This is a genomic window from Pseudoalteromonas rubra, assembly GCF_004212645.1.
In the GTDB taxonomy this organism is placed as follows: Bacteria; Pseudomonadota; Gammaproteobacteria; order Enterobacterales; family Alteromonadaceae; genus Pseudoalteromonas; species Pseudoalteromonas rubra_G.
Genome location: NZ_PPUZ01000047.1, coordinates 1 through 57,671, shown reverse-complemented (window position 1 = coordinate 57,671; position 57,671 = coordinate 1). Strand labels below are relative to the sequence as shown.

Annotated in this window: 54 protein-coding genes; 32 read left to right on the top strand and 22 right to left on the bottom strand. The window is 49.9% G+C overall.

What is annotated here, in order from left to right; all coding sequences use genetic code 11:
- Positions 1-140: 140 nt before the first annotated feature.
- Positions 141-689 carry a gamma carbonic anhydrase family protein gene (locus C3B51_RS17405; RefSeq protein WP_130245880.1) on the top strand — a complete coding sequence of 183 codons (549 nt, stop codon included), beginning with the start codon at positions 141-143 and terminating at the stop codon, positions 687-689.
- On the opposite strand, the gene C3B51_RS17400 is transcribed toward C3B51_RS17405, so the two are convergent.
- Positions 675-914, bottom strand: coding sequence for a DUF1488 domain-containing protein (locus tag C3B51_RS17400; protein ID WP_130245879.1), 240 nt, complete (start codon positions 912-914; stop codon positions 675-677). The two genes, C3B51_RS17405 and C3B51_RS17400, sit on opposite strands and share 15 nt — an antisense overlap.
- The gene (gene aroE / locus C3B51_RS17395; RefSeq protein WP_130245878.1) at positions 911-1,732 is read right to left on the bottom strand and encodes a shikimate dehydrogenase; all 822 of its coding nucleotides are present in this window, start codon (positions 1,730-1,732) and stop codon (positions 911-913) included. The genes C3B51_RS17400 and aroE overlap by 4 nt, the downstream gene beginning before the upstream one ends.
- A 29-nt stretch (positions 1,733-1,761) precedes the next feature.
- Here aroE and C3B51_RS17390 point away from each other — a divergent pair, with 29 nt between their 5' ends.
- Together C3B51_RS17390 and C3B51_RS17385 are read left to right on the top strand one after the other, a co-directional pair.
- Positions 1,762-2,223 carry a group II truncated hemoglobin gene (locus C3B51_RS17390; RefSeq protein ID WP_046004770.1) on the top strand — a complete coding sequence of 154 codons (462 nt, stop codon included), beginning with the start codon at positions 1,762-1,764 and terminating at the stop codon, positions 2,221-2,223.
- 103 nt (positions 2,224-2,326) lie between these two features.
- Positions 2,327-3,934, top strand: coding sequence for a methyl-accepting chemotaxis protein (locus tag C3B51_RS17385; protein WP_130245877.1), 1,608 nt, complete (start codon positions 2,327-2,329; stop codon positions 3,932-3,934).
- A 56-nt stretch (positions 3,935-3,990) separates the two neighbouring features.
- Here C3B51_RS17385 and hemF read toward each other — a convergent pair whose 3' ends face one another.
- The 6 genes from hemF to C3B51_RS17355 form a co-directional block, all read right to left on the bottom strand.
- Positions 3,991-4,926: an oxygen-dependent coproporphyrinogen oxidase gene (gene hemF / locus C3B51_RS17380; protein ID WP_206076651.1), complete on the bottom strand. Its 936-nt coding sequence runs from the start codon at positions 4,924-4,926 to the stop codon at positions 3,991-3,993.
- On the bottom strand, positions 4,926-5,501 hold the full coding sequence (locus C3B51_RS17375) for a Sua5/YciO/YrdC/YwlC family protein (RefSeq protein ID WP_130245875.1): 576 nt from the start codon (positions 5,499-5,501) through the stop codon (positions 4,926-4,928). The genes hemF and C3B51_RS17375 overlap by 1 nt, the downstream gene beginning before the upstream one ends.
- Positions 5,498-6,067, bottom strand: coding sequence for a DNA topoisomerase family protein (locus C3B51_RS17370; protein ID WP_130245874.1), 570 nt, complete (start codon positions 6,065-6,067; stop codon positions 5,498-5,500). Before C3B51_RS17370 ends, C3B51_RS17375 begins: the two co-directional genes overlap by 4 nt.
- Positions 6,068-6,206: 139 nt before the next feature.
- Entirely contained in the window at positions 6,207-6,680 is a 474-nt protein-coding gene (locus C3B51_RS17365) for a DUF494 family protein (protein WP_046004765.1), read from the bottom strand.
- 2 nt (positions 6,681-6,682) lie between these two features.
- Positions 6,683-7,762: a DNA-processing protein DprA gene (gene dprA / locus C3B51_RS17360; protein ID WP_130245873.1), complete on the bottom strand. Its 1,080-nt coding sequence runs from the start codon at positions 7,760-7,762 to the stop codon at positions 6,683-6,685.
- A gap of 68 nt (positions 7,763-7,830) precedes the next feature.
- A complete protein-coding gene (locus tag C3B51_RS17355; RefSeq protein ID WP_130245872.1) occupies positions 7,831-8,952 on the bottom strand; it encodes a LysM peptidoglycan-binding domain-containing protein in 1,122 nt (373 codons plus the stop codon).
- 116 nt (positions 8,953-9,068) lie between these two features.
- On the opposite strand from C3B51_RS17355, the gene def reads away from it, so the two are divergent.
- Genes def through trkA form a run of 4 tightly spaced genes read left to right on the top strand, consistent with a single transcriptional unit; the run spans position 9,069 to position 13,245 of the window.
- Complete coding sequence (def, locus tag C3B51_RS17350; RefSeq protein ID WP_010384826.1) at positions 9,069-9,578, top strand: peptide deformylase; 510 nt, start codon at positions 9,069-9,071, stop codon at positions 9,576-9,578.
- Positions 9,579-9,623: 45 nt separating this feature from the next.
- Positions 9,624-10,568 (top strand): methionyl-tRNA formyltransferase, encoded by a 945-nt coding sequence (gene fmt, locus C3B51_RS17345; RefSeq protein WP_130245871.1) that lies wholly within the window; start codon positions 9,624-9,626, stop codon positions 10,566-10,568.
- The gene (rsmB, locus tag C3B51_RS17340) at positions 10,568-11,851 is read left to right on the top strand and encodes a 16S rRNA (cytosine(967)-C(5))-methyltransferase RsmB (protein WP_130245870.1); all 1,284 of its coding nucleotides are present in this window, start codon (positions 10,568-10,570) and stop codon (positions 11,849-11,851) included. The genes fmt and rsmB overlap by 1 nt, the downstream gene beginning before the upstream one ends.
- A gap of 17 nt (positions 11,852-11,868) precedes the next feature.
- The gene (gene trkA, locus C3B51_RS17335) at positions 11,869-13,245 is read left to right on the top strand and encodes a Trk system potassium transporter TrkA (protein ID WP_046004759.1); all 1,377 of its coding nucleotides are present in this window, start codon (positions 11,869-11,871) and stop codon (positions 13,243-13,245) included.
- 38 nt (positions 13,246-13,283) lie between these two features.
- Here trkA and C3B51_RS17330 read toward each other — a convergent pair whose 3' ends face one another.
- The 6 genes from C3B51_RS17330 to C3B51_RS17305 form a co-directional block, all read right to left on the bottom strand.
- The gene (locus C3B51_RS17330) at positions 13,284-13,964 is read right to left on the bottom strand and encodes a flagellar brake domain-containing protein (protein ID WP_125718668.1); all 681 of its coding nucleotides are present in this window, start codon (positions 13,962-13,964) and stop codon (positions 13,284-13,286) included.
- A gap of 85 nt (positions 13,965-14,049) precedes the next feature.
- On the bottom strand, positions 14,050-14,538 hold the full coding sequence (locus C3B51_RS17325; protein ID WP_130245869.1) for a hypothetical protein: 489 nt from the start codon (positions 14,536-14,538) through the stop codon (positions 14,050-14,052).
- Positions 14,539-15,097: 559 nt separating this feature from the next.
- Positions 15,098-16,549, bottom strand: coding sequence for a TrkH family potassium uptake protein (locus C3B51_RS17320; protein WP_125718664.1), 1,452 nt, complete (start codon positions 16,547-16,549; stop codon positions 15,098-15,100).
- 76 nt (positions 16,550-16,625) lie between these two features.
- The gene (locus C3B51_RS17315; RefSeq protein WP_130245868.1) at positions 16,626-17,243 is read right to left on the bottom strand and encodes a YigZ family protein; all 618 of its coding nucleotides are present in this window, start codon (positions 17,241-17,243) and stop codon (positions 16,626-16,628) included.
- Positions 17,244-17,315: 72 nt separating this feature from the next.
- On the bottom strand, positions 17,316-18,641 hold the full coding sequence (gene pepQ / locus C3B51_RS17310; protein WP_125718661.1) for a Xaa-Pro dipeptidase: 1,326 nt from the start codon (positions 18,639-18,641) through the stop codon (positions 17,316-17,318).
- A gap of 120 nt (positions 18,642-18,761) precedes the next feature.
- The gene (locus C3B51_RS17305; RefSeq protein WP_240701921.1) at positions 18,762-20,663 is read right to left on the bottom strand and encodes a transglycosylase SLT domain-containing protein; all 1,902 of its coding nucleotides are present in this window, start codon (positions 20,661-20,663) and stop codon (positions 18,762-18,764) included.
- Positions 20,664-21,020: 357 nt separating this feature from the next.
- On the opposite strand from C3B51_RS17305, the gene fadB reads away from it, so the two are divergent.
- From fadB to tusA, 3 genes are all read left to right on the top strand, one after another.
- A complete protein-coding gene (fadB, locus tag C3B51_RS17300; RefSeq protein WP_130245867.1) occupies positions 21,021-23,183 on the top strand; it encodes a fatty acid oxidation complex subunit alpha FadB in 2,163 nt (720 codons plus the stop codon).
- Position 23,184: 1 nt separating this feature from the next.
- Positions 23,185-24,354, top strand: a complete 1,170-nt coding sequence (gene fadA, locus C3B51_RS17295) for an acetyl-CoA C-acyltransferase FadA (protein ID WP_125718657.1) — start codon at positions 23,185-23,187, stop codon at positions 24,352-24,354.
- A 160-nt stretch (positions 24,355-24,514) separates the two neighbouring features.
- Complete coding sequence (tusA, locus tag C3B51_RS17290) at positions 24,515-24,754, top strand: sulfurtransferase TusA (protein ID WP_125718655.1); 240 nt, start codon at positions 24,515-24,517, stop codon at positions 24,752-24,754.
- A gap of 98 nt (positions 24,755-24,852) precedes the next feature.
- On the opposite strand, the gene C3B51_RS17285 is transcribed toward tusA, so the two are convergent.
- The 7 genes from C3B51_RS17285 to dnaA all read right to left on the bottom strand — a co-directional run bounded on the left by C3B51_RS17285 (position 24,853) and on the right by dnaA (position 34,705).
- Entirely contained in the window at positions 24,853-25,314 is a 462-nt protein-coding gene (locus C3B51_RS17285) for a hypothetical protein (RefSeq protein ID WP_125718653.1), read from the bottom strand.
- A gap of 64 nt (positions 25,315-25,378) precedes the next feature.
- Positions 25,379-27,448 (bottom strand): glycine--tRNA ligase subunit beta, encoded by a 2,070-nt coding sequence (glyS, locus tag C3B51_RS17280; RefSeq protein ID WP_125718651.1) that lies wholly within the window; start codon positions 27,446-27,448, stop codon positions 25,379-25,381.
- Between the two features lie 2 nt (positions 27,449-27,450).
- Positions 27,451-28,350: a glycine--tRNA ligase subunit alpha gene (glyQ, locus tag C3B51_RS17275; RefSeq protein ID WP_125718649.1), complete on the bottom strand. Its 900-nt coding sequence runs from the start codon at positions 28,348-28,350 to the stop codon at positions 27,451-27,453.
- A gap of 293 nt (positions 28,351-28,643) precedes the next feature.
- Entirely contained in the window at positions 28,644-31,067 is a 2,424-nt protein-coding gene (gene gyrB, locus C3B51_RS17270) for a DNA topoisomerase (ATP-hydrolyzing) subunit B (RefSeq protein ID WP_130245866.1), read from the bottom strand.
- A gap of 12 nt (positions 31,068-31,079) precedes the next feature.
- Positions 31,080-32,168, bottom strand: coding sequence for a DNA replication/repair protein RecF (gene recF, locus C3B51_RS17265; protein ID WP_125718645.1), 1,089 nt, complete (start codon positions 32,166-32,168; stop codon positions 31,080-31,082).
- 20 nt (positions 32,169-32,188) lie between these two features.
- On the bottom strand, positions 32,189-33,292 hold the full coding sequence (gene dnaN / locus C3B51_RS17260) for a DNA polymerase III subunit beta (protein WP_125718643.1): 1,104 nt from the start codon (positions 33,290-33,292) through the stop codon (positions 32,189-32,191).
- A gap of 9 nt (positions 33,293-33,301) precedes the next feature.
- The gene (gene dnaA, locus C3B51_RS17255) at positions 33,302-34,705 is read right to left on the bottom strand and encodes a chromosomal replication initiator protein DnaA (protein ID WP_130245865.1); all 1,404 of its coding nucleotides are present in this window, start codon (positions 34,703-34,705) and stop codon (positions 33,302-33,304) included.
- Between the two features lie 680 nt (positions 34,706-35,385).
- On the opposite strand from dnaA, the gene rpmH reads away from it, so the two are divergent.
- The 7 genes from rpmH (at position 35,386) to C3B51_RS17220 (ending at position 40,409) form a co-directional block, all read left to right on the top strand.
- Positions 35,386-35,520 (top strand): 50S ribosomal protein L34, encoded by a 135-nt coding sequence (gene rpmH / locus C3B51_RS17250; protein WP_010384852.1) that lies wholly within the window; start codon positions 35,386-35,388, stop codon positions 35,518-35,520.
- A gap of 7 nt (positions 35,521-35,527) precedes the next feature.
- Positions 35,528-35,977, top strand: coding sequence for a ribonuclease P protein component (rnpA, locus tag C3B51_RS17245; RefSeq protein WP_130245864.1), 450 nt, complete (start codon positions 35,528-35,530; stop codon positions 35,975-35,977).
- A 237-nt stretch (positions 35,978-36,214) separates the two neighbouring features.
- A complete protein-coding gene (gene yidD / locus C3B51_RS17240; protein ID WP_240701920.1) occupies positions 36,215-36,547 on the top strand; it encodes a membrane protein insertion efficiency factor YidD in 333 nt (110 codons plus the stop codon).
- Between the two features lie 8 nt (positions 36,548-36,555).
- Positions 36,556-38,187 (top strand): membrane protein insertase YidC, encoded by a 1,632-nt coding sequence (yidC, locus tag C3B51_RS17235; protein WP_130245863.1) that lies wholly within the window; start codon positions 36,556-36,558, stop codon positions 38,185-38,187.
- Positions 38,188-38,478: 291 nt separating this feature from the next.
- On the top strand, positions 38,479-39,150 hold the full coding sequence (locus C3B51_RS17230) for a cytochrome c biogenesis protein CcdA (protein ID WP_130245862.1): 672 nt from the start codon (positions 38,479-38,481) through the stop codon (positions 39,148-39,150).
- 15 nt (positions 39,151-39,165) lie between these two features.
- The gene (locus tag C3B51_RS17225) at positions 39,166-39,651 is read left to right on the top strand and encodes a TlpA family protein disulfide reductase (protein ID WP_130245861.1); all 486 of its coding nucleotides are present in this window, start codon (positions 39,166-39,168) and stop codon (positions 39,649-39,651) included.
- A complete protein-coding gene (locus tag C3B51_RS17220; protein WP_130245860.1) occupies positions 39,648-40,409 on the top strand; it encodes a TlpA family protein disulfide reductase in 762 nt (253 codons plus the stop codon). The genes C3B51_RS17225 and C3B51_RS17220 overlap by 4 nt, the downstream gene beginning before the upstream one ends.
- Here the strand turns inward: C3B51_RS17220 and C3B51_RS17215 are convergent.
- Positions 40,404-42,551: a winged helix-turn-helix domain-containing protein gene (locus C3B51_RS17215; protein ID WP_130245859.1), complete on the bottom strand. Its 2,148-nt coding sequence runs from the start codon at positions 42,549-42,551 to the stop codon at positions 40,404-40,406. The two genes, C3B51_RS17220 and C3B51_RS17215, sit on opposite strands and share 6 nt — an antisense overlap.
- A gap of 97 nt (positions 42,552-42,648) precedes the next feature.
- Here C3B51_RS17215 and mnmE point away from each other — a divergent pair, with 97 nt between their 5' ends.
- The 15 genes from mnmE (at position 42,649) to C3B51_RS17140 (ending at position 56,972) form a co-directional block, all read left to right on the top strand.
- On the top strand, positions 42,649-44,013 hold the full coding sequence (gene mnmE / locus C3B51_RS17210; protein ID WP_125783176.1) for a tRNA uridine-5-carboxymethylaminomethyl(34) synthesis GTPase MnmE: 1,365 nt from the start codon (positions 42,649-42,651) through the stop codon (positions 44,011-44,013).
- 700 nt (positions 44,014-44,713) lie between these two features.
- Positions 44,714-45,163: an FMN-binding protein MioC gene (gene mioC, locus C3B51_RS17205; protein WP_130245858.1), complete on the top strand. Its 450-nt coding sequence runs from the start codon at positions 44,714-44,716 to the stop codon at positions 45,161-45,163.
- Between the two features lie 433 nt (positions 45,164-45,596).
- Complete coding sequence (gene mnmG, locus C3B51_RS17200) at positions 45,597-47,486, top strand: tRNA uridine-5-carboxymethylaminomethyl(34) synthesis enzyme MnmG (protein ID WP_130245857.1); 1,890 nt, start codon at positions 45,597-45,599, stop codon at positions 47,484-47,486.
- 16 nt (positions 47,487-47,502) lie between these two features.
- Positions 47,503-48,123, top strand: coding sequence for a 16S rRNA (guanine(527)-N(7))-methyltransferase RsmG (rsmG, locus tag C3B51_RS17195; protein WP_130245856.1), 621 nt, complete (start codon positions 47,503-47,505; stop codon positions 48,121-48,123).
- A gap of 14 nt (positions 48,124-48,137) precedes the next feature.
- On the top strand, positions 48,138-48,923 hold the full coding sequence (locus tag C3B51_RS17190; RefSeq protein WP_046004735.1) for a ParA family protein: 786 nt from the start codon (positions 48,138-48,140) through the stop codon (positions 48,921-48,923).
- Between the two features lie 15 nt (positions 48,924-48,938).
- Positions 48,939-49,892 carry a ParB/RepB/Spo0J family partition protein gene (locus C3B51_RS17185; protein ID WP_046004734.1) on the top strand — a complete coding sequence of 318 codons (954 nt, stop codon included), beginning with the start codon at positions 48,939-48,941 and terminating at the stop codon, positions 49,890-49,892.
- 138 nt (positions 49,893-50,030) lie between these two features.
- Positions 50,031-50,411 carry an ATP synthase subunit I gene (locus C3B51_RS17180; RefSeq protein WP_010384869.1) on the top strand — a complete coding sequence of 127 codons (381 nt, stop codon included), beginning with the start codon at positions 50,031-50,033 and terminating at the stop codon, positions 50,409-50,411.
- A gap of 16 nt (positions 50,412-50,427) precedes the next feature.
- Positions 50,428-51,285: a F0F1 ATP synthase subunit A gene (atpB, locus tag C3B51_RS17175; RefSeq protein ID WP_054016190.1), complete on the top strand. Its 858-nt coding sequence runs from the start codon at positions 50,428-50,430 to the stop codon at positions 51,283-51,285.
- A gap of 67 nt (positions 51,286-51,352) precedes the next feature.
- On the top strand, positions 51,353-51,586 hold the full coding sequence (atpE, locus tag C3B51_RS17170) for a F0F1 ATP synthase subunit C (protein WP_008222392.1): 234 nt from the start codon (positions 51,353-51,355) through the stop codon (positions 51,584-51,586).
- 49 nt (positions 51,587-51,635) lie between these two features.
- Positions 51,636-52,106 carry a F0F1 ATP synthase subunit B gene (gene atpF / locus C3B51_RS17165; RefSeq protein ID WP_125718619.1) on the top strand — a complete coding sequence of 157 codons (471 nt, stop codon included), beginning with the start codon at positions 51,636-51,638 and terminating at the stop codon, positions 52,104-52,106.
- Between the two features lie 15 nt (positions 52,107-52,121).
- Positions 52,122-52,655, top strand: a complete 534-nt coding sequence (gene atpH / locus C3B51_RS17160) for a F0F1 ATP synthase subunit delta (RefSeq protein WP_046004731.1) — start codon at positions 52,122-52,124, stop codon at positions 52,653-52,655.
- 14 nt (positions 52,656-52,669) lie between these two features.
- Complete coding sequence (gene atpA / locus C3B51_RS17155; protein WP_046004730.1) at positions 52,670-54,211, top strand: F0F1 ATP synthase subunit alpha; 1,542 nt, start codon at positions 52,670-52,672, stop codon at positions 54,209-54,211.
- A 52-nt stretch (positions 54,212-54,263) separates the two neighbouring features.
- Positions 54,264-55,124 (top strand): F0F1 ATP synthase subunit gamma, encoded by an 861-nt coding sequence (atpG, locus tag C3B51_RS17150; protein ID WP_054016188.1) that lies wholly within the window; start codon positions 54,264-54,266, stop codon positions 55,122-55,124.
- Between the two features lie 32 nt (positions 55,125-55,156).
- Positions 55,157-56,542: a F0F1 ATP synthase subunit beta gene (gene atpD / locus C3B51_RS17145; RefSeq protein WP_010384876.1), complete on the top strand. Its 1,386-nt coding sequence runs from the start codon at positions 55,157-55,159 to the stop codon at positions 56,540-56,542.
- A 13-nt stretch (positions 56,543-56,555) separates the two neighbouring features.
- Positions 56,556-56,972, top strand: coding sequence for a F0F1 ATP synthase subunit epsilon (locus tag C3B51_RS17140; RefSeq protein ID WP_125783170.1), 417 nt, complete (start codon positions 56,556-56,558; stop codon positions 56,970-56,972).
- Positions 56,973-57,671: the final 699 nt, after the last annotated feature.

Sequence of the window (57,671 nt, the reverse complement as noted above, 5' to 3'; positions counted from 1 at the left end):
ATCATACCAAACAGTGCAAAAACGCATGTAAAACATGCAATATTGCGCTTTTTACGGGGCTGGAGATCTATAGAGCAAAGCTCTACACTGAACTCAGTACCGAGAGTAGCGGTAACAGCAGGTAAAAAAGGGATACTAAAATGACAAATAAATACAAAAGCAGAAGTTATAAAGGCAAAACCCCAAAATTAGCCGCCGGTGTGTATGTGGATGAAAGCGCCGTTCTGGTTGGCGATATAGAAGTAGGCGAAGACAGCAGTGTCTGGCCTTTGGTCGCAGCACGAGGAGACGTTAACTATATAAAGATTGGTAAACGTACTAACATTCAGGATGGCAGCGTATTACATCTTACTCGTTCAAGCGCTTCAAACCCGGATGGTTACCCTTTGATCATTGGAGATGATGTGACCGTTGGTCACAAAGTAATGTTACATGGCTGCCAGCTGGGTAATCGCATCCTGGTGGGTATGGGCGCGATCGTTATGGACAATGTCGTAGTTGAAGACGATGTGATCATAGGAGGGGGTGCTTTAGTACCACCAAATAAACGCCTGGAGTCGGGCTACCTGTATGTTGGCAGCCCGGTTAAACAGGCTCGTCCACTTAACGAGCAGGAGATTGCGTTTCTAAAGACATCGGCGCAGAACTATGTCGAGTTAAAGGATGACTACCTCTCAGAGCTGGACTAACTCTATTTCTCCTTGTGCCGAGTATGCTTCATCTTCTATAAGCTGCTCGGCTTGCATTTCGTAATCAAACTGGTGTGCTTTAAAATGCGTGAGCGCCAGCTCTCTTGGTAGCGCTGTCGCAATCACACAAGAAACCAGCATCCCCGATACCATCGCAGTGAATACCAAGCAATTGCGTGTGTCATCGAAGTGAATATCATCATTGATCAGTATCTGTTGATTCATAGCCTGCCCTCTTTCATTGCATTGAGCACCGGGGCAACCTCAGGCATTTTACCTCGCCACAAGGCAAACGCTTCAGCTGCCTGCCCTACCAGCATGCCCATACCATCCACACAGTGCGCTTTCGCATTACACTCGGCGACCCACGCCAAAAAGGCTGTTTGCTGATCGCTATAAAACATGTCATACGCCAGTGCGCAGTTGCTGACATGCAGAGGAGCGATGTCTGGCACCTGTCCTGTGACACTCGATGATGTTGAGTTAATCACCAGATCATAGTGCTTATCGGGGATGTCATGTAGTGCAACGCCCCGCACCTCGCCATACTCGCCAAATAACAGGGCAAGTTGCTGTGCTTTTTCTGCGGTGCGATTGGCAATCACCACACTCGCAACCCCGGCCTGCAAAAGTGGATAAACACAGCCACGCGCAGCGCCTCCCGCGCCAATCAGCAGGACTGTGGCACCTGACAAGGTCTCAATATGGCGCAGTAAGTCAGCAACCAACCCTGCACCATCGGTATTGTCGCCCAGTATTAAACCATCTGGTTGTGGCATCAAAGTATTGACCGCACCGGCTAACCTGGCCCGTTCCGTCAACTGGCCAGCCAATTGATAAGCGCGCTCTTTAAAGGGCAAAGTGACATTGGCACCCAGGCCACCTTGGGCAAAAAATTCCATTACTGTCGATTCGAATTCAGATAATTCAGCCAGTATGGCCCGGTACTCAATGACCGAATTAAACTGACCGGCAAATTGCGTATGAATGGCAGGAGATTTAGAATGCTTAATCGGGTTTCCAAAAACCGCGTATTTATCCATTGAACGGCCTAACAATATAGTGATGTTATATGAAGCAGTTAATTAAACGCATCTTTAATCAAGATGCAAGTGACAATCCATCCTCAGATGCAACCCATCAGGCTCCGACGCCCGAGAAAACACCTTATGAGATCATCGGTGGCGAAGCTGGCACCCGAGCACTGGCCAACCGCTTCTATGACATTATGGAAAGTGACCCCTACGCTAAACCTTTATATGACATGCACCCGTTACCACTGGATCGCATCCGTCAGGTATTTTTCGAGTTTCTCTCCGGCTGGCTGGGCGGTCCGGACTTGTTTGCAGAACAATATGGTCACCCCAGGCTCAGAATGCGCCATATGCCATTTACGATAAATAAAGAGCTGCGCGACCAGTGGATGTACTGCATGGACAAAGCCCTTGATCAGGAAGTCGACAACCCTTTGTTACGAGAAGGATTGCGAAAATCGCTGGCTCAATTAGCCACACACATGATAAATCACGACTAAAGTATTAATTTTATATTAAATTAGCGCAATAATTTTTTGCGCTAAGTCAAACTGCTCTGGTTACTAAACACGCATAATAACGGCTCTGCTTTTTTAAGGTGCGATGCGTGTGAAATCCATTCAACATAAAATTTATGCGTTACTTGCCATTACCGGCGTACTGGTGCTGATCGCCAGTATTTTAAGTAACTCCAGTCAGCAAAAACAACTGGCCGAAGAAACCGTCGAGACCAATATTCGCTTGTTGGCAGACAATTATTTCGATTCTATCAACACCATGATGCTCACCGGCACGATGGCCAATCGCGAGATCCTCAGCGACAAAATGCGCAATCACGATAACATTGAAGACGCACATATTATTCGTGGTGACAAAATCAATAAGCTGTATGGCATAGGCAATCCCAATCAACAACCCACCAGCGAGGTCGAGCGGGCAGCATTACGGGGTCAGGAAACCCTGGTTATTGAACAGCGCGATGGCAAGCGTATCATGACCTACCTCAAGCCGATGGTCGCAAAGGAAGACTATAAAGGGACTAACTGCCTGGGTTGCCATCAGGCACAAGAAGGCGACGTGCTTGGGGCAGTGCGGATCAGTTACTCTCTTGAAGATATTGATGACACGGTACACAGCAACACCTGGCTGAGCACAGGCTTACTGACGGGTATTTTTGCCACGACATTTGTCATTCTGGGGATTATCTTCCGCAAGATCTTTATTGTGCGCCTGAAAACGCTGGGCCGTACAATGCGCCTGGCAACCCAGAACAAGGACCTGTCGCTACGTATCGACGATACCATAGATGATGAACTGGGTCGGCTAGCCATCAACTTTAATAAGATGATGGCGTCATTTAAAGACAACATTGCTCAGGTGTCGGCCTCATCGCATGTGCTGATCCAGTCTGCCGAGCAGATCTACAACGCCGCCGATACAACCGAGCGGGCTATTCAGGAGCAAAAGCAAGGCACGGATTCAGTCGCTGCCGCTATCAATGAGCTGGAAAGCTCATCCAGTGAAGTGAAAAACACCACCCACTTTGCGTCTGAAAAATCTGACAGCAGTAACCACCTTGCCGAGCAAAGCATGGCTGTGGCAGAACGTACAGAGCAAAGTATTAACCAGCTGGCACGCGATGTGCGCCAGGCAGCAGAACAGGTTAGCCAACTTCAGACACAAACCCTGGAAGTCGGTAAAGTACTGGAAGTGATCAGCAGCATTGCCGAACAAACAAACTTACTGGCACTGAATGCCGCCATCGAAGCGGCTCGCGCCGGTGAAGCAGGCCGCGGGTTTGCGGTAGTTGCCGACGAAGTGCGTACCCTGGCCACCCGAACGCATGATTCAACCGACGAAATCAAACGCACCATAGACAAGCTACAAAACGAAGCCGCGCAAACGGTCAGTGCAATGAGCGCGTCTTGTGAGGAAGCAGATGACCGCGCCATGCAGGTTAAGCAGGTAGCGCAGGCACTTAAGGATATTTCGAATCAGATGCATGAGATCAATGCACTGAATGTGCAAATCGCCGATGCAACGGAGCAGCAGAACCTGGCCGCTGAGGAGATCAATCAAAGTGTGGTGGCAATTCGAGACAACGCTGAACAATCTCTGATTGATGCCCATGGCAGCAAACAGATCAGTGAAAATCTGCTCGACCTGGCCCGCTCTTTGGATGAGCAGGTGCGTAGTTTCCGATTGGACTAATGAACCCCAAGCATAAAAAAGGCGCCACCGGCGCCTTTTTTATTGGTGGGGTTGAACTAGTCATCTAGCGTAGACATCGCCAGCCAGTCTCTTGGACGCAAAAAGTGCTTGTACAACAAAGCCTCAGGCGCGCCTTCGGCTGGCGTAAAATCATATTCCCAGCGTGCCAGCGGTGGCATCGACATCAAGATAGACTCTGTCCGTCCACCCGTTTGCAGACCAAACAAAGTGCCACGGTCCCAGACCAGGTTAAACTCCACATATCGGCCGCGACGATATAACTGGAACTGGCGCTGTGCTTCGCTGAACGGCGTATCTTTACGCTTTTTCATGATGGGCACATAGGCATCCAGGAAACCTTTGCCTACGGCTTGCATAAAGGCAAAGCTGGTGTCGAAACCCCACTGGTTGAGATCGTCAAAGAACAAACCACCCACACCCCGGGTTTCTTTACGATGCTTGAGATAGAAGTAATCGTCACACCACTTTTTATAGTCATCGTAAACCTGCTCACCAAACGGCTCACATACCGCTTTGGCAACACTGTGCCAGTGCTTGACATCTTCGAGCACTGGATAGAAAGGCGTGAGATCAAAGCCACCACCAAACCACCAGATAGGATCTTCGCCTTCTTTCTCGGCGATGAAAAAACGCACATTGGCGTGACTGGTAGGGATATGCGGGTTTTTAGGATGGATCACCAAAGACACACCACAGGCATGGAAGCTACGCCCTGTCAGTTCAGGCCGGTGGGCTGTGGCAGAAGCTGGCATAGACGCGCCATAGACGTGAGAGAAGTTCACGCCCCCTTGCTCAATTACGGCACCGTCGCGCATGACACGCGTACGACCACCGCCGCCCTCTTCACGCTGCCATGCATCTTCAACAAATTTACCGCTGCCATCCGCCTGCTCCAGACCCTGACAGATTTCGTCCTGCAGGGCGAGCAAGAAGGCTTTAACGGATTCTAGGTTTACCTGACTCAACGCCATTAACTCCTTATGATCTTGCCACTTAAGGCATCACGGATCTGACTTGGACTGGTTTGCTTACCCAGCTCTCCCGCCTGATAAAATGCCACCCGATCACCAAATGCCGCCAGGGCTTCTGCCAAGGTCTTAGCCGGCTCTTCGCCACTGAAGTTGGCGCTGGTAGACACAATCGGTTTGCCAAATGCCTGACACAATTCTTTCACAACAGGGTGATCGGTCACGCGAATTGCGATACTCGGGTTGCCGCCCGTCACCCACTCTGGTGCGCTCGCTTTTACAGGTAACAACCAGGTCACCGGGCCAGGCCAGGATGAAAATATTTCTGCGCGTTTGTCCTGCGGGATTTTACTGTCATCGACGTACGGCAGGCACTGAGCAAAATTATCGGCAATGAGGATCAGCCCTTTTTCTACCGGGCGGTCTTTCAGTGCCAACAGCGCATGGACGGCTTGTTCGTTATCGGGATCACAGCCCAGACCAAAAATGGCTTCGGTCGGGTAACAGATCAGCGCCCCTTGTTGTAATGCTTCGACGGCATTTTGGGGTAACTGACGTTGCGTATCTTGTTCGCTCACTGAGGCTCCTCAATTGTATGCTGACAAACTTTCTGCGGGCATTGTAGCACAGCTTTTCCCCCCCGGTGTTTTTGCACCATGACGGGCCAGCCACAAGCCTCGCAAGGGTGTGCAACCGGCGGGTGATTCACACTGTACTTGCACTGTGGGTATGCATCGCAGGCATAAAAAAACTTGCCATACTTATTCTTGCGTTTGTGCAAGGTACCTTTTTGGCACTTGGGACAGGACGGGCCCGGCGTTTCTTCGGGTTCATCATCGTGGGCAATATAGTGACACTGAGGATAGCCAGTACACCCGATAAACATACCATAGCGGCCATTACGTACAACCAGCGGCTCGCTACACAAAGGACAGGCACTGTCTTCCAGCACCTTAATATCATGGTTATCATGATGCGCGATGGCGCGGATGTAATCGCACGCGGGATAACTGGCGCAGCCAAGGAAAGGGCCCGACTTACTGTGCTTGATCACCAGTTCAGAGCCACACTCAGGGCATACTTCGTACTCCCGCTCCAGGGCATGCTGCTCTGCATTAAACAACGAATGATCTATTTTACTCATAACAAGTCCCCGTCTACTTCACCCCAATGGCTGTGCGTTTGTAATAGTATCAAGGGAAAGTGATATAAGGAACAAAGAAGCGTCAGCCAGGCAATTCGCCTGACCTAACAAAACTGTGCCCCTCAGTGAATATAAGGGGTTAATGCAGCGGACCTGTGGGCTCTTCGAAGATCAGGTCCTCCATCTGGGCATAGGCATGTTCTTTACCTGGGACATTGAATAACACCATCAGGATCACCCATTTTAAATCGTCCAGGCAGATGGCCGGTTTATCCAGCGCACATAAGCGATCTATGACCATTTCACGGGTCGTGCAATCTATCACACCTATTTGCTCAACAAACATCAAAAAGCCCCGACATTCGATGTCCAGCATGGCACATTCTTGCTCTGTGTAGATCCGGATCGCGCTATCCGGGCGGGCATTTAAATAAGGAATTTCATCAGACTGCTGTAAATCGGCCAATTGCTCCAGCCAGTCCAGTGCTTTGTAAATCTCGTCTTGATTGAAACCGGCCCCGACCAGTTCATCAGTGAGTTCGTTTTGTTCGACGAAGATATCCGCTTCGCTGTGAATATAGTTTTCGAATAAATACATTAGGATATCAAACATAATTAACCCCTCGCTAATTTGATGTAGCCGTCTAGTACGCGTTCTACTTTGTCTTCAAGCTCAAGGTCCAGTAGTCTGGCAAGCACCTTCTCTACTGGCCACTGGGTCCTCTGCGATAAGGTATCTACACTGGTTACCTCAAAGCCGAGATGCTGCAATACGGGGCAGTGCTCCTGTTTTTGGTCACTTTCTACTATATATAGACCGTTTTCGGAGAAAAATCTTACCTCTTCGAGAATATCCTCTATCCGCTCTGTTAATTTTGCACCATCTTTGAGCAAATAATGGCACCCCTGAGACAAGGGATTACGGATTGAACCTGGCACTGCAAACACCTCTTTGTTTTGCTCCAGGGCGTAACGTGCGGTGATCAATGAGCCACTTTTTATTTCGGCCTCGACCACCAGCACACCCAACGAGAGGCCTGAAATAATCCGATTGCGACGTGGAAAGTGTTCGGCTTTAGGTTGGCTGCCCGGTAAAAATTCGCTCACCAGTAACCCCTGCTCGGCGACCTGCTGATACAAAGTATTGTGACGGCGCGGATAGACCACATCGACCCCGGTCCCCAGTACAGCCAGGGTGGCGCCCCCCTGGCTCAGTGCGCCCTGATGGGCTGCGCCATCCACGCCTCTGGCCAGCCCCGAAGTCACCGTCATACCTGCAGCACTGAGTGACCGGCCAAACTCCCTGGCTATCTCCAGCCCGGTGGCTGTTGCATTACGACTGCCCACGATGGCAATTTGGGGTTGAGATAATAAAGACAGTCGCCCTTTACAAAAGAGCATCAAAGGCGCACTGCTGATCTGTTTTAATAACGGCGGGTAAGCGGCGTCAAAGTAGCCTACCAGCTGAATGTGCTGCGTGATGCATCGCTGGATAAGGGTATCGATAAAGTGCCAGTCTGGCGCTTGCAGGTAGTGAATTGCATCCTGAGGCAGCCCCAATTCACGCAATCTGGGTGGTGAAACGGTGAAGAGTTCGGCGGGCGTGATGTGCTGAATAGCCCGCTCCAGTGTATTGCTACCCAGCCCGGGGCATATCCTCAGTGCCAGACTGTGCCGTAAATCCAGTGTTGCCATGCGCCCTCCCTGAGCAAAGTGCACTCCTGTGCTAAAACCATGAAATCATACTAAGGCAAGCTGCGGGATTAACGACTACTGACAGAATCCCCCACTCTGACGGGCTGACGTGTTTTGGTTACCATGGCATAACTGATATTGTCATACACTTTGAACAACATCAGCTCGCCGACCTGTTCATTTGGCATATGCCAGACGACGCTGTCTTCGTCGTTCTCTTCACCAAACCATTCGCTCACTTGCGTGATCACTTTGTCCAGGCTGCTGGCATCTTCGATATAACTCGGACCCGACTCCTTTTCAATCACTGTAGGAGACTGACGATGGATTGCAAGTACATTCCCTTCTTGCAGGTCATCTTTACGACCTAAGTCGATAACCACAACCGCCATGGTACTGAACTCACGCAACTTATTACTGCTCGCAATGATGTTGCCTGAAATGGCCTGCACCGGTTGGGTCATTTTAAAGTTAGCCGAATAACTTTGTCCGCTGGAGATGGGCATCAGCACGTCACTGGGTTTCACTTCACGACGAACCGATTCAATCTTCACTGTGCTCGGTTTGCCGGCTTCAATATTGCCGGTTCTGACCACCCGGCCGGTGCCGACCAGAATAGACTCATAGGCTAATATCGCGCCATTATCAGGATCCCGATAGGCATCTCCTTTACGATAAATGCCATAGTTAGCGCCACGCGGCAGATCCCCTTTGACATATAAAAGGTGCCCTTCGATGTTCATTTTGTAATTGAAGTTTGAACCCAACACCATCGGCAACTGGTCAAAGTCTGACTCCCCCATCGCCTGCTCAAAGCGCATAAAGGGTTCCATCACTGCCAAAGGCAAAGTCGGAATGGCCTGGTTTTTATCGCTGACAACACGAACCTGGGGGGAGAGTCGACGCACCCCTTTCGCCAGACTCAGGCGCGGGTTCCCCTCGCTATCATAATGTAGCGATAAAACATCTCCCGGATAGATCAGATGCGGATTGTTGATCTGGGGGTTCCACTGCCACAAAGCGGGCCACTTCCAGGGGCTGTTCAGATACAGGCTGGAAATATCCCAAAGGGTATCCCCTTTTTTAACAACATAACGCTCGGGCGCACTGGTTTTAACCGCCAGCGTTTGTGCTAGGGCAGGAAAAACAGCACTCGTTGCCAGCAAAAGGGCGGCAATATGAGATTTCATGCAGGCTTCCTTGAGTTATTTTTCGATATTATCCACCAAAACCTGTTAAAGGGGAACGTGAATGGCTAAAATAAGAGCATACATTACCCCATTTAATTCAAGTGTAAAAGGTATCTATGGCTAAGTTAGCAGTACTGAGTTTTCCAGATGAGCGTTTGCGCACGGTTGCCAAACCAGTTGCCGAAGTAAATGACGAGATCCGCCAAATCGTCGCAGACATGCTGGAAACCATGTATGAAGAAAATGGTATTGGCCTTGCCGCCACGCAGGTAGATATTCACCAGCGCATTGTGGTGATCGATGTATCAGAAGAGCGTGATGAACCGCGCGTGTTGATCAACCCTGAAATCATCGCAAAAGATGGCTCTACCATCAGTGAAGAAGGCTGTTTATCAGTGCCTTATTCCTACGCCAAAGTGGATCGTGCAGAAACCGTCACCGTTAAAGCACTTAACGAGCACGGCGAAAGCTACGAGTTTGACGCTGATGGTTTGTTAGCTGTGTGCGTACAGCACGAACTCGACCACCTGCAAGGCAAGTTGTTCATCGATTACTTGTCGCCGCTGAAGCGTCAGCGGATCCGTAAAAAAATCGAAAAAGAAGCCAAACTGGCGGCACGCGCTTAAGCGTGTCGTTACCGACGATTAATTACTACCTAACTGGGATCTTAAGTGAGCAAATCTCTGCGTATTGTCTTTGCGGGCACCCCGGATTTTGCTGCCAAGCACTTGGCAGCGCTGATCGCATCACACCATGACGTTGTCGCTGTATACAGCCAGCCCGACCGCCCTGCCGGCCGCGGTAAAAAACTCAAAGCCAGCGAAGTAAAAACTCTGGCACTGGAACATAACCTGCCGGTCTATCAGCCTCAGTCTCTCAAGTCTGACGATGCCCAGGCGGATCTTGCTGCCCTGGAAGCCGACGTAATGGTTGTGGTGGCTTATGGCCTGTTATTACCAAAAGCCATTTTAGATACGCCAAGACTTGGCTGTCTCAACGTTCACGGTTCAATCTTGCCACGCTGGCGTGGTGCGGCGCCAATCCAGCGTGCTATCTGGGCTGGCGATAAAGAAACAGGCGTCACCATTATGCAAATGGATGAAGGTCTGGATACCGGCGACATGCTGCACATTGCAACCTGCCCAATTGACCAGGACGAAACCAGCGCCAGCTTGTATAACAAACTGGCCGAGCTGGGACCCGATGCATTAGTGGAGACTCTGGACAAGCTGGCTGAAGACAAGCTCAGTGCCGAGCCGCAGGATGATGCGCTGGCAAATTACGCCAAAAAGCTTTCTAAAGAAGAAGCCAACATCGACTGGACAATGGATGCGGCACAAATTGAGCGTAACATCCGGGCCTTTAATCCCTGGCCGGTCTGCTACACCCAGATGCAAGGCCAAACCGTTAAAGTCTGGCAGGCAAGCGTGGTTGCACAGCAAGGCACGCCCGGACAGGTGCTCAGTGCCGATAAAGCCGGCATCACCATTGCTTGCGGTGAGCAAGCACTGACTATCACACAACTTCAGCCTCAAGGTAAAAAGCCCATGTCGGCACAAGACTTTTTAAATGGTCGCAGCGACTGGGTAACTCCTGGTAGCCAGGTGGGTGCCTGATGGCCAATGTACGCGCGCTTGCCGCGCAAACCCTGTTTCAGGTTGTTGATAAAGGCCAGTCACTGACTACCCAGTTGCCCTATGCCAGCCGTCAGTTACCAGTAAAAGACCGCGCCCTGTTACAACAGATCTGCTATGGCGTTTTGCGCTACCTGCCAAGCCTGGAGCACTATTGCCAGCAACTGCTGGAGCAACCGCTTAAAGGTAAGAACCGGGTCTTTCAGTTTTTGTTGTATGTGGGTATTTATCAGCTGCAACACATGCGCGTGCCTGCTCATGCAGCCGTCGCCGAAACCGTGAATGCGGCCAATAAGCTTCAGGCACCCGGACTTAAGGGGCTGATCAACGCGGTATTACGTAACTTTCAGCGCGCTCAGGAAACACTGGAAGCCAGCGCCGATGCCATCCCGGTATGCAAATACAACCATCCGGGCTGGTTTATCAAAAAGCTACAGGCGGCTTATCCAGAGCAATGGCAAAATATTTTGCATGACAACCAGCAGCAAGCACCTATGTGGTTGCGCGTTAACCAGCGCCAGTCGAGCACCGCAGACTATGCCGCGCGCCTCGATGCTGAAGGCATTGCACATACGCTGGACCCGGACTTTGTGGATGGCATTTTGCTGACCAAACCTGTGGATGTGCAGCAGCTACCAGACTTTGCTCAGGGTGCCAGCTCTGTGCAGGATGCCGCAGCACAAATGGCTGCCCGTTTACTGGACCCACAAGATGGCGAGCATATTCTGGATGCCTGTGCCGCCCCCGGTGGTAAAACCTGCCACATTCTGGAACTGGCCGATGCCAATGTGATTGCCTTGGATGCCGATGGTGAGCGCCTCAAGCGCGTCGACGAAAACCTTAAACGCCTGCATCTCAGTGCCCAGTGTCTTGAAGCCAATGCTGCAACACCGGATACCTGGTGGCAGGGTGAGCAGTTTGATCGCATTCTATTAGATGTGCCCTGCTCGGCAACCGGCGTTATCCGTCGACACCCGGACATCAAGTGGTTGCGTCGTGCCACCGACATCGATGAGCTGGCAGCCTTACAGGCCAGCATTTTGGATGCCATCTGGCCTCTGCTCAAGCCCGGCGGTACGTTAGTGTATGCAACCTGCTCTGTGCTGCCTCAGGAAAATACCGAGCAAGTAGCGGCGTTTTTAGCACGCACTGCGGATGCTCAGCTCACCCCGCTGCACACACAGGACACGCCGGATAAACCCGGATTGCAATTGCTGCCAGGCCATACCGATGGCTTTTATTATGCACGGCTGACAAAACAATAATAGCGCTAAACTAGCTTATGAAAATCATCATCTTAGGCGCCGGACAAGTCGGCGGCACACTGGCCGAAAACCTGGTCGGCGAACAGAACGAAATCACCGTGGTAGACATTGACGGCGAGCGACTGAGGGAACTGCAGGACAAATACGACCTGCAAGGCGTGACCGGGCACAGTGCGCACCCGGATGTGCTCAGGCAAGCCGGTGCCGAAGATGCCGATATGGTCATTGCGGTGACCAGCTCGGACGAGGTCAATATGATCGCCTGTCAGGTGGCCTACAGTATTTTTAATACGCCCACCAAAATTGCCAGGATCCGCTCAGAGCAATACCTGAAGTATCGGGAAAAGCTCTTTCATAACGACGACCTGCCGGTTGACCACTATATCGCTCCGGAGCAGCTGGTGACCCGTTATATTCGTCGCCTGATCGACTATCCCGGTGCACTACAGGTACTGCAATTCGCCGATGGCATGCTCTCTTTGGTGGCGGTTAAAGCCTATTATGGTGGTATGCTGGTTGGCTATGCGTTGTCAGCACTGAAAGAGCATATTCCCAATGTCGATACTCGCGTGGCGGCCATTTATCGTCAGGGTAAAGCGATTAAGCCGCTTGGTACCACAGTAATAGAGGCTGATGATGAGGTTTTCTTCATCGCGGCAACCAAACATATCCGTGCGGTGATGAACGAGCTGCAAAAGCTGGAGCGTTCGTACCGTAAGATTATGATTGCCGGCGGTGGTAATATTGGTGCCGGTCTGGCTCGCTCACTTGAGAAAAACCACAGTGTTAAACTGATTGAACGAAACCACGACCGGGCCGCTTCGCTGTCTGAAATGCTCGACAATACCGTGGTCTTTTGTGGTGACGCCTCTGATCAGGAGCTGTTATCTGAAGAGCACATTGAGCAGGTTGATGTCTTTATTGCAGTAACCAACGATGATGAAGCCAACATCATGGCCGCTATGCTGGCCAAACGCATGGGCGCGCAAAAGACCATGGTGCTTATCCAGCGGGGCGCTTATGTCGACCTGGTTCAGGGTGGCGAAATTGACATTGCCATTTCTCCGCAGCAAGCCACTATTTCCGCCTTGCTCACACATGTAAGACGCGGTGATATTGTGAACGTTTACTCATTGCGTAAAGGTGCAGCAGAAGCCATCGAAGCGGTTGCGCATGGTGATGAAAACACGTCTAAAGTGGTTGGCCGGGCTATCCGGGATATTAAGCTGCCTGCGGGCACCACCATAGGTGCCATTGTGCGGGATGACGAAGTGTTAATCGCCCATGATGACACCATTATTCTTTCAGGCGATCATGTCATCATGTTCCTGATAGATAAAAAGCATATCGGCATCGTTGAAAAACTCTTCCAGGTCAGCGCATTGTTTGTGTAATTCGCACCAGCCCAGGGCTGACCTTAGGTCGGCCCGTGTTATTCCTCGTCGGACAAAATAGACAAATCAATCAGGTAGTCTTTTAATACCGCTTTTATGGTGGTATCCGGGCCCACCACCTGGATCCCCAAAGAAACATTCCCCTCCGCACTTTCAATAATACGACATACCTTACCTTTGATGGCTGACGCATTGTCGTCTTTGCCCTCAATCAGTACCTCACAGTTTTCTGATTCCAGATCGTCCGGCAGGTGCTCTTTTTGAATGTCGAACATCATGCCAGACAGTGAAATGTCTTTGATGATCCCAACTTCATTGTAGTCTGGTAATTGCAGAATGGCAGGGATCAGAGCTGGCACACGGGTTTGCGCGCGCAGCTGATAGGTTTGTACTTCTCGAGGGTAAAACAGAAAAATAAGCCGCGCGGGGTGATTACTAATGGCTTTAATGTTCTCTTTGAAGGCAATGATCTGACCATTGCTGTCTTCAGGCAGTGCCCGGACGATGATCTCCGTGCCTGTCTTCACATAATCTGCCGCCGCGCCGAGTCGCTTAGGGTTGGGATAGTTTAAAATAATATACTGATCTTCAAGCACCCCGATAAACTCTGTACGGACGCGCTTCCGGCTGGCCGGCATGACGATTTCGATATCGATCAAGCTGCCCGCTGGGATTTGCGTTAAGTGCTTCCTGCTCCGTTGCGTTCTACGCTTCAACATCTTGTAACCCTGCTAACTACTCTGCAGATAGTGTAGCAGCAAAACCTAATTAATATAATGCTAAAGTCCCATTAAAGGAACAGCTCTAACCTTGTTGCAAATAACCCTTCAGCAAAATTGCAGCATCTCTGAGTGTCATCATGCGACTTTGCACTTCCAGGGTGCTCAGCGCCAGATGTTGCTCGTAATGCTCAGTAAAAAACAACATAGGCTCACCATTGCGTTTGGTAATAAAGGTGATACCCAAGGTTTGCTCATGATGACTGTGAGCCAGCCGACCCGTATCCTCTTTCATTAGCAGCGGTGGTAAACTGCGCGTCTGCCATAATGCGTTTTCTGAAATAATGCCAATCATGCACTCACTGACTTCGACGCCATCATAGCGCAGCAGTGGTACACTATTGTGTGCAGACGGCAAATGGCTATCGTACTGTAAGCTCCCGGCACCATTCATATACTGGTTAAGCTGAGCCACACATTCAGTTAAATCACCAGCGCCACCAGCCAGATTCACCTGGCTTACAATCCCTGCTGCTATTGCTTTGTGTTTATTTTGTTGTGACATGGCAAACATACCGGCCACTCCTCATAATTTATTTTCAGGCAACTCCCACTTTCCTGTGTGGGCAACTTTAAAGATCGGGTATTAACCCTGACGATACAAATATGACACCATCGATAATGAAAAAATGCATTTTTTGCGTTTTTTGATATATTTTCTTAACTAAAATTAACCTAAAACAGTCTTTACACTTTCCAAAAATAGCACAAGCAATTGATATCTAAGCATTTAAGCTTGTTAAAAAGTTAATTTGAAAGTTAGGTGAAGTATATTAAATTTACAAATATACCTTTATCAGGTCAGTTTGTTTGAGTCGTAATCATCACATAAGAGAGTTGGGAAAGGTGCCTAAAGCCATCCATGGCGGTATATTCCGGCTCGGCGCCCCCGCCAGCTAATTTAGATTGGTGCAGAAAGCCATCCGTGGCGGTGTATTCCGGCTCGACCGTCCAACTGAGATTAGTGCCCAAAGCCATCCATGGCGGTGTATTCCGGCTCGGCCATCCACGGCCGAGCGTTCGGCACTCTCCGAGTGACGTTAAGTCACTCGTCGTCGCGTAGCGACCGTGCCTCACCCACGCCAGAACGTGGGGGTGAACAGAACCAGCAGGGTGAAGATCTCGAGGCGGCCGAAGACCATGGCGATGGTCAGGATCCATTTCGCAGAATCGGGAATGTCGCCATAATGTGCGGCCACATCACCCAGGCCTGGACCCAGATTATTAAGACAGGCCGCAGTGGCAGAGAAAGCCGTAATGTTATCCAGTCCGGTACCCAGCAGCGCAATCATGATGATCACAAATACCAGTGCATAGGCTGAGAAAAAGCCCCATACCGCTTCGACGACTTTATCGGGCAACGCTTTACGCCCCAGTTTAATGGAGTAAATAGCGCGCGGATGAACCAGGCGATTAAGCTCCCGGATCCCCTGCAGATAGAGTAAAAATACCCGCACTACTTTCATACCGCCGCCGGTGGAGCCCGCACAGCCCCCAATAAAACTGGAAAAAATCAGCAGAATTGGCAGGAACAAAGGCCAGGCGGCAAAGCTGTCGGTGGCAAAGCCGGCGGTGGTGCTGATAGAGACCGCCTGAAACAAGGCATGATCCAGGGTTTCATCCCCATTGCTGTATACCTGCTTGGACGACAGCACCGCAAAACACAGCACCACCAGCGCCAGCTGAATAAACAAAAAGACTTTGAGTTCAGGGTCTCTGAAATAGACTTTCAGGCTGCGACCCGCCACGGCTGCATAATGCAAAGAGAAGTTAGCCGCAGCAATAAGCAGGAAGAACACACAAATGGCATTGATCATTGGGCTGTCGAAGTAGCCTATCGAGGCGTCATAGGTTGAGAAGCCCCCAATGGCGATGGTCGCAAAGGCATGGCAAATGGCATCAAACCAGCTCATGCCTGCCCAGGCATACGCCAGCGTACAGGCCAGGGTCAGCGTCACATAGATATACCATAAATGCTTGGCGGTATCGGCAATGCGCGGCGTCATCTTGGAATCCTTGACCGGCCCTGGCGTTTCGGCCCGGTACAGCTGCATGCCACCGACGCCGAGCATAGGCAGTACGGCAACGGCCAATACAATGATCCCCATACCGCCGAGCCACTGTAGTTGCTGACGATAGAAAAGCACCGACTTAGGTAAATACTCAATGCCTGTTAGGACCGTCGCGCCTGTGGTTGTCAGACCGGAAAACGCCTCAAAGACAGCATCGGCAAAAGACAGATTAGGCTCACTTAAGAAGATCAGCGGCACGGCCGCGAAGGCACCCAGTACCAGCCAGAACAAAACCACGATCAAAAAGCCCTCTCTGGCTTTCAGATCGCCCTGCTCTTTGCGGTTTGGGTAGTAGGCCATCAGGCCAATCAGGACACTAAAGATAAATGCCAGAACAAACGGCACACCGCCGCCGTCCTTATAGATCAAAGACACCAGAGCCGGAGGCACCATAGTCAGACTAAAGAGCGCAACGAGCTGTCCGAGTATCTTTATAATGGTACGAAATTGCATGGCGCGATTCGCGAGTTATTGTAATTACACCCGATTGTCTAATACATCTCTCGGTTAGTAAACCGCGAAACACCGCTCAGGGCTGTTTGATCGTCAGCGAGACGGCACCGTGAGTGAGATCGTACACCGACGCTATGGCCGTTTTAGCTTCCCGGCTGTCTAGTTCAATTTCCCAGCGGATCGTCGCGCCGTACTGTTTATCTATATTCAGCACGGTGTACTGACTACTGAGGTGCTGCTCTATGTTTCCCTGCAGCGCGTAGTCCGACTCCCCCACCAGCGTACTTGCCGGGATCTTAATTTGCGTTGGCAGTACGGCCAGTGCATTATTCAGTGTCCCACCGTAAGCGCGAACCAGGCCGCCGGTGCCCAGCTTAATGCCGCCGAAGTAACGGGTTGTGACCGCGGTGATCTCGCCCAGCCCGGAGCCAAGTAATACGTTCAGCATCGGCTTACCTGCCGTCCCATTGGGCTCCCCGTCATCCGAAAAACCCAAGACATGGCTGCCACCCGGCGCACCGGCGATATGGGCCCAGCAGTTATGTCGCGCATCCGGATACTGCTCGTTAATACTCCGGATAAATGCTTTGGCATCAGCAATTGTCGGCGTATGGGCAATATGCACAATAAAAGTGCTTTTCTTAATTTCTTCGTGATGGGCAATAGAACTGCTGGGAATGGCGTATTCAGACATGAGTATTCAACAAAAACACAGGGAGCACTTGGCTCCCAGTTTAACATAGTTCAGTTTGGTACAGGGCAAAGCTTAATCCAGCGCCAGATCCCGAGTCATATTTTCCAGATGGTCATCATGAACAATAATATTGTCCTCAATGCGAATGCCGCCAAACGGCTTAAACGCATCAACCTTGTCCCAGTTTACATACTGTTTGTTGTCGGTCTGTGCCAGGTCGCCCAGCAGTGAGTCAATAAAATACAGACCAGGCTCAATGGTAAAGACCTGGTTGGCTTCAATCTTACGCGTGCAACGCAGGAACGGATGCCCTTCCGGCGGTGCCTGATGCGTACCTAACTCATCTGCCATAAAGCCACCCATATCGTGAACCTGCAAGCCAAGATGGTGACCCAGACCATGCGGGAAGAAAGTCGAAGTAATGCCCTGCTCCAGGATCCCTTCCACACTCAGACCACGCACAATATCAAAATCGATCAGCACCTGCGCAACGCGCTTGTGGCAATCCAGATGTAGCTCGCCATACAGTTTACCTGGCTGTAATGCCTGCCCCAGTTCAATCTGGTGGGTATTCATGACCTTGATCAGATCGGCAAACTCGCCCTTGCGCGCAAAGTCATAGGTACGGGTAATATCAGACGCATAGCCATTAAAGTTGGCACCGGCATCGATCAAAAACGACACATGCTGCTGCGGGGCGCGGCGCTCAAAATGGGTGTAATGCAAAATGGCACAGTTCTCGTTCAGTGCCACAATGTTGCCGTACGGCGTGTCGTTTTCCATATGCTCAGTGGCCTGCAGGTAAGCCTGCTGAATGCCATACTCAGACTCTTTGGCATAAAAAGCGTCACGTGCAGCCTTGTGGCCCAACACGGCAAGGCGGTTGGCTTCACGTAAACAGGTCAGTTCATAACTGGTCTTGTAGGCACGGTGAAAGTGTAGATAGTTCATCACCGGCTCTGGGTTCATCTGCGTAAAGCCCAGTGCCTGCGCCACTTCCAGATATTCGCCAATATACGCCAGACTGGCTTTGTCGTAGGGTAAGAACTGCTCAACCTGATCGGGCTGCAGCAGCAGTTGAATATCAAAGTAATCGGCCCAGAAATCGCTTGGCTCATCTGGCACTTTGTGCCAGAAATCCACCGGACGGTAGAAGATCAGCTTAGGCTTATCTGTGCCATTAACCACCAGCCAGCAGTGTGGGTTATCTATGACCGGTAACCACGCTTTAAATTGTGGGTTCACCTTGAACGGATAATACATATCATCCAGAAACTGGCGCTTGGCTTGCCCTGAGTGGATCACGAGTCCATCCAGGTTCTCACGTTCAATAATGGTCTTCGTACGCTGTTGCAGCGTTGCAATATGCTCGGCATACAAGTTTGCTAATTGTTCCATTGGTGTACCCATTTTAATTTAATTCGCTTGTGACTGAGTCTAACATAGCGCCACCGGTTAAAAGAAGTAAAGTGGCCCGCGGTCAGCCCCGCTTTCGCGAGACAGACCAACAAACTGCCTCTACTTACCGCCGATCTGCATATCCAGGATCCCGGCCAGAATGTTCCCTTCACGACCTAACTTAGTATGATAGACCTGCCGGTAAGCCATCACGTTTTTCACGTAATCACGGGTTTCCCGGTAAGGGATCAACTCGATCCATAACTCTGCTGGCATGGCCTCTTGCGGGATCCAGCGTTTCACCCGGTGAAAACCGGCATTATAAGAAGCCGTCGCGAGGATCTCATTGCCCTTGTTCTTGCCCTTCAGGTAATCGAGGTAATCCGTGCCCAGGCGAATATTGGTGGCGGGCCGCATCAGCTGCCGCGTAGATACCCTTGATTTAGCAACATATTTAGCCGTGCTCGGTAAAAGCTGCATCAATCCGTAGGCATCGGCGTGCGAGCGAGCGTCGGGGGCGAATGAACTTTCTCTTCGGGCAATCGCAAAGCTCCACGCCAGGTCCACATCATTGCGCTCACTGTAGCGCTCAAACAAGTCATCAAAGGCCATCGGAAAACGCAGGTCGACGTAGTTCCACGCCTTGATCTGTGCCAGGGTATAAATGGTGCTGTCATACCAGTCGAGCTCAGCGGCCAGCACCGAGGCCGCCAGCTTTTCAGCAGTACTGGAGGTGTTGGTCAGATAATTCCACTCGCGCCGGGCTGCGGTAAAGCGCTCCAGCTCGTATAAGGCTTTGGCACGCTTAAAGCCCGGCGCCTCAGATACTTTGGCGACGATGCTGGGCGGTACATTGAGCGGTTCGGCATTCAATTGCGCCGGTAACCCCAGTCGCGCAGCCGCCAGAAAACCATAGTAGTCACGCTCCATTGCTATCTGGCGCCACAGCGCCTGCGCTTTATCCATCTGCTCACGTTTGGCATAGCTGTAACCCAGCCAGTATTTTTGACCATGGCTGAGGTTTTCCATGCCGGTGAACAGCACCGCGATCCCTTCCCAGTCCTGCTCTTTGAGCATGTTGCTCATCAGCCACTGGCGCAGCTTTTTATCCTGTAACTCCTGAGGCACTTTATTGAGCCAGAACTTGGCCTGCTCATGACCTTTGGAGGCCAGCGCCAGAGCAAATCGATAGGCCACGCTATCTTGTTGCGCCTGACTAAAGGTGAACATTTCCTGCAATTTGTCCCAGGCCCGCAGTGCCAGTTTAGGATCGCGCCAGATCAACCGCCGTACACCATACACGGCAATTTCCGCCTCTTTGGCGGTGCGCTTTTTGTATCGGTATAACCCGGCTGCGGCGCTGGGATCGCGACGCACCTTAAGATACAGATCGGCCAGATAGGCTTCGTTGCGCGGCAACAGGGTTTTTAAATACTTCAGCAATGAGGCCTGACCGCCCTGCGCAGCATGGGTGATCCTTTGCCACACCAGCGCTTGTGTCCGATACCCGGCTTTTTGCCACTGGCTAAATAACTTGTCGCAGGCTTTCGGCTGTGATTTACCAACCACCCATAAAGGCTCCACCTGATCCAGAATGGCTTTTTCCGGCGCGCCCAGATCCAGCTGGAACTGCAAATAGGTGCACTTCAGCTCTGCATTACTGGTGTCCTGATAGTGCTCAATAAATAAGGCTTTTTTGTTGCGCCGCTTGAGGTAATTCAGCCAACTCTTACGTACCATCCAGTCCAGCGGCGTGTGATCGTACACAGATAAGAAGCGCCCTATCTCGTCCTGATATTTAAGTTTGGGGTGACGCTTATAGAAAGTCGCCTCGACATAAGGCTTGAGCGGATGATCGAGCTCGCCAAGCGAGCGCTTAAAGGCCTGATAATTACCACTCCAGGCCACCCGCTCTGCGTCTTTAAACGCCTGATGCGAGTCGGCAGCCTGACCCAGGTGACTCCAGGCACCACTGCACACCGCAAGGCAGGTGGCAGCAATACGACTAAACCATAATTTCATAGTGCTTTAACTTTCATTCTCTTGATTGGCAGTCAATGTTCTGGGGCGTTTAAAATGCATGAAAATAAGGCCCACTCCAAAACACCTTCCTTTCTCTGAGTTCCCTGCCCGGGCGCACTGTGTGCACACTGAACAGCCCTGTGATCTACACCAGACTATTGTGCGGCAACTTGCCCGAAGCTTAACGTCCGGACGAACCCGTCACCCGGAAAATATTCAGCCAAACCACCTTAGCATTGTGCCTGACCCTTTGCAGTAAACCTGCGGTAAATTTTTCATTGCAATTTTCTTTTAAAGACGCCACACTGGATGAAATGACAACTCATCGTACCAGTGTAAAAACACGGGAGAACATGTATGTTAATGAAACGCGAGTCCTTTGTAGTGGATTTCTGCAAAGGCAAAATCGCTGAGTTTAAATTTTGTATGCCAGGTTCGGTCAACAAATTGTCTCAGCAAACCCTGCAAGATTGTCATGCGGCGCTCAAAGAGTTGGCGCAACGCGATGACATCGACGGCCTGATCTTTAGCTCCGACAAAGACCACTTTATTGTGGGTGCCGATATCTTCGAATTTCTGCCTACCTTTGACCGCCCGGAAGCCGAGCTGGTTGAGTGGATCAAAGCAGCCACTGACGTATTTGACGCGTTAGAAGATTTACCTTTCCCTACCTTGTCTGCGGTCAATGGCCTGGCACTGGGTGGCGGCTGTGAGTGGGTACTTGCTACCGATTATCGTATTGCCTCTGACAGCGCCAAGATTGGCCTGCCGGAAGTGAAGCTGGGCATTATGCCGGGCTTTGGTGGTACTGTGCGTCTGCCGCGCCTGATTGGTGCAGACAACGCGATGACCTGGATCACCACAGGTAAAGAGAACCGCGCAGCCGATGCCCTGAAAGTAGGCGCCGTGGATGCGGTGGTTGCTCAGGACAAGCTGATGGACGCGGCACTGCGTACCATGGAACAAGCAGCTGCTGGCAAGCTGGATTGGCGCGCCAAACGTCAGGTTAAGCTTGACCCGCTGAAAATGAACCGCGTTGAGCAAGGCATGAGCTTTGCGATGGCTGAAGGCATGGTGATGGCCAAAACCAAAGGTCACTACCCGGCACCTGTGATGGCGGTTAAAACCATCAAGACTGCTGCCAATATGGGTCGCGATGAAGCGATGGCCGTTGAGAACGCAAGTTTCGCCAAGCTGGCCAAAACCGCTGAAGCGGCGGCGCAAACCGGGATCTTCCTGGCCGATCAGTACATTAAAGGCGTTGCCAAGAAGCAAGCTAAGCAAAGCCAGACTGACATCAAACAAGCTGCGGTACTGGGCGCGGGCATCATGGGCGGCGGTATCGCTTATCAGTCAGCGTACAAAGGCACGCCGATTGTCATGAAAGACATCAGCCAGGGTGCACTGGACTTAGGTATGGGCGAGGCGGCCAAGCTGCTGGGCAAAAAAGTCGAGCGCGGCCACATGAAGCTGGACAAAATGGTCGGCACACTGGCGCAGATCAAACCGACGCTTAATGACCGTGACCTGGAAGGCAGTGACATCATCGTTGAAGCGGTTGTCGAGAACCCGCAGATCAAGAAAACCGTACTGGCGGGTCTTGAGAAACAATTACCACAAGGCACTATCCTGACTTCAAATACCTCAACCATTCGCATTGATGAACTGGCTGAAGGTCTGGAGCGTCCTGAGCACTTCTGTGGCATGCACTTCTTTAACCCGGTTCCAAAAATGCCACTGGTTGAAATCATTCGTGGCGCGAAAACCTCAGACGAAACCGTTGCCGCTGTTGTCGACTACGCACTGAAACTGGGCAAGTCGCCAATTGTTGTGAACGACTGTCCGGGCTTCTTCGTGAACCGCGTACTCTTCCCTTACTTTGCCGGTTTCAGCCAGCTTGTCGTGGAAGGTGCTGACTTCACACAAGTTGATAAAGTGATGGAAAATGTTTTTGGCTGGCCGATGGGTCCGGCTTACCTGCTGGACGTTGTGGGTATCGACACAGCCAATCACTGTACCGGCGTGATGGCGGATGGTTTCCCAACCCGCATGGCACGTCAGGAAAAAGATCCGGTTGCCCACCTGGCCAACGCGAATCGCTATGGACAGAAAAACCAGAAAGGCTTCTACCAGTATGCACCGGATCGCAAAGGTCGCCTGAAGAAGAGCAAAGACGCTGACGCCGTTGCTCTGCTGAGCGAGATTTGTGATGCACCGGCACAGTTTGACAAACAAACCATCATCGAGCGCTGTATGGTACCGATGATCAACGAAGTTCTGTTGTGTCTGCAAGAAGGCATTGTAGCCTCACCACAAGAAGCCGATATGGCACTGATCTACGGCATTGGCTTCCCACCGTTCCGTGGTGGTGCATTCCGTTATCTGGATCAACTGGGTCTGGCAGAGTTCGTGAAAATCGCCGATAAGTACGCACACTTAGGCGAAATCTATCAGGTGTCGGAGCAAACCCGTGAGTGGGCAGCTGCCGGTAAAGTATTCTACAAAGTGGAGGGTCAGTAACATGGAACAGGCAGTAATCGTAGATTGTATTCGTACGCCGATGGGCCGCTCCAAGGGCGGTGTGTTCAAACACAAACGTGCTGAAGACCTCAGTGCCCACCTGATGAAAGGCCTGCTGGATCGCAATCCGGCAGTGGCACCGGATTCTATCGATGACATTTACTGGGGCTGTGTACAACAAACCCTGGAGCAAGGTTTTAACGTCGGTCGTAATGCCGCCCTGCTGGCAGGCATTCCACACACAGTACCAGCAGTTACGGTCAACCGCTTATGTGGTTCATCCATGCAGGCACTGCATGATGCGGCACGTGCGATTATGACTGGCGCCGGCGATACCTACCTGATCGGCGGTGTTGAGCACATGGGCCACGTTCCTATGACGCACGGTAACGACTTCCACCCGGGTCTGTCGACGTCGGTTGCACAAGCGGCCGGTGTTATGGGTCTGACTGCGGAATACCTGGCCACCCTGCACGGCATCAACCGTGAACAACAGGATGCCTTTGCAGTGCGCTCACATCAGCGCGCTCACGCTGCCACGGTTGAAGGCCGTTTTGCGCGTGAAATTTTACCAATGGAAGGCCACGATGCCGATGGTGCACCTGTGCTGGTTGAACACGACGAAGTGATCCGCCCTGAAACCACCATGGAAGGCCTGAGCCAGTTACGCCCTGTATTCAACCCGGCTTCGGGCACAGTGACCGCAGGTACGTCATCAGCTCTGTCTGATGGCGCTTCAGCCATGCTGGTCATGAGTGAGTCGAAGGCCAAAGAACTAGGCCTGCCAATTCGTGCACGCGTTAAGTCGATGGCGGTTGCAGGTTGCGATCCGTCTATCATGGGTTACGGTCCGGTTCCTGCCAGCCAAAAAGCACTGAAGCAAGCTGGCCTGAGCATTGAAGACATTGATGTGGCAGAGCTGAATGAAGCCTTTGCTGCGCAGTCTTTACCGGTACTAAAAGATCTCGGCTTGCTGGATGTGGCAGATGAGAAAGTGAACCTCAATGGTGGCGCGATCGCACTGGGGCACCCGCTGGGCTGTTCAGGCTCACGGATCAGCACCTCTTTGATCCACATTATGGAAGACAAAGGCGCGAAGTATGGCCTGGCGACCATGTGTATTGGTCTGGGCCAAGGTATCGCAACGGTGTTTGAACGCGTCGACGACTAACCCGCACCTTATTCCCTAACCGTTTTAACTTGGTGACCAAGGCAAGCTGCACACTGTGGCTTGCCTTTTTTAGTGTCCGGCGAAAGGTGTTTTGCACTGAGTGTTTATTTGTCACACAAGGCACGCTAGAATAGGTATTTTATTTTCTGGGGACACAGCCATGAACTTTGACAACACTGACCACACTCTTGATGCGATTGGCTTGCGTTGTCCTGAACCCGTGATGATGATCCGTGGTAAGGTAAGAAAAATGCAGGACGGCGAAACCCTGCTGATCCTGGCCGACGACCCGTCAACGACCCGGGATATTCCCAGCTTCTGTGAGTTTATGGATCATACCCTGGTGGCCAAAGAAGTAGAGAACCTGCCGTATCGCTACCTAGTGAAAAAAGGAAGATGACCTACCAGCTGGTGCAACAGCCCCACCAGCTCTATCATTTAATGAACTACCCGCATTCAGGCAGTCACAATACGCATGTCGCCCTTAGATATAACCCTTTAATCGCGCTGCACAATTAGCTGGGGAACATCACCTCTCAAGTCCAGCGCAATCCGATACCAGCCTTTTCTGTCTGGCATAAAACCAAAATAGTTGTATACCGTATCACAGTCTGCTGCCAGCGGTTTACCCAGGCTCACTTTGCCATCGTAGCGAAAGCCACAGTTGTAACCCGGCGTCCACTTTGCATCGGCAATTTTAAATTCGTAGACTTTACCCGGACTCATAAAACGTACCCGGACACTGTACAACCCTGTCTGTGTTTGCTTTAACCGATAGACTTCGTCGGCATCCCATAAAGTAAAATCGCCGCGTAAATACATGGGCCTGTCCAGCGAGGCAGCCATTTCATGACCACTTTGTACCTGCTGCTCAGCTGCTCGGTGTGTTGGCTTACCCGGTGCTGTGGTACAGGCACTCAAACCCAGTGCCGCTATCAAAGCAAAGATGTGCTGTTTCATTGTTAATCCCGATCACAAAAATAAAAGCCAGCACGAATGCTGGCTTGTTTTAAGATTGGCTGTCTTAGTTTTGTAAGACAGAGATATCCGCTGTGTTGAGGAACAAGCGGCTCAGCTGGCTAAGCAGTGCGAGGCGGTTTTGCTTAACCGCTTCGTCGTCTGCCATGACCATGACGTTATCAAAGAAGTTGTCTACCGCTTCGCGCAGGCTTGCCAGACGCGTTAGTGCTTGCTGGTAATCCCCTTGCGCATAAACCGGTGCCAGCTCAACAGTCAGTGCCGCTACTTCCTGCGCCAGCTGCTGCTCTGCGGCTTCTGACAACAAGGCCGTATTCACCTCAGCGTCGCTGGTGACATTGTTCTTCGCCAGAATGTTGTTAACGCGCTTATTCGCCGCCGCCAGTGCGTCTGCCTGCTCCAGCGTTCTGAAATGGCTTACCGCTTTCACACGACGGTCGAAGTCAACCGGCTGAGAAGGACGACGGGCCAGTACAGCCTGGATCACATCCACGGCAATGCCTTCATCCTGATACCAGGCACGAAAACGACCCAGCATAAACTCAAACACCTCTTCGGCCACATTGTCGTTAGTCAGTTTGTCACCGAACAGTGTGCGAGACTGCTCGACCAGCGCATGAATGTCCAGCTCGAGCTCTTTCTCAACCATGATACGCAATGCACCAATGGCAGCACGACGCAGGGCAAACGGGTCTTTATCGCCTTTTGGTGTCTGGCCAATGCCAAAAATACCCACCAGGGTGTCAAACTTGTCCGCCAGTGCAACGGCACAACTGATTGGGTTTGACGGCAAAGCATCACCGGCAAAGCGCGGCATATATTGCTCATTCTGCGCGACAGCGACCTCTTCGGCTTCACCGTCGATACGTGCATAGTGCATGCCCATCACGCCCTGTACATCGGTGAACTCCATAACCATTTCGGTCATCAGATCGGTTTTACTCAATAAACCGGCACGTTCAGCCAGTGCTTTATCGGCCCCCAATTGCTCAGCAATAAAACCAGCCAAAGCAGCAATACGCTCAGACTTGTCTTTTAATGTACCCAGCTGCTTTTGGAACAATACCGTGCCCAGTGACTCCAGGCGGCTCTCCAGGGTTTTCTTCTTATCGGTTTCAAAGAAGAACTGTGCATCCGCCAGACGCGGGCGAACCACTTTCTCATTACCTGAGATCACCACGCTCGGATCTTTACTTTCGATGTTAGATACAAACAGGAATTTGTTGATCAACTTGCCCGACTGATCCAGCAGCGGGAAGTATTTCTGGTCATCTTTCATGGTGTAGATCAGGGCTTCGGCAGGGACCGACAGGAACTCTTCCTCAAACGATGCCACCAAAGTTACAGGCCACTCAACCAGCGATGTTACTTCTTCCAGCAGGTCTTCATCCATCGCCACAACCGCACCCAGCTTGTCAGCCTCTGCGTTGATCTGCTCACGAATGAGTGCCTTACGTGCTTCGTAGTCGGCAATGACGTACGCCCCTTTGAGGGTCTCAAATGCGTCATCAGCGTGGTTAATGCTCACCCGTTCAGGATGGTGAAAGCGGTGACCCTGCAGCTGGTTTGAAATGGTTTTACCTAATACTTCGCCAGATACAACTTCACTGCCAAGTAACGCAGCCACGGTGTGTACCGGACGGATAAATTGCGTTTTGTTAGCACCCCAGCGCATGGGTTTTGGGATAGGCAGTTTAGCCAAAGACTTGGCAATGGCATCTGACAACAAAGCGCTCGCCTGCTGACCGGCTACGGTTGCACGGTGTAGCAACCAGGCACCTTTGTCAGTTTCCAGAGTTTCAGCTTCTGATACTTCGATACCACAGCCACGCGCCCAGCCCATCGCTGCTTTAGTCGGATTACCATCCGCATCGAATGCGGCTTTGGTTGCCGGGCCACGTTTCTCAACGACTTTGTCCTGTTGCTGGGTTTGCAAGTTCGCTACTTTTAAACCCAGACGACGTGGTGATGCGTACCAGCTAATGTCTTCAAATGCCAGCTCAAGGCCGGTCAGTTCCGCCTGCATATTCTCGGCAAATGATTCTGCCAGCTTACGTAAGGCTTTTGGTGGTAACTCTTCAGTACCAATTTCAACTAATAGATTTTCTGTGGTCATGATTAATCCTTACAAAGCGGGAATCCGAGTGCCTCACGGGCCTCATAATAAGCCTGGGCACACGCCTTAGACAGCGCACGCACGCGCAAAATATAGCGCTGACGTTCTGTAACAGAAATCGCATGACGCGCATCCAACAGGTTGAAGGCATGCGATGCTTTCATCACCTGCTCGTAAGCTGGTAAAGGTAATCCCGCTTCGATCAGCTTCTGGCTCTCCAGTTCACACTGATCGAACTGTTTGAACAACGCATCTACATCCGCATGTTCAAAGTTGTAGGTCGACTGCTCTACTTCATTTTGATGGAATACGTCACCATAGGTTACGCGACCCATAGGACCATCGGTCCAGATCAGATCATAGATGCTATCCACACCTTGTATATACATGGCCAGTCGCTCTAAACCATAGGTGATCTCACCCGTAACTGGTGAGCATTCCAGGCCACCGACCTGCTGGAAGTAAGTGAACTGAGTCACTTCCATGCCGTTAAGCCAGACCTCCCAGCCCAGACCCCAGGCACCCAGCGTAGGTGATTCCCAGTTGTCCTCAACGAAACGTACTTCATGAGTCAGAGTGTCGATACCAAGTGCCTCCAGTGAGCCCAGGTACAGCTCCTGAATGTTTTCAGGCGATGGCTTCAGTACCACCTGGAACTGATAATAGTGTTGCAGACGGTTGGGGTTTTCACCGTAACGGCCATCAGTCGGACGGCGACAAGGTTGTACATACGCGCTCGACATTGGCTCCGGGCCAATCGACTTGAGGAAGGTCAGCGGATGAAACGTCCCCGCACCCACTTCCATATCCAGTGGCTGTGCGATCACACAGCCTTGCTGTGCCCAATAGTCCTGTAAAGCCAGGATCAACCCTTGGAAGGTTTTGATATCGTATTTTTGCATAGTTGGCTTATTTTTGTATGGTACATGGAACCCAGTTTGGCCGAATCACTACGGGCCAGTTTGGGCTAATAATGTCTGAAAATTATGCTCAGTATACCGCGAGCGCCGCGCTGTTTTAAGCGTTATCACTAAAAAAAGCGCGTAAAAAGGCGCTCACAGGTAAGCTGCTCAGCCCCTCAATTTTGTGCCGTTTCCGTAGCGACTCAAACCCTGTTCGGTGACAAAGCGTATAACGTAAAAAGCCACTCGCAGTGGAGTGGCTTTTTGTGGACTAGTGACAAGTCGTAACTTGTTTATACATCCAGATTCACAACGCGCAGTGCGTTTTGCTCGATGAAGTCGCGACGAGGTTCTACCTGATCACCCATCAAGGTTGCGAATAACTGATCGGCCGCAATCGCATCTTCAATGGTTACACGGAGCATACGACGCGCCGCCGGGTCCATAGTGGTTTCCCACAACTGATCCGGGTTCATCTCACCCAATCCTTTATAGCGTTGTGTATACAAGCCACGTTTAGATTCGGCAATCAGCCAGTCCAGTGACTCAGCGAATGTTTCCACAGGATGCGTCTTTTCACCCCGCTGCACATAGCCGCCTTCACTGATCAGGTGCGCTATCGCCTTACCCGTATTTACGATGCGAACATAGTCTTTTGAAGTGATAAAGTCATAGTTCAGCGTATAGGCCTTATCTACACCGTGCTGGCGAATGTTGACTACCGGGTAATACATGTGACGCTCGTCATCGAAGCTGACTTCAGCACTGTAAATAGTGGCATCTTCATCATACTTGTCCAAGTCAGCGACAAATGTTTGTATCCACTCCGTCACCTTAGCTTCATCACTCAGATCTGCTTCACTCAGCTCATTCTGATACAAGAGACGAGACATCATCGCACGCGGATATTTACGCGTCAGGCGGTCGATAACATTCAGGGTTTTCTGATAATCATGCACCATGTTTTCCAGGCGGTTACCCGAAATGGCCTCTGCACCTTCGCTTGTATAGATGCTTGCGCCATCCAGTGCCAGGGTGGTCAGATAATCTGTCAGTGCGTGGTCATCTTTAATATAGCGTTCTTGCTTACCTTTTTTCACTTTATACAGTGGCGGCTGTGCAATGTAGACATAACCGCGCTCAATGATCTCAGGCATTTGACGATAGAAGAAGGTCAACAGCAGCGTACGAATGTGCGAGCCGTCGACGTCCGCATCGGTCATGATAATAATGCGGTGATAGCGCAGTTTTTCCGGATCGTATTCGTCACGGCCAATACCACAACCCAACGCAGTGATCAGTGTGGCAACTTCCTGCGAAGACAACATCTTATCGAAACGCGCCTTTTCAACGTTCAGGATTTTACCTTTCAATGGCAAAATGGCCTGGTTCTTACGGTTACGGCCCTGTTTGGCCGATCCGCCCGCTGAGTCACCCTCCACGATGTAGAGTTCAGATTCAGCCGGATCGCGTTCCTGACAGTCAGCAAGTTTGCCAGGCAGACCAGCTAAGTCCATGGCGCCTTTACGACGTGTCATTTCACGGGCTTTACGCGCCGCTTCACGAGCACGTGCCGCATCAATGATCTTGCTTACAACTGTTTTAGCATCACCCGGATTTTCTAGTAGATACTCTGTTAGTTTTTCAGCCATTGCTTGTTCAACGGCGCCCTTCACCTCACTTGAAACAAGCTTGTCTTTGGTCTGTGAAGAGAATTTAGGATCAGGTACTTTGACGCTCACTACAGCCGTTAAGCCTTCACGCGCATCATCACCTGTCGCATTGCTTGCTGTTTTAGCTTTCTTGTTAAAGCCTTCTTTTTCCATGTAGTTGTTTAGCGTGCGCGTCAGAGCACTACGGAAACCCGCTAAGTGCGTACCGCCATCGCGCTGTGGAATGTTGTTTGTAAAACAGTAAATATTTTCCTGGAAGCCATCATTCCACTGCATAGAGACTTCAACACTAATGCCGTCTTCGCGCTCAGAAGTGAAGTTGAATACATTTTGATGAACAGGCGTTTTTTTACGGTTCAGGTATTCAACAAACGCCTGAATACCCCCTTCGTATTTAAAGTGGTCTTGCTTGTTCTCTTCACGCTCATCACTCAGGATGATGCTCACGCCAGAGTTCAGGAAAGACAGCTCACGAAGGCGTTTTGCAAGAATATCGTAGTGGAAGTTAGTGTCTGAGAAAGTCTCGGCGCTTGGCCAGAAACGTAACTCTGTGCCTGTGCTTTCAGCTTCACCAATAACATCTAATGGCGCATCTGGTACACCCATAGTGTATTTCTGCTGATGCACTTTGCCATCACGGCGAATTGTTAGTTGTAGTTTTTCTGAAAGTGCATTTACAACAGAAACACCTACGCCGTGTAGGCCACCTGATACTTTATATGAGTTGTCATCGAATTTACCGCCGGCGTGTAGCACGGTCATGATGACTTCTGCAGCAGAGACCCCTTCTTCTGGGTGCAGTTCCGTTGGGATACCACGGCCATTATCGCGTACTGACACAGAACCATCGGTATGGATGGTAACGAAGATATCGTCACAGTGCCCTGCTAACGCTTCGTCGATTGAGTTATCAACGACTTCGAAGACCATGTGATGTAGTCCAGTACCATCATCAGTGTCCCCGATATACATTCCCGGACGCTTCCTTACCGCATCCAATCCCTTCAGTACTTTAATACTCGATGAATCGTAATTATCAGACATGGTGTATTCCAATTATTTTGTTATTAAGCGGCCATGTTCCACGTGGAACATCTCAACATTTCGTTTCATGGGTTCCACAATGGCCTGGATACTTTCGGAGTTTATTGCAGTAATAAACAGCTGTGACTGACATTCTGCAAGTAAGTGCGCGATACTGAGCATCGTATCCTGGCTTAACTCCGAAGGTAAATCATCGATCAGCAATATGGATTGCTTCTCGGTCTCGGCCTCAATCAAATTATTCTGTGCGATTTTTAACGCATAGAGGGTTAATTTTAACTGACCCCGAGACAGTATATTTTCAACGCCGTGACCATTTGCATAAAAATTAAAGTCGGCTTTATGCGGTCCCTTAGTTGTATAGCCAAGCTTGCTATCCCGCTCTAGCTGGGCATTTAGCACCTCGGCCAAGTCCCCTTTCCAGCCTGCGTCATAGCGCATTTCAAGGCCTTTAAAGATGGGGCTTATGACCCCTATCTTATCAAAAAAATGCCGCTCAAACCTACTTATATACGCCTTTCTGAACATATTTATTTGTTCCGCTAGGCGGACAAATTCTCGGTCCCAGGTGCGTATCTGAAGCTGGTACTGAACGGGCTTACTTTTGAGCAAAGCATTGCGCTGTTTGAGTACTTTATTGAAGTCTTTCCAGACACTATAAAACTGATGTTCCACGTGGAACACACCCAAATCGAGAAACTTTCTTCGCTCTTTTGGGCCGCCAAAAAACAACTCATAACTCTCCGGCGTGATCACTTGCGTCGGCAGGATTTGTGCAAGTTCGGCAATTTTACGACTAGACTGACCCTGGATCCTGAGCTGAGTCTCACCTTGCAAATCTTTGCTGATGCCGATGGGGATCGACAAACTGTGCAGCTGCTTTTTACCATGCACAACGCACTTGGTCTGCTCATGACGGATCATGAGTTTATGTTTGTTGGTTCTGAATGAGCGTCCGTTAGACAGGAAATAGATGGCTTCGAGCAGGCTGGTTTTTCCGCTGCCGTTTTCACCTAGAATGATATTGATCTGATCGCTTGGTGAAAAAGAAAGCGCCTCAATATTGCGAAAGTTATTGAGGCTAATTTGATTTAAACTCATTTAAGAGTACACACCTTAAACTACAGGCGCATCGGCATAACAACATACATCGCAGAATCGTCACTCGCCCCTTCAATCAGGGCACTGCTGTTGGTGTCTGCCAATGTAAATTGCACATCTTCGGTTTTCAGGGTGTTTAATACATCCAGTAAATAAGACACGTTAAATCCGATTTCCAGGTCATCGCCTTGGTACTCAACTTCAACGGTTTCTTCGGCTTGTTCCTGCTCCGGGTTGTTCGCACTGATCTTCAACATGCCATTCGACAGGTTGAGGCGCACACCGCGAAACTTTTCATTCGACAGAATAGACACACGCTGAAATGCACTACGCAGCCATTCGCGATTCGCATTCACCAGCTTATCGCCACCACGAGGTAGCACCCGACGATAATCGGGGAAGCGACCATCCACCAGCTTACTGGTCAATGTGAATTCAGGATCCAGAATACGGATATGATTACTGCCAAACTGAATCGTCAAAGGTTCATCGTCTGCCGGCAACAAGCGCATGATTTCTTGTACACCCTTACGCGGAATGATCAACTGACGTTGCGTATTCAACGATGCCGCTAACTGGTGCTGTGCAATCGCGAGTCGGTGTCCATCGGTTGCGACTGTTTTGATCTCGCTATTATCGACCTCTAAAGACATCCCGTTCAGATAATAGCGGACGTCCTGATTGGCCATCGAGAAATGCGTGGCTTCCAACAGTTGGCGTAGTTCAAGTCGGGTGATCTGAAACTCGACTTCACCATCCCACTGCTCTAGGTTCGGAAAATCCTCAGCCGCTAAAGTGGTCAAAGAAAAACGGCTTTGCCCACTCGTCAGCAATAACTGGTGCTCCTGACTGCTCAATTGCAGTAAAGAACCATCCGGCAAACTCTTACATATATCGAGTAATTTTTTTGCTGGTAGCGTAATACTGGCATCTGCAACTTGCTCTTCCAGTGTCACATTCGCCACCAACTCAATCTCTAAGTCGGTGCCCGTCATCGATAACACGCCGTTTTTCACTTCGACCAACACGTTGGACAAAATAGGCAGCGTGTGTTTTCGCTCAATGGCACCCGAGACCTGCATCAAGGGTTTTAAAAACTGTTCTCTTGAAATCGTAATTTGCATACTAGGCCCTTAAGACGACAATGTACGGATCAGGTTTTGATAATCTTCTTTTACTTCGTGGCTTTCATCACGCAGTGCTTTGACTTTACGGCACGCATGCAACACGGTAGTGTGGTCGCGCCCGCCAAAAGCATCACCAATCTCAGGCAAACTGTGGTTAGTCAGCTCTTTGGACAACGCCATTGCCACCTGCCTTGGACGGGCTACTGAACGGCTACGGCGTTTTGATAGTAAATCTGAAACACGAATACGATAGTACTCAGCCACGGTGCGCTGAATATTGTCGATGGTGACCAGCTTATCCTGTAATGCCAGCAGGTCGCGCAGTGCTTCTTTTACAAATTCGATAGAAATCGGCCGGCCCGTAAAGTTCGCATTGGCGATCACCCGGTTTAATGCCCCTTCCAGCTCACGCACATTAGAGCGCAGCTTTTTAGCAATGAAAAAGGCCACTTCATGCGGCAGATTAATATTACTCTGCTGTGCTTTTTTCATCAGGATAGCAACTCGGGTTTCCAGCTCAGGTGGCTCAATGGCAATGGTTAAGCCCCAGCCAAAACGAGACTTAAGCCGGTCTTCAACCCCTTCAATTTCTTTTGGGTATCTGTCCGATGTCAGAATGATCTGCTGATTACCCTCTAATAAGGCATTAAAGGTGTGGAAGAATTCTTCCTGCGATCGTTCTTTATTGGCAAAAAACTGGATGTCATCGATCATCAAAGCATCGACACTGCGATAGTAACGCTTAAATTCTTCAATGGCGTTATTTTGCAATGCTTTAACCATGTCCTGAACAAAACGCTCGGAATGCATATAAACAATTTTTGCGTCCGGCTTTTTATCTATGATGCCGTTACCAACGGCATGTAACAGGTGAGTTTTACCCAACCCGGTGCCACCATATATAAAGACAGGATTAAACGCCGACCCCGGGTTATCAGCAACCTGGGTCGCAGCCGCCTTGGCTAACTGGTTTGACTTACCCTCAACAAAGTTATCAAAGGTATAGTTTTCTTTGATGTTGGATTTCACCCCCGATTTAGGGGCAGGTTCAACTTTAGCCGTACTTGGGGCACCCGCCGGTGATACAGCCGGCTTGGCAACGCTTCCGGCCTGGGCGCTTTGGCCACTTTCGCCAGAAGCAGGGGCATGATTGACAGCACCAATTGGTTTACTGCCAACATCAAAACGCAGCTCGGGCGCTTCGTCACCACAGATCTCCGTCAGCAACTCGCTGATACGGTTTAAATACTTTTCTCTCACCCAGTCCAAAACAAACCGATTTGGCGCATAGATGGTTAAGGTATCTTCGGTACTTTCTGCTTGTAGTGGTCGCACCCACATATTGAACTGCTGAGAAGGCAGCTCATCTTGCAAAACATATAAACAACTTTGCCAAACCGACAGATACACGTCGCACTCCGAAATAGTTAATATTCCCGTACATAAAAACTCAGGATATCGCCAGATTTACCAACAAGGTTATACACAGCTAATCCAAAGGATCGACGGAAATGCTTGTTTATTATCATAAATACATAGGTGGAAGCCGGGTATTATGAAGGGATCTTATCCACAACATCAATATTGACTTTTTTAAAATTCAGGATCTTTCCTAGAAACAAATGCATCCATTTGTTTTTATTGGCATTTTATTTTTCACCTTGTTTACTGATCTTAGCAAAAATACGCCAGGATCTCATCTAAAAAACACGATCATTTTAAGTTTTCCAGAGGATGTTGTCACTTTTCACCCAGGTTGTGTGGAAAACCCCACTTTGATCCGATCTGAGTTGATCACACACGCATACACAGATCGGATCTGATCTCACAACACAAAATGGATCCATTATTTCTACGATTTTGATCCCACAGTGATTGCTATAAAGGTATAATGCGTGGCCTTACCCTAAGGGATAACAGAGCGAATGACTGTTTTTTGTTATTTCTGGCTAAAATCTATGCTTGATGGCGCGATTATGATTGACTTTCCTACGCCGCGGCATTAATATCTCGCGCTCGCAATGGCACCTGTGCCAGGATCGCGACCTGCATAGGATGTTTTAAACTTTAACCGATCGGATGGATTAGTTATGAAAAGAACTTTTCAACCTAGCGTTCTTAAACGCAAGCGTACTCACGGTTTCCGTGCACGTATGGCAACGAAGAATGGCCGTAAAGTACTAGCGCGTCGTCGTGCTAGAGGCCGTAAAGTACTTTCTGCTTAATATATAAGTGGAAGACTTTAGCTTCAGCAGGGAGTTACGTCTGTTAACTCCCTCGCATTACTCCCGAGTTTTTAACGAACCCGCTCGCGCAGCCACTCCTTATTTTACACTCTTAGCTAAACCCAACGATGTCGGACATCCACGTCTGGGACTTACCGTGGCTAAAAAACGCTGTAAAAAAGCCTGCCAACGCAATCGCATTAAACGTCTTGCCCGTGAAAGCTTTCGCCTAAACCGTCATAAACTGGACAATATTGATATTGTACTGATGGTCAAAACTGGCGTAGACGAGCAAACCAATGAAGAGCTCAGCAAACAACTGGCAAAATTATGGCGTAAAGTGAATGAGCGCTGTAAACCAGGTGCCCCTAAGCCACCACCACATAAACGCCAGGGTAAAAAGCGCCCAGCGTCTAAGCAACGAAATCCCAAACCGACTAAACAAAACGATAAATAAAAACGAGTATCACGACTTAGCCCGTCCCGCATCGGCTATGCTTGCTACAATCTATTCAGTGCCATCATAAGCGGCAGTGACTCAACGATTAATCGAGTTCAACTTATTGTGATTTCGCTAAAATCGCACGGTGCTCAATGGCTATTTTGACCCCGATAAGGTAAAGTTAGCTCACCTTTTAATCGCCAATTTCCCGCTGTTTCTTGGGGATTGGTTATCAGTTCTGACGGCATCATCATGAATCACTCCCCTTCCACACTATCATCGCGCCTGAGGCAGCAATGTATAAAGTGGATCCGGTGGCCATTTAAGGTATGCCAAAGACTGATCAAAACACTGCTATTAGGTGTGATCCGTTTTTATCAGCAATTTATTAGTCCGCTGTTGGGACCACACTGTCGCTATACACCCACCTGCTCTCATTATGCAATTCAGGCAATTAATTTACATGGAATTGCAAAAGGGAGTTGGTTAGCGCTTAAACGCATATTAAAATGTCACCCTTTAAGTGCAGGCGGGTCTGATCCCGTGCCTGCTAAATCAACGCAAGATAAACAACACGAGAAATAAGAGCTGTTATGGAATCGCAACGCACGTTTTTATTTATCGGCTTGCTGCTGGTTACCTTTTTACTCTTCACAGAGTGGTCAAAGGAACAAACCGCAGCCAATGCTGATACCAGTGCCGTCACACAACAAGTGGCCGGCCCCGCAAACAATGACCAGGCCGACGTACCGGCTTCCAGTCAGGCTGATGTGCCAATGCAGGCCACTGTGGCTACTCGCTCAGTCATTTCGGTAACCACCGATGTACTGGCAGTGAAAATTGACACCCGTGGCGGTGACATTGTTGAGGCGAAATTACTTCAGCACGCCGAAACCCATGGCAGCGACCAACCTTACCTGTTACTGGGTGAGTTTGAAGGCAAAGAATACTTTGCACAAAGTGGTTTGATTGGCCTGAATGGCCCGGATGCATCAAGCCAGGGTCGCCCAGTCTATCAAAGCGAACAAACCAGCTACACATTAAACGGTGAAGAGCTGCGTGTACCGCTGACGTTTGTTGACAGCAAAGGCGTGCAGTTCAGCAAAACCTTTGTATTCAAACCAGGTCAGTATAATGTCGCTCTGGAATACGATGTAACTAACCCAACGGCTGATCCAGTTCAGGTGCAACTGTACACCCAAATCAAGCGCACTGTTCAGGAAAAAGGCAGCATGGTTGACCAGACTTATCTGGGCGCAGCCTATGGCACCAGCGAAGAGCCTTATGAGAAATACTCTTTCTCTGATATGGCCGATGCCAACCTGAATAAAAATACTCAGGGTGGTTACGTTGCCTTTATTCAGCACTACTTTGTTAGTGCCTGGGTACCAGGTCAGGAAAAGAACAACACCATTTACAGCTCACTGCGTAATAACAACAGCATCATAGGTGTAAAAGGCGAAGCAACCAATATTCAGGCTAATGGCACTGCACAGCTCACCGCTACTTACTACATGGGTCCAAAAGACACTGACGCACTGGAAGCGCTGCATGAAGACCTGGATCTGACAGTCGACTACGGTTGGTTATGGTTTATCTCTCAGCCACTACTGAGCCTGCTGAAGTTCCTGCACAGCATTATCGGTAACTGGGGTCTGGCCATCATTGCGATTACCTTAATCGTAAAAACGTTTCTTTACCCACTTACCAAAGCGCAATACACCTCTATGGCAAAAATGCGTATGCTACAGCCGAAAATGCAGGCTCTGAAAGAGCGCTATGGCGATGACCGTCAGAAATTCGGTCAGGCAATGATGGAGATGTACCGTAAGGAAAAAGTAAACCCTATGGGCGGCTGCTTCCCACTGTTACTACAAATGCCTATCTTCCTGGCGCTATTCTATGTATTCCTGGAATCAACAGAGCTGCGCCATGCCGAGTTTATGCTGTGGCTGACAGACCTGTCTTCAAAAGACCCATACTATGTACTACCCATCCTGTTTGGTGCCAGTATGTTCCTGACTCAGAAGCTGCAACCTATGACTGTGACTGATCCTATGCAGCAAAAGATGATGACCTGGATGCCGGTTATCTTCTCTGTGTTCTTTATCTGGTTCCCGTCTGGTCTGGTGCTTTACTGGCTGGTCTCTAACCTGATCTCAATTGCCCAGATGCTGTATATCTATCGTGGCATGGAGAAAAAGGGCATGAAAGTCCGCGGTTAATACGCAATACAGATAATCAAGAAACGGTCCATCGCGGGCCGTTTTTTTATGCTCGCGATAACATCCAACGGCATATCCGTCTCACAGTCTCACAGTCTCACAGTCTCACAGTCTCACAGTCTCACAGTCTCACAGTCTCACAGTCTCACAGTCTCACAGTCTCACAGCTCAGCTTAATCATTAAAATCAATGCTTTGATAAAATTTGAGGTGGATTTTATGCCACTTTGATAGGCAGATTGAAGTCCATGTAGCACGCTGCTCAGCATCTTAACGACTTAGCGAGCACTGTATGTTGGAACCCCCTCTGTTAGACGCATTAAACACATCGCACCTCAGCTGGTGGCTATTACCGATGGCCTTATTCAGCGGTGTACTGACCAGCTTTACGCCCTGTGTATATCCTCTGCTGCCCATTACCCTGGCCTCACTAACCAGATACCGCACCCAGGCACTGGCACCACTGCAGTATTGTCTCGGCTTTGCCGCTGTCTATGCCATGCTGGGTGGCGTTGCAGCCTACAGTGGCAGTCTGTTTGGGATCGTGGCCTCCAACCCCTGGGTACAGGTTGGTTTTGCCAATCTGCTCATGTATCTGGCCCTGGTCAATAAAGGCTGGCTGACTTTTCCACGCTTACCGGGCCCTGCACTTCAGGGCTCGCAGGGGGCGCTGCTGATGGGCATGACCAGTGCACTGGTGGCAGCACCTTGCACTTCTCCGGTGCTCGGTGGCTTGCTGCTGTTTGTAGCCACCAGCGGGCAGCCAATATTCGGGGCGCTGCTGTTATTCAGTTTTGCACTGGGTATGAGCACCCTGCTGTTGCTGGCGGGACTGAGCAGTCAATTTGTGACGCGTTTGCCGCGCGCTGGCGCCTGGCTCAATCACGTGCCGACCATCAGTGCGCTGTTACTGCTCATCATGGCGCAATATTTTCTTATTCAAGCCGGCAAGAGCTGGCTATAACGCAAGGAGACCCTTATGGAAACCATTATGAAGACTAATCTGAAGACATTCCTCACAGGCATAGTATTACTGGCCCTGTCGGCCACGGCCTCGGCAAAACCTTATCCCCCTTTGCAGGCCAGAACATTGGCAGATCAGCCAATCTCAAGCAGTGGCAAAGTCACTTACCTGAAATTCTGGGCTACCTGGTGCGCCTATTGTGTAGAAGAGATGCCTCTGCTCCAGCAGGCCTTTGAAAACAGCAAGCAAAGTTATCAGGTCATTGCCGTCAATGTGGGCTTTAATCAGACCGTCGAGGGGGTAAAAACCTATTTAAACCGCTATGGCTATCGGTTTCCCACGGTGTTTGATGCAACAGGTAGCATTACCCGCCAGTACCGGGTCACCGGCACACCTCAGCATATTTTGCTCGATGCCAGTGGCAAAGAGATTTACCGCAGCGCCCTGTTAACCGATGAACTCAGACAACACCTGGCGACACTGACAGGAGCCAAACTATGAAATTACACATCCCGATCACCCTATTACTGAGCCTGACTGCGTTCTTGCTCAGCCAGCAGTCAGTCGCCGCCCCGGTTGAGTACATCTTTATTAACCTCTGGGATGAGTACGTGCAGCAAACCTCTTTGCCCGATCCACACCCCGATATCGAGCGTCGCTTTCTGCACCCGGACATCAACATAGATAAGCCCAGTGTGGATCAGTTTACTGCGCAGTTCCCTGTCTATGGCGGTCTGCAAATAGACACCCACAATCAGCTGGCGATCCGCTATGGCGTGAGACAAACTCCCTATCGGCTGGTGGTAGAAGGAAAAAAAGTAATCACACGAGAGGCGCTAAGCAAGGCCCCACTAGCGGCACACGCAGACCAGCCCGCTCAGGATAAAACGCTTCAAACCTTGTCCGGACAACCCTTTAACCCCACCCGCCCGGGTACGGGCTTTCGGGTATTATTCTTCAGTGACAGCCTGTGCCCGTTTCAGCATATCCCGGATTGTGAGCGCAGGATCGCACAGAATAACCACCTGTCAGCCAATATCGACTACCCGGTAATCACCGTGATCAAACCGTTTTATGTGGATCACACTCAGGTTAGCGCCTATCAACAACGCTTTAACGTTAATCATGAGATCGTTTTTGACAGCCACAATCAGCTGTTCAGGCGCTTTGAGGTGACAGACTTACCCTACTGGGTGGTACAAAACCGGCAGGGCAAGGTGATTTACCGCGCAAATCAGGTGCCTCCTTTTCCTTTATAGCGCCCAGTTGCTCTGACAGTACACGCTGTAGGGTTTGTCGATAACAGCTGTAACCAACTCAAATGGCGGCACTATTGCAGCTCTGATCCAGGTAAGCTGATTGATCAGTGCAGCACTATTGGGGCGTGTGGCCAATTGATCGCTTAACTGCTTTGATAAAGCATGATCATGAACCAGAAAAGCCGCCACTGCACCATATAACAGTTCCAGATGACTGGCCTGCTCTGGCGCAGACAATAAAGTCAGTGCCTGTTTCGCCTCACCCCGGCGTAAATGAATATACATACGTGTGTAACGGGCATAGCCCTCAGTCTCAACCAGCTTGAGCTGCTGATATACCGCCTGTGCGCTTCTCACTAACGCGTCGGCCCGCTCCAGCTCATCTTGCTTTATCAGACTCCACCCCAGCATCAACTGTGCATGCGCAGCGGTGAGGGTGGATACCTGCTCCCAGCCTAACAACTTCTCGAAGGTCTCTATGGCAGTTGCGAGTCCCGGCGCGCCATCCTGGTCCAGTGCGCCATCCATAATCGCCATGCCGCGCAGCAGCCAGTGTAATTCATAGTGAGGAATAAACTGTGGATCAGGCTCCACCTGTGTCAGATACATCAGTGCCTTATCGCGCTGATGCAGCTGAATATAGTAAAACCCCAGGTAAGTGAGTATTTGCTTTTGTAAATATTCATCACCCAGTTCCGATGCAATCTCCAGCGCTTCTAACAAGCTCGGTTCACTCTGCGCAACCGGCACCAGATAGTTCTGCCCGTAGGCAAATAAAGCCCGCGCCAGTAAATTGCGCCGGGGCGACTGACGGTAAAAAGCTATCGACTGTGCCAGCACCTGCTTGCTGCGTTCTAAATCCAGTAAACGCTTGGTTTCGGGCCCGGCGGCGGGCGGATTGGCCAGATAAAAGGCCTGTTGTGCGTCGCGATACGCCAGGGCACGGCTGCCAATTAACGCGTATGCTGAATTCAGCGCTTTAGCGTAGGCATCCCACTGCTGGGTGAGCCAGAACAGCTCGGCCTGTAACTGATACGCTGTGGCCAGTTGCTCCAGCAACTGGTGACGCTGCGCAAGCGTCAGCCCATGCTGCACGGCAGTCTGCGCCTGTGCATAGTCGCCCAGGGCTTTATTAAACTCAGCCAGATACAGATAATGGCGAACCCGTATGGCAGGCTCTGCGGCACTTAGGTCCATCGCAGCGAACAAGGCCCGCGCCTTCGCCAGCTCACCTTGTTGCCAGGCAATGCGTGCCAGTTCAAGTTGCGCAGCCAGATGCTGCGGATGCTGGATAAGGGTTGCCTCAAAATAGGATTTAGCCAGTCTGTTGCCTTGCTCATCCAGCGCCTGTAATCCGCGATAATAGTCTTGCGAAGCAACCTGCTCCGGCTTACGCGCATTTTGTCCATCGGGCAGTAAAGCCAGTGCCGTAATGATCTGCTCAGCGACGTCATCAAACCCCATATCCAGCTGCTCAACCACGATCTTTTGCTGCTGCCGGGCGGTATGAATGGTCAGCACATAGCGCTGTTGCTGGCGCGATAAAGTAAGCGCCACCTGCCTGCTATTATCCTCTTGCGTCGACTGCGCAGCCGGGATCAAACGGTATTCAGATTGCAATCGTGTCGTCAATGCCGCGTGCAGCGCATAGCCCCACCAGGCATTGGCGGCGACCCCGGTTTGGTTGTCCAGAGGCAAAATAGTTAAAGCGGGATGGGCAAGCTGCGCCGACACCGGCGCAGGATCTGTATAAGTGAACTGAGCAATAACACCGCCACCAATCAGCAAGGAGGCACTTAACAGCGCACTCAATAACACCTTGTGCTTGTTGTGCTTTGGCTGTGTCAGCGGGCAGATCCATTGATAGCCCCGCTGCGGCACGGTGCGGATAAAGCTGGGCTGCTGCGCATCATCACCCAGTGCCTGGCGCAGCTCCGCCATACTTTGCGTCAATGCAGCATCACGAAACTCACCATGCTGCCACAGTGCCTCCAGCAATGTCTCGCGGGATATTACTTGCTGCGGTCGGGCCAATAAATATTGTAATAACTGAGCAACTTTAGGGCGCAGCACCACCACGTGTTGATCTTTTTTTAATACCAAGCTGTCGCTGTCAAAGCGATACTGAGCAAATACCACCACAAGTTATATCCTTATTTCTGAACCGCCTCTACTATACCTCACAGCGCGCGTTTGCTGTACACTTAGCGCTAATTAGAGTTTGCTTTCAAGGGTCATCATGATCGCACAAGACACCATTGCAGCACAGGCAACCGCACCTGGTCGGGGCGGCGTCGGCATAATCCGAATTTCGGGGACTCTGGCCGAACAAGTTGCCCACACAATTCTCGGCAGATGCCCGAAAACCCGTTACGCAGAATATCTGCCATTCCAAACCCTTCAGGGAGAACAACTCGATCAGGGGATCGCCTTGTTCTTTAAAGGCCCGAACTCCTTTACCGGCGAAGATGTGCTGGAGCTGCAAGGCCACGGTGGCCCGGTGGTATTGGATATGCTGCTTAAAGAGATCAGTCAGATTGACGGTGTGCGGCTGGCAAAGCCCGGCGAATTCTCCGAGCGTGCCTTTATGAATGACAAGCTGGATCTGACCCAGGCCGAAGCCATCGCCGACTTGATCAATGCCACCAGTGAACAGGCAGCCAAAAGCGCGCTGCACTCTTTGCAGGGAGACTTTTCAAAGCACATCAATGCGCTGGTGGAACAGGTGATCCATCTGCGCATGTATGTTGAGGCCGCAATCGACTTTCCGGATGAAGAGATCGACTTTCTTTCCGATGGCAAAGTGGCCGGCGATCTCAGCGCCATCATAGAGCAACTGGGCGTGGTGCGTCAGCAAGCCAAACAAGGCAGCATCATGCGTGAAGGCATGAAAGTGGTGATCGCGGGTCGCCCCAATGCAGGTAAGTCTTCCTTACTCAATGCGCTGGCAGGCCGGGAAGCCGCCATTGTGACCGATATCGCCGGCACCACCCGGGATGTCCTCAGAGAACATATCCATATTGATGGCATGCCGCTGCATATCATAGACACCGCAGGTCTGCGCGACAGTCCGGATAAGGTCGAGCAAATTGGTATCGAGCGCGCCTGGGATGAGATCCGCGCCGCCGATCACGTATTATTTATGGTCGATGGCACCGAAACCAATGAAACCGATCCTGCCCGGATCTGGCCAGAATTCATTGAACAGCTGCCACAAGGCATGGACATCACAGTGATCCGCAACAAGGTCGATCTCAGTGGCGAACCCACGGGCACCAGTCACGACCATGGTCATGCCCTGATCCGCCTCAGTGCCAAAGACAGCACAGGCATAGATCTGCTGCGTGAACACCTTAAGGCCTGTATCGGCTTTACCGGTGCAACCGAGGGCGGCTTTATGGCGCGCCGCCGTCACCTTGACGCGTTAGAGCGTGCCGCAGAGCACCTGGAGATTGGTCAGACTCAGTTAGAAATGCACATAGCCGGCGAGATCCTGGCCGAAGAGCTACGCCTGACCCAGCAACACCTCAATGAGATCACCGGTGAATTCACCTCCGACGACCTGCTCGGTAAGATCTTCAGCTCTTTTTGTATCGGTAAATAACCTTTTATCAGCGCAGTGCCGCTCTGGCCTGCGCCCATTCCCACAGCTAGTCACACTTTCCTTATTTATAAATTCGCCCTGTTTGGTTTTGCTGATCGGGTGCCATATCGTGCAGTCTGGCCGATTTAATAACACCGTTTTAGTCAAGAATAACGACCATAAACACGCTCCGTCACTGTCGGTATCGACTCCGGTAAGCCCATAAATCGCACACAGCTGCACCGTACGCGACCCTTAAACCCGGCCTTTTGGCGCTGCAGGTTATCAAAAACAGTCCGATCCGGGCTGTGATCCAAAAAAAGATCGCCATTTTTTAGATTATTTTATTATATGGATCAAAGTTTATAGATCCTCGACTAGGATGCAATTTTGCCTGTAGATCGACTTATCCCTCCAAAACTATCCACAAGCCGAAAAACAGGGCGGTTTTGCCACCTAAGAGGCCGTTTTAGCCTTACCCTATAACCCCAAAAAACATCAGGATATACGCGGTTTATCCACAACTAGCACACTGAAAAAGCCGCCGGAATATTTTATTAAGCTATTGTTATATAATTAATTAATCAAAAAAACCTCCCCTTTGCACACAAATCAGGCAAGATTTTTTTATCCCAAACTCAGATCAAGACTTTACTTCTGTTGTGAGGTCATTAAGATGTCGCGAATAGATCGAAAGTCAGCAATCAGGGTACACCGCGTCATGCGCAATATTGAGATCATCATAGGCAGCCAGATGGGCAGTGCGGAATACGTCGCAGAGCAGCTTGCCGAGCAACTCGATGCCAGTGAATTCAGCACACATCTGCATGAGCAGCCAGATCTGAACGCCTGTCAGCATCCTCTGTGGCTGGTGGTTACTTCCACTTATGGTGCGGGTGATTACCCGGATAACCTGCTGCCTTTTATAGAGCAACTGACGCAACATGATGATCTGAGCCACATTCGCTTTGCTGTGGTTGGCATTGGCGACTCGAGTTACGACACCTTTAACCTGGCCGCCAGTAATTGTGCGCAGTTACTGGCAGATAAAGGCGCGCAGCAGCTTTTACCGGTATTAAAGGTCGATGTACAAGATGAAGCATTGCCGGAAGATGCAGCCATTGCCTGGTTACCAGAGCTAACACAGCAGCTGAGCCAGGCAGCGCAATAAGGTATATGGATCTGCAGTAAGATCTTTTACACAGAAGTTATTCACAAAATAGACCTTTCTTAGATCGCATTGTGGATAACCATTGATCTAACTGCAGATCTAAGCATACTTATCCATTGGATAGTTTTCATCGGATCTTGCCCTGTGAATAAATAGCCACTTTGATCAAAGCTTTTCATCGTGATGATCCGATCTAATTCACATCATATGATCTGATCTAACTCTTTGGATCAAATAAGGAATACACTGTTATTCACAGATCCGGGCTGATCTAATAGTAAGATCTAATAAAAGATCTTTAAAAAGATCCTTATATATTATTAAGTGATCCTTTTGCTCTGATTAAAATTTAAACGTTTCACTTCTGCGTTTTTCTGGGTAGAATACGCACCCTTTCGAAATTTGCTGGTTGTTTTTAAGTAGGATCCCGTAAATGATTTATCACGAACATTTTGACGTTATCGTTGTTGGTGGTGGTCATGCTGGTACTGAGGCAGCGTTGGCTGCAGCACGTATGGGCATGAATACCTTATTGTTAACACACAATATGGACACCCTGGGACAGATGTCCTGTAACCCAGCGATCGGCGGGATCGGAAAAGGTCATCTGGTAAAAGAGATCGATGCTTTAGGTGGCGCAATGGCCAAAGCGATCGACAAAGGTGGGATCCAGTTCCGTACTTTGAACTCTTCTAAGGGCCCAGCTGTGCGAGCAACACGTGCTCAGGCGGATCGCGCTCTGTATAAAGCGGCGATCCAGGAGATCTTGCAAAATCAGGATAATCTGAAGATCTTCCAGCAATCATGTGATGATCTGATCGTTGAACAGGATCAGGTTAAGGGCGTTGTTACCCAAATGGGACTGCGCTTCAGTGCACAAACAGTGGTACTGACAGTGGGGACTTTCCTGGGCGGCCAGATCCACATCGGTCTGGAAAACTTCAAAGGCGGTCGTGCAGGCGATCCCCCCTCGATTGCCCTGGCACAGCGTTTACGTGAACTGCCTTTCCGCGTTGATCGACTGAAAACCGGTACACCACCACGTATTGATGCGCGTACCGTAGACTTTTCAGTCATGCAGGCACAGCCTGGTGATACACCAACACCGGTATTCTCATTTATGGGCAAAGCATCGGATCATCCACAACAGATCCCTTGCTATATCACCTATACCAATGAAAAAACCCATGATGTGATCCGCGATAATCTGCACCGCTCGCCTATGTATGCCGGTGTGATTGAAGGGATCGGGCCGCGTTACTGCCCATCTATCGAAGATAAAATAGTCCGCTTTGCTGACAAAGAAAAACACCAGATCTTTGTTGAGCCGGAAGGACTGACTTCTTACGAGTTGTATCCGAACGGCATTTCCACCAGCCTCCCGTTTGATATTCAGCTGGAGATTGTGCGTTCAATCCAGGGTTTTGAAAATGCGCATATTTGTCGTCCAGGTTACGCAATCGAGTATGATTTCTTCGATCCGCGCGACCTGAAACAGTCTCTGGAAACCAAATTCATTAATGGTCTGTTCTTTGCCGGCCAGATCAATGGTACCACCGGATATGAAGAAGCTGGTGCACAAGGTCTGATAGCAGGTATGAATGCGGCCTTGCAAGTAAAAGGTCAGGAAGCCTGGACACCACGTCGCGATCAGGCTTATACCGGTGTTTTGATCGACGACCTGGCAACTCTTGGGACCAAAGAACCCTATCGTATGTTTACCAGCCGTGCTGAATACCGCCTGCTGTTGCGTGAAGACAATGCGGATCTGCGTCTGACCGAAAAAGGTCGTGAGCTGGGTCTGGTTGATGATGAGCGCTGGGCGGCATACAACAATAAGCTGGAAGTGATGGAACAGGAAACACAACGACTGCGCAATACCTGGATCCACAAAGATCATCCGGCGCTTTCGCAGGTGAACGAATTACTGAAATCGCCATTAACCCGTGAAGCCAGTTTAGAAGATCTGATCCGTCGCCCGGAAGTCAGTTACAAAGATCTAATGCAGATCGAGGGGCTGGCAAGCGATCAGGACAATACCCAGGCGCTGGAGCAGGTTGAGATCCAGACTAAGTACGCGGGCTATATTGCGCGTCAGCAGGATGAGATCAACAAACAGCTGCGCCATGAAGAAACCTTGTTACCTGCTGAGTTCGATTATACTCAGGTTAGCGGCCTGTCTAATGAGGTGATGGCTAAGCTCACAGAAGCCAGACCGCAAACTATCGGTCAGGCGTCTCGTATTTCTGGTATCACCCCTGCTGCGATTTCGCTATTATTAGTGTATCTGAAGAAGCAAGGGTTGTTGCGCAAGTCTGCGTAACAACAAATGGAAGACTGTGTTATTAGAACAACTTACAGCCCTGTTAGCGCGCACGGACATCACGCTAACTGAACAACAAAAGCAGCAGCTCGTCGATTATGTCGGGCTGCTCGACAAATGGAACAAAGCCTACAACCTGACCTCAGTGCGCGATCCAAAAGAAATGATGGTTAAACACATCATGGATTCACTGGTGGTTGCGCCTCACTTGAGTGGCAAAAACTACATTGATGTAGGCACCGGACCGGGACTACCCGGGATCGTACTGGCCATCGCCCTGCCCGACACCCAATTTGTCCTGCTTGACAGCCTTGGCAAGCGTGTACGTTTTTTAACCCAGGTAAAACATGCGCTTGGACTGGAAAACGTCACACCGGTTCAGTCTCGTGTTGAAGAATATCAGCCAAGTGTTAAATTAGACGGTGTACTGAGCCGCGCTTTTGCCTCGTTGCAGGACATGGTTCAGTGGTGTGGACATCTGGTCGATGGTGAAAGCCGCTTTCTGGCATTAAAAGGTCAGTTTCCGCAGCAGGAACTGGATAGCCTGCCCGCTGGTGTATCCCTGGAAAGTGATATCAGCTTACAGGTACCCGAGCTGGACGGTGAACGTCATTTAATCATTCTGAAAAAAGACTAGTATTCGAGGACATAGTGGCTAGAGTCATTGCGATTGCAAACCAAAAAGGCGGTGTGGGAAAAACCACCACTGCGGTCAACCTGGCAGCCTCCATGGCTGCGACCAAACGTAAGGTCCTGCTGATTGACCTGGATCCACAAGGCAATGCGACCATGGGCAGCGGTGTTGACAAATATGGCGAAGTAGCAACCATTTACGATCTACTGATCGAAGAAACCCCGATCCAGGACGTGATCAGCAAAGAAACCTCCGGCGAATACCATTTGATTGCTGCCAATGGCGATGTCACGGCAGCCGAAGTTAAGCTGATGGAATTGTTTGCCCGCGAAGTGCGGTTGCGCAATGCGCTGGAGTCGGTGCTGGATCAGTATGATTTTATTTTTATCGATTGTCCGCCTTCATTGAATATGTTGACGGTCAATGCGATGGCCGCGGCTGATTCTGTGATGGTGCCAATGCAGTGTGAATATTACGCACTGGAAGGACTCACAGCCCTGATGGATACCATTACCCAGCTGTCTAAGCTGGTCAATCCACAGTTACAGATCGAAGGGATCCTGCGTACTATGTATGATCCACGTAACCGCCTGGCCAATGATGTGTCTGAACAGCTAAAACAGCATTTTGGTGAAAAAGTCTACCGCACCGTGATCCCACGTAATGTGCGTCTGGCTGAAGCGCCGAGTTTTGGTGCACCGGCGATGTACTATGACAGAGCCTCCAGTGGTGCCAAAGCCTATCTGGCACTGGCCGGAGAAATGCTCCGCCGTCAGGAAAAACAAGCAGCAGCTGTTGCCTAAGAGGAAGAAAAAACAATGTCGGTGAAAAAACGCGGTTTGGGTCGAGGTCTGGATGCCTTGTTGAGTTCAGCAAAACCTGCTGCTCCACAATCAGCTCAGCCTGAAGTCACACAAACCCAGGGCACCGAGCGTGCCGTTGAACCCGAGCAGACGACGCAAAGTCATGAGGTGACCGATCAGGAATTACAGCGGTTGCCCATCGAGTATTTGCAGCGTGGTAAATATCAGCCGCGCAAAGATATGTCTGAGCAGGCACTTGAAGAGCTGGCCAGCTCAATTCGGGCCCAGGGGGTACTACAGCCAATCGTGGTGCGCCCCATTGCGGAAAACCAATTCGAAATTATTGCCGGTGAACGACGCTGGCGTGCGGCCCAGCTTGCTGAATTGGATGTGGTGCCCTGTATCATCAAAGATGTTGCCGATGAAGCGGCGGTGGCCATTGCCCTGATTGAGAACATTCAGCGTGAAGATCTCAATGCCATGGAAGAAGCCGTGGCGCTCGACCGGTTACTGAATGAGTTTGAACTAACCCATCAGCAAGTGGCGGATGCGGTTGGTAAGTCGCGCACCACAGTGACCAATTTACTTCGTCTCAATAACCTCAATGATGATGTAAAAATCTTGTTGGAACATGGTGATATTGAGATGGGTCACGCACGCTGTCTGCTGGCATTGACCGGCGAGCAGCAATCAGAAGCCGCCAGAACAGCCGTAGCCAAAGGGCTGACCGTGCGCGAGACTGAAAAATTAGTGCGTGCGATGCTGGAGCCAGTGGAGCAAAAACCAGCAAAAGAGAAAGATCCGGACGTTAAACTGCTTGAGCAACAACTGGCAGAGAACCTGGGAGCCAAAGTGGAGATAAATTATAACCAAAAAGGCAAAGGTAAGCTGGTGATTTCTTATGCAAATTTAGACGAATTAGACGGAATTTTGGGGCGTATCCAGCCCGATTTTCAACAACCCTCCTAAAGTTACCTTCTGAGGCGAAATGGGCGCTCGAAAAGCGTTACATTTCGTCTCGTCAAGTTGCAAATTGAGCAGAAATAAGTATAATTTCGCCAGTTTTCTAGCCCTGATAAAATTTAGCGTCATTAAGGTTAAATATAAGTGACTCATTCGTTAGCAAGCCCATATCGGCGTGCCGCATTAAAAGGTGTTTTGTATCAGGGTCTCGTAGCTATCATTGCTGCAGTAATAGTTTTTATTGGTTGGGGAGTGGAAGCAGGCCTGTCGGCGTTGGCTGGCGGTGCGGTGCTGGTACTCCCTAATTTTGTATTTGCCGCTTATGCATTCCGATTTATGGGTGCGAGTAAGGCAAATCAAGTGTATTCCTCACTAAAACGAGGAAACGGATTAAAATTTTTGCTAACTGTTGTGCTTTTTGCGCTGATTTTTAAGCATTTTTCAGTGGTTATGTTGCCATTTTTTGGCACCTACATGCTGGTAATGCTGACACAATGGTTGGTTCTGATTTTTTTTAATCATTAACTTTTAGGATAAAACAATGGCTGCAGAAGAAGTGACTCTATCGAGCCATATTCAGCACCACTTGACCAATGCCAAGATGTGTTCGACCGATGCCGGTCTGGCCTTCAATAAAGCATGTGCGGACAGTGGTTTCTGGACATGGCATATAGATACCCTCGCATGGTCCATCGGTTTAGGTCTTATATTCTTATGGATCTTCCGAAGTGCCGCTAAAAAATCCACCACAGGCGTTCCTGGTAAATTCCAGTGCTTTATTGAAATGGTTGTTGAGCTCGTTGGTGATAACGTGCGAGACACTTACCATGGCAATAGCAAGCTGATCGCGCCTTTGGCCCTGACGATTTTCGTCTGGGTGTTCTTAATGAACTTGATGGATTTGGTTCCTGTTGACTTCCTACCTGCTTTCGCCGGCTTTGTTGGTGAACAAGCATTTGGTATGGACCCACACGATGTTTACATGAAAATTGTACCGACCACAGACGTGAATATGACTGCTGCACTGGCACTGGGCGTATTTATTCTGATGATCGGGTATTCAATTCGTATCAAAGGCCTGGGCGGCTTCATTGGTGAGCTTACGCTGCACCCGTTCAGCTCTAAGAACAAACTGGTGATGGTTATCCTGATCCCTTGTAACTTGCTACTTGAAACAATCGCGCTGGTTGCTAAGCCTTTCTCGCTGGCACTGCGTTTGTTCGGTAACTTGTATGCAGGTGAGATGATCTTCATCCTGATCGGTGCAATCGGCCTGATGCAGCTTCCACTGCACTTTGTATGGGCTGTATTCCACATCATGGTAATCGTACTGCAAGCATTCGTATTTATGATGCTGACTATCGTTTACCTCAGCATGGCTAGTACAAAAAGTCACTAATTAGCTGAAACAAAAAGAATTTTTTAAACTTTAACTTTAATTTACTATTGAAACTTTGGAGATAAAAATGGAAATCGCAGTTGCTATTAAACTTATCGCTGTTGCTCTACTAATCGGTTTTGGTGCAATCGGTACTGCACTAGGCTTCGGTAACATGGGTGGTAAGTTCCTAGAAGCATGTGCTCGTCAGCCTGAGCTTGCGCCTCAACTACAAGTTAAAATGTTCATCCTAGCTGGTCTTATCGATGCCGTAGCAATGATCGGTGTAGGTATCGCTATGTACATGTTGTTCGCTCTTTAATATTGCAAAATACCTGAAACGAACAACTGTCAAGTAAGGAGGAGCGGTCGTGAACTTAAACGCCACTCTAATAGGTGAATTAATCGCATTTGTGGTCTTCGTATGGTTCTGTATGAAGTTCGTATGGCCACCACTAAATGGTGCGATTGAAGCTCGCCAGAAGAAAATCGAAGATGGATTAGCTGCCTCTGACAAAGCTGAAAAAGATCTTGAGCTAGCGCGCGAAAAAGCGGCTGAAGAACTGAAAGAAGCGAAAACTCAGGCTGCTGAAATCATCGAACAAGCTAAAAAGCGTGCAACGCTGATTGTTGACGAAGAGACAACTCGTGGTCAGCAAGAGCGTGAGAAAATCATTGCTCAGGGACACTCTGAGATCGAATCTGAGCGCAACCGCGTGAAAGAAGAGCTACGTCAACAAGTAGCGACTCTGGCTGTGGTTGGTGCAGAGAAGATTTTAGAGCGTGAAATCGATCAAGCCGCACACAGTGACATCGTTGAAAAACTTGTCGCTGAGCTTTAAGTAGAGGGTATGAGCATGTCTGAATTGACTACTATCGCTCGCCCATACGCTAAAGCGGCTTTTGAACTTGCCGTTGAGAAAGGCACAGTTGAAGCTTGGAATGAAATGCTGTTCTTCGCAGGCCAGGTGGCCCGCGATGAACAGGTTCAGGCGCTGTTAGGTGGCATTGCCACTGAAGCAGAGCAGTCTGATGTATTCATCAAGCTATGCGCTGAGCAACTCAACGAACAAGGCCAAAACCTTATCAAGCTGATGGCCGAAAATGAGCGTTTAGCCGCCATGCCAGCTGTTGCAGACTTGTTTGCTGAATTAAAAGCAGACTATGACAAAGAAATCGACGTTAACGTCGTTTCAGCAGCAGCGCTTGCCGAAGATGCGCAAGCAAAATTGGTCGCGGCACTTGAGAAACGTTTCGCACGCAAAGTTAAGCTGAATTGTAGCATCGACGAAACCATCGTAAGTGGTCTGGTCATTAAAGCCGGCGATACCGTTATCGACGGGTCTATTCGCGGCAAGTTAGATCGTCTTGTGACGACGCTACAATCGTAATTGGGAAAAAGAGCATGCAACTTAATTCCACAGAAATTTCTGCACTGATCAAGCAACGCATTGAGCAGTTTGAAGTTGTAAGTGAAGCGCGTAACGAAGGTACTATCGTATCTGTTACCGACGGTATCATCCGCATCCACGGTCTTGCTGACTGTATGCAGGGTGAGATGATCGAGCTTCCTGGCAACCGTTATGCTATCGCATTGAACCTTGAGCGCGACTCAGTAGGTGCGGTAGTAATGGGTCCATACGCTGACCTTAAAGAAGGCGTAAAAGTTAAATCAACAGGTCGTATCCTTGAAGTACCAGTAGGCCGTGGTCTGCTAGGTCGTGTTGTAAACACACTAGGTGAGCCGATTGACGGTAAAGGCGCGGTAGACAACGATGGTTTTGAGCCAGTTGAAAAAATCGCACCGGGCGTAATCGAGCGTCAATCAGTAGACGAGCCAGTACAAACTGGTTATAAGTCTATCGACTCTATGATCCCAGTTGGTCGTGGTCAGCGTGAGCTAGTGATCGGTGACCGTCAGACTGGTAAAACAGCACTGGCTATCGATGCTATCATCAACCAAAAAGACACAGGCGTTAAGTGTGTGTACGTTGCGGTTGGTCAAAAAGCCTCTACCATTGCTAACGTAGTACGTAAACTAGAAGAGCACGGCGCTCTTGAGAACACCATTGTTGTTGTTGCTTCAGCCTCTGAGTCTGCTGCACTACAATTCCTGGCTCCGTTCTCTGGTTGTACTATGGGTGAATACTTCCGTGACCGTGGTGAAGACGCGCTAATCGTATATGATGACCTGTCTAAGCAAGCTGTTGCTTACCGTCAGATCTCTCTACTACTTAAGCGTCCGCCGGGCCGTGAAGCTTACCCAGGTGACGTATTCTACCTTCACTCACGTCTGCTAGAGCGTGCATCACGCGTTAACGCTGATTACGTTGAGAAATACACTAACGGTGAAGTGAAAGGTCAAACAGGTTCATTGACGGCATTGCCAATCATTGAAACTCAAGGTGGTGACGTTTCTGCATTCGTACCTACCAACGTTATCTCAATCACCGACGGTCAGATCTTCTTGGAAACTGACTTGTTCAACGCAGGTATCCGTCCAGCGGTTAACGCTGGTATCTCGGTATCTCGTGTAGGTGGTGCAGCGCAAACTAAAATCGTTAAGAAACTAGGTGGTGGTATCCGTCTAGCGCTAGCTCAGTACCGTGAGCTAGCGGCGTTCTCTCAGTTCGCTTCTGACCTTGACGATGCAACACGTGCCCAGCTTGAGCACGGTGAGCGCGTAACAGAGCTAATGAAGCAGAAACAGTACGCACCAATGTCTGTTGCTGACATGTCTCTGTCTCTATTCGCTGTTGAGAAAGGCTACCTGAAAGACATCGAAATCAACAAAGTACTTGATTTTGAAGCAAGCCTTATCGCATTCGCGAAAAGCGAATACGCAGCGCTAATGACTCAAATCAATGAAACTGGTAACTACAACGCCGAGATCGAAGCGCAGCTGAAAGAACTTCTTGAGAAGTTCAAGTCTACGCAAACTTGGTAATGTGTTATGAAGGTGAGTAGTTAGCTACTCACCCAGATTCGGAGAAAGAGTCATGGCCAGCGGAAAAGAGATAAAAAGCAAGATCGGGAGTATCAAGAATACTCAAAAGATCACCAGCGCAATGGAGATGGTTGCCGCTTCTAAAATGAAGAAGGCACAGGAACGCGTCGCGTCCAGCCGCCCATACGCTGAAAACTTACGCAAAGTGATCGGTCGTATTGCTCAGGCTAACCTTGACTTCCAACACCCGTTCTTAATCGAACGTGAGGTGAAGCGAGTAGGTTACATTGTTATCTCTACTGACCGTGGTCTTTGTGGCGGCTTGAACTCAAACGAGTTTAAGCGTGTAGCGAAAGACGTTAAAGCGTGGAAAGAAAAGGGTGTTGATGCAACATTTGCAACCCTGGGTGGCAAAGCTGCCGGTTTCTTTAAACGTTTTGGCGGTGAGCTAGAAGCCAAAAAAGCCGGGTTAGGAGATGCGCCTTCTGTTCAGGACGTAATCGGTCCTGTATCTGTGATGCTAAAAGCATACGAAGAAGGCAAAATTGATCGCTTATTCGTTGTGTACAACAACTTTGTCAACACAATGAAGCAAGAGCCTGTTATCGATCAGTTATTACCTTTGCCAAAAGCTGAAGAAGAAGTATCAGCTCACGCTTGGGATTACTTATATGAGCCAAACCCAGAGGCGATTCTAGAGACACTACTAGTGCGCTTTATTGAGTCTCAGGTTTACCAAGGTGTAGTTGAGAATGCTGCCTCTGAGCAAGCTGCCCGTATGGTTGCGATGAAAGCCGCAACAGATAACGCAGGTGGCCTGATTGATGAGTTACAGCTGGTATACAACAAGGCGCGTCAGGCTGCAATCACACAAGAGATCAGTGAGATTGTATCTGGTTCAGCTGCCGTGTAACGCTTCGGCAAAGTTTAACGAGAGGAATAGACATGAGTTTAGGTAAGGTCGTCCAAATTATCGGCGCCGTTGTGGACATCGAGTTCCCACAAGACAACGTGCCAGCCGTATATGACGCACTAAAAGTTACAGAAGGCGACCTGGCTGGTTTGACACTAGAAGTGCAACAGCAGCTAGGTGGCGGTGTGGTACGTGGTATCGCACTAGGTAGTACTGACGGTCTGCGCCGTGGTACTTCAGTAGAAGGTACAGCTGAGCCAATCAAGGTTCCAGTTGGTACAGCAACACTTGGTCGTATCATGAACGTACTGGGTGACGCAATTGATGAAGCCGGCCCAATCGGTGAAGAAGAGCGTTGGTCAATCCACCGCGCTGCGCCTTCATACGAAGAGCAAAGCAGCTCAGTTGAGCTACTTGAAACAGGTATCAAGGTAATCGACCTTGTATGTCCGTTCGCTAAGGGTGGTAAAGTTGGTCTGTTCGGTGGTGCCGGTGTAGGTAAAACCGTAAACATGATGGAACTTATCCGTAACATCGCAATCGAGCACAGCGGTTACTCTGTATTCGCCGGTGTTGGTGAGCGTACTCGTGAGGGTAATGACTTCTACCATGAGATGAACGACTCAAACGTACTAGACAAAGTATCGCTAGTATACGGTCAGATGAACGAGCCACCGGGTAACCGTCTGCGTGTTGCTCTGACTGGTCTGACTATGGCAGAGAAGTTCCGTGACGAAGGTCGTGACGTACTGTTCTTCGTAGATAACATCTACCGTTACACGCTGGCGGGTACTGAGGTATCTGCACTACTAGGTCGTATGCCTTCAGCGGTAGGTTACCAGCCAACTCTTGCAGAAGAGATGGGTGTACTACAGGAGCGTATCGCGTCAACTAAGACTGGTTCAATCACTTCAATCCAAGCGGTATACGTACCTGCGGATGACTTGACTGACCCGTCACCAGCAACGACGTTCGCGCACTTAGATGCAACAGTTGTACTTTCACGTGACATCGCATCTCTTGGTATCTACCCTGCGGTAGACCCACTGGATTCAACTTCTCGTCAGCTTGACCCGCTAGTAATCGGTAACGAGCACTACGAGACTGCACGTGGCGTTCAGACTGTACTTCAGCGTTATAAAGAGCTGAAAGACATCATCGCGATTCTAGGTATGGACGAGCTATCTGACGAAGATAAGCAAGTTGTATCTCGTGCACGTAAAATCCAGCGTTTCCTGTCTCAGCCGTTCTTCGTTGCTGAGGTATTCACAGGTGCACCTGGTAAATACGTTTCACTGAAAGACACTATCTCTGGCTTCAAAGGCATCTTAAACGGTGAATACGATGACATGCCAGAGCAGGCTTTCTACATGGTTGGCTCAATCGACGAAGCGATCGAAAAAGCCAAAAACATGTAATTAGGGGGTTGTTATGGCAATGACAGTACGCCTTGACGTAGTAAGCGCTGAAAAGAGTTTGTACTCTGGTGACGTGACTGCGATCCAAGTGACAGGTAGTGAAGGTGAGCTGGGTATTCACCCGGGTCACGCGCCACTGCTGACTGGCCTAAAACCTGGTATGGTACGTTTAGTAACAGAAGACAAGACTGAAGAGTTTATCTATGTTGCAGGCGGTACGCTGGAAGTTCAACCACAGACCGTAACTGTCCTTGCTGACGTTGCGATCCGTGCCGATGAGCTTGACGAGCAAGCTGCTGAAGAAGCTAAACGTGAAGCGCAGGCGCAACTGGCTTCAGGCACCGCAGGCGAGCTGGATTACCAGCAAGCAGCGATGCAGCTTGAAGAAGCCCTTGCTCAGCTACGTCTTCTACGCCAGCTGCGCAAATAAGCAGCCACCTATCTGGTTTAAAAAACCCACGCACTGCGTGGGTTTTTTTATGCCTGATATTTGTCGCAGGTTGTTCATGAACAGAAATTAACGAAACAGCAATGACAAACCATCGAATCAGGCAAGCGTAAACTGGCTTGTGTTGTAGAGACGTGCGGGTACACCGGGTGCGGAGTTAATACCAATTTCACTTAATACCTGTGCAGTTTGACGGAGCAAATATGACGCCAACGGCGTTAGAAATTTCTCCTTTAGAACCTTTACCTAAGGTATGAGTTCGCAAAGTTTTTGCCTTGCCTACATGGACGCAGGTACCTCAGCGATAGCAGGGCGCGTGAGCGGTGTTATCGACTATATTTTCTCGCCTCAAAATAGAGCACTTAATTAAGCAAATAGGTATAACTCAGTGACCATTTTGAGGTGGAGAGGTTATGTAACACCAAGGGGAGTTGGTAAGGGTCAGTGCCTTAGGTGTTTAAGGAATAACACTTAAATGCGATAGATGACAGGCCACATGCTTAACATGGTAATGTATTCAGACGCAGTGGTGAGTTCTGATAATGACTGGGTAAGGTGTGAAAAAGCTATCCGACGCCGTGCTGAAGCAGGGTCGGATAGTAGGGAGCAGCCCCGTCTCAGAGGCTGCGACAACAACAAATTGGTATAATACCAATTTCACTCAATACCTATTCAATTTGA

Coding starts and splice junctions, on each gene's coding strand:
- C3B51_RS17225 (WP_130245861.1), top strand. CDS start 39,166: ATGGAAACCATTATGAAGACTAATCTGAAGACATTCCTCACAGGCATA.
- C3B51_RS17365 (WP_046004765.1), bottom strand. CDS start 6,680: ATGTTTGATATCCTAATGTATTTATTCGAAAACTATATTCACAGCGAA.
- C3B51_RS17330 (WP_125718668.1), bottom strand. CDS start 13,964: ATGTTGAAGCGTAGAACGCAACGGAGCAGGAAGCACTTAACGCAAATC.
- C3B51_RS17390 (WP_046004770.1), top strand. CDS start 1,762: ATGAAGCAGTTAATTAAACGCATCTTTAATCAAGATGCAAGTGACAAT.
- rsmB (WP_130245870.1), top strand. CDS start 10,568: ATGGCCAATGTACGCGCGCTTGCCGCGCAAACCCTGTTTCAGGTTGTT.
- yidC (WP_130245863.1), top strand. CDS start 36,556: ATGGAATCGCAACGCACGTTTTTATTTATCGGCTTGCTGCTGGTTACC.
- C3B51_RS17140 (WP_125783170.1), top strand. CDS start 56,556: ATGGCAATGACAGTACGCCTTGACGTAGTAAGCGCTGAAAAGAGTTTG.
- mnmG (WP_130245857.1), top strand. CDS start 45,597: ATGATTTATCACGAACATTTTGACGTTATCGTTGTTGGTGGTGGTCAT.
- atpD (WP_010384876.1), top strand. CDS start 55,157: ATGAGTTTAGGTAAGGTCGTCCAAATTATCGGCGCCGTTGTGGACATC.
- yidD (WP_240701920.1), top strand. CDS start 36,215: ATGAATCACTCCCCTTCCACACTATCATCGCGCCTGAGGCAGCAATGT.
- tusA (WP_125718655.1), top strand. CDS start 24,515: ATGAACTTTGACAACACTGACCACACTCTTGATGCGATTGGCTTGCGT.
- def (WP_010384826.1), top strand. CDS start 9,069: ATGGCTAAGTTAGCAGTACTGAGTTTTCCAGATGAGCGTTTGCGCACG.
- C3B51_RS17320 (WP_125718664.1), bottom strand. CDS start 16,549: ATGCAATTTCGTACCATTATAAAGATACTCGGACAGCTCGTTGCGCTC.
- C3B51_RS17230 (WP_130245862.1), top strand. CDS start 38,479: ATGTTGGAACCCCCTCTGTTAGACGCATTAAACACATCGCACCTCAGC.
- C3B51_RS17185 (WP_046004734.1), top strand. CDS start 48,939: ATGTCGGTGAAAAAACGCGGTTTGGGTCGAGGTCTGGATGCCTTGTTG.
- C3B51_RS17325 (WP_130245869.1), bottom strand. CDS start 14,538: ATGTTTGCCATGTCACAACAAAATAAACACAAAGCAATAGCAGCAGGG.
- atpA (WP_046004730.1), top strand. CDS start 52,670: ATGCAACTTAATTCCACAGAAATTTCTGCACTGATCAAGCAACGCATT.
- mnmE (WP_125783176.1), top strand. CDS start 42,649: ATGATCGCACAAGACACCATTGCAGCACAGGCAACCGCACCTGGTCGG.
- pepQ (WP_125718661.1), bottom strand. CDS start 18,641: ATGGAACAATTAGCAAACTTGTATGCCGAGCATATTGCAACGCTGCAA.
- C3B51_RS17405 (WP_130245880.1), top strand. CDS start 141: ATGACAAATAAATACAAAAGCAGAAGTTATAAAGGCAAAACCCCAAAA.
- atpE (WP_008222392.1), top strand. CDS start 51,353: ATGGAAATCGCAGTTGCTATTAAACTTATCGCTGTTGCTCTACTAATC.
- C3B51_RS17220 (WP_130245860.1), top strand. CDS start 39,648: ATGAAATTACACATCCCGATCACCCTATTACTGAGCCTGACTGCGTTC.
- fadA (WP_125718657.1), top strand. CDS start 23,185: ATGGAACAGGCAGTAATCGTAGATTGTATTCGTACGCCGATGGGCCGC.
- recF (WP_125718645.1), bottom strand. CDS start 32,168: ATGAGTTTAAATCAAATTAGCCTCAATAACTTTCGCAATATTGAGGCG.
- dnaN (WP_125718643.1), bottom strand. CDS start 33,292: ATGCAAATTACGATTTCAAGAGAACAGTTTTTAAAACCCTTGATGCAG.
- aroE (WP_130245878.1), bottom strand. CDS start 1,732: ATGGATAAATACGCGGTTTTTGGAAACCCGATTAAGCATTCTAAATCT.
- atpH (WP_046004731.1), top strand. CDS start 52,122: ATGTCTGAATTGACTACTATCGCTCGCCCATACGCTAAAGCGGCTTTT.
- C3B51_RS17315 (WP_130245868.1), bottom strand. CDS start 17,243: ATGTCTGAATACGCCATTCCCAGCAGTTCTATTGCCCATCACGAAGAA.
- atpB (WP_054016190.1), top strand. CDS start 50,428: ATGGCTGCAGAAGAAGTGACTCTATCGAGCCATATTCAGCACCACTTG.
- rpmH (WP_010384852.1), top strand. CDS start 35,386: ATGAAAAGAACTTTTCAACCTAGCGTTCTTAAACGCAAGCGTACTCAC.
- C3B51_RS17285 (WP_125718653.1), bottom strand. CDS start 25,314: ATGAAACAGCACATCTTTGCTTTGATAGCGGCACTGGGTTTGAGTGCC.
- C3B51_RS17305 (WP_240701921.1), bottom strand. CDS start 20,663: ATGAAATTATGGTTTAGTCGTATTGCTGCCACCTGCCTTGCGGTGTGC.
- mioC (WP_130245858.1), top strand. CDS start 44,714: ATGCGCAATATTGAGATCATCATAGGCAGCCAGATGGGCAGTGCGGAA.
- atpG (WP_054016188.1), top strand. CDS start 54,264: ATGGCCAGCGGAAAAGAGATAAAAAGCAAGATCGGGAGTATCAAGAAT.
- C3B51_RS17385 (WP_130245877.1), top strand. CDS start 2,327: ATGCGTGTGAAATCCATTCAACATAAAATTTATGCGTTACTTGCCATT.
- C3B51_RS17355 (WP_130245872.1), bottom strand. CDS start 8,952: ATGAAATCTCATATTGCCGCCCTTTTGCTGGCAACGAGTGCTGTTTTT.
- C3B51_RS17400 (WP_130245879.1), bottom strand. CDS start 914: ATGAATCAACAGATACTGATCAATGATGATATTCACTTCGATGACACA.
- dprA (WP_130245873.1), bottom strand. CDS start 7,762: ATGGCAACACTGGATTTACGGCACAGTCTGGCACTGAGGATATGCCCC.
- glyQ (WP_125718649.1), bottom strand. CDS start 28,350: ATGCAAAAATACGATATCAAAACCTTCCAAGGGTTGATCCTGGCTTTA.
- trkA (WP_046004759.1), top strand. CDS start 11,869: ATGAAAATCATCATCTTAGGCGCCGGACAAGTCGGCGGCACACTGGCC.
- glyS (WP_125718651.1), bottom strand. CDS start 27,448: ATGACCACAGAAAATCTATTAGTTGAAATTGGTACTGAAGAGTTACCA.
- hemF (WP_206076651.1), bottom strand. CDS start 4,926: ATGGCGTTGAGTCAGGTAAACCTAGAATCCGTTAAAGCCTTCTTGCTC.
- gyrB (WP_130245866.1), bottom strand. CDS start 31,067: ATGTCTGATAATTACGATTCATCGAGTATTAAAGTACTGAAGGGATTG.
- C3B51_RS17370 (WP_130245874.1), bottom strand. CDS start 6,067: ATGAGTAAAATAGATCATTCGTTGTTTAATGCAGAGCAGCATGCCCTG.
- fadB (WP_130245867.1), top strand. CDS start 21,021: ATGTTAATGAAACGCGAGTCCTTTGTAGTGGATTTCTGCAAAGGCAAA.